This window comes from Streptococcus cristatus (genome assembly GCF_008369405.1).
Classification (GTDB): domain Bacteria; phylum Bacillota; class Bacilli; order Lactobacillales; family Streptococcaceae; genus Streptococcus; species Streptococcus cristatus_G.
Map to the genome: position 1 here is coordinate 1 of NZ_VSJJ01000008.1, position 57671 is coordinate 57671.

Sequence of the window (57671 nt, forward strand, 5' to 3'; positions counted from 1 at the left end):
AAAGAAAAAGTAGTGAGTACTCTCTCCCGTCGGAGATTTCTTCACTACTAATCTTAGTATGTTTGTCAATCTGATCAGCGTGGTCATCCAACCAGTTGATAAACTCTTCTGAAAAAAATGTCATTTACTCCCCCCTCCAAGGCTAAGCATAAGGCTGCAATTCCGGATTAATTGGCGTGTTGGCCAGATTATTGGCATAGTTGCAGAGGGTCGCAAGACTGACCCCCAGAACTACATCCAGGGCATTCTCATGTGTATAGCCCGCTTCTAGGAAGTCTGCCAAAGCTTCATCTCCGACCCGTCCCTTGGTATTGATGACAGCAATGGTAAATTTAGCAAGCGTATCTAGCTTCGGATCCGTATCAATCGGAGTACGATTGCGCAGAGCCTCCAAAAGATCGTCATTCATTTGAATCTGCTTGATCGAAAAGGCTGTATGCCCCGCCACACAGAAGGCGCAGCCGTTGGTAACTGCAGCTGTAATCTGCACTACTTCCCGCTCAGTCGGTGTCAGGCTGTTGCGGCGATTGATAGCTCCAACTGTCCGATAAGTTTCCAAGGCCGTTGGTGCATTGGCCAAAAGACCGATAAGATTGGGAATGTAACCACCGTTATCTTTTTGAACAGTTTCCAGGACCTCTTTTACCTCGGCAGGTGCGGACTCAATTGTGTGGATAGTAAATTCTGACATATGAAACCTCATTTCTTTTGATTAGCAACTATCTTAACATAGGTTTAACAGCTTGTATAATATATATTTTATATGACCTCTATAAAGAGAATATATTGCCACATGTCAAACTAAAATATATTACCACCTTAACTGTCTCCATACCTCTCTCAAGCAAGAAAAAGAAGCCCTAAGGCTTCTGACTAATATTTTCTAAAACGCTGATAACGTTCTTCCAAAAGTTGCTCAAGGGAAAGTTTAGAAAGTTCCGCTAATTCGGTACTGATTTCTTGCTTGACTGCAGCTAAGAGCTCATTTTTATTAAAGCCACGTTCGGGGATAACCTTATCAACGACCCCCATCTGAAAGAGCTCATGCGAGGTGATTTTCATCATCTCTGCCGCCTCCATTGCTCGGCTGCCATCCTTCCATAAAATGGAAGCAAAGCCTTCCGGACTGAGAATGGCATACATAGAGTTTTCCAGCATCCAGACCTTGTCAGCCACTGCCAAGGCCAGCGCCCCACCAGAGCCACCCTCGCCGATGATAATGGCAATAATGGGCACTTTCAGATCGCTCATTTCCATGAGATTACGGGCAATGGCTTCGCCCTGTCCGCGCTCCTCAGCACCGACTCCAGGATAGGCACCAGCCGTATTGATAAGGGTCACGACTGGACGGCCGAATTTCTCAGCCTGCTTCATGAGACGTAGGGCCTTGCGATAGCCTTCCGGATGGGGCTGACCAAAGTTCCGTCGCAGATTGTCCTGCAAATTACGACCTTTTTGAATACCGACCACCGTGACTGGCTGACCATTTAAGGTTCCGATACCACCAATGACAGCACCATCATCACGGAAACCACGATCTCCGTGCAATTCCACAAAATCATCAAAAATGCCTTGGGCAAAATCCAGAGCCGTCAGACGGGACTGATCACGCGCTGCTTTGATAATCTGACTGATTTTTGTCATTGGTCACCTCCATGAAAGCTCAAGAGAGTAGCAATCCGATCTCGCAATTCACCACGTTTGACAATCGCATCAACAAAGCCGTGTTCCAGCAAAAACTCTGCCTTTTGGAAGTCATCTGGCAATTTTTCCCGTACAGTAGACTCAATGACCCGACGACCAGCAAAGCCTACCAAGGCCTGCGCTTCTGCCAAGATAATATCCCCTTCCATAGCAAAAGAGGCTGTGACACCGCCTGTTGTCGGATCTGTCAAAACAGTCAGGTAAAAAAGACCAGCCTTTGAATGACGTTGTACAGCAGCAGAAGTTTTGGCCATTTGCATCAGACTCATGATCCCTTCCTGCATGCGAGCACCGCCAGAAGCCGTAAACAGAACGACTGGCAATTTATGCTCTGTCGCATACTCAAAGAGACGGGTAATCTTTTCACCGACAACCGTTCCCATGGAAGCCATGATAAAGTTGGAATCCATGATCCCAAGGGCTGTTTTTTGTCCCTTGATACTAGCTGTCCCCGTCAAAACGGCCTCATCCAGACCAGTCTTTGCCCGTGTCTCCGCCAGTTTTTCTCGATAATTTGGAAAACGCAAGGGATCTGTCGTCTCAATACCTGTGAACAATTCCTCAAAGCTTCCTTGATCCACCGTCAAACTCAGACGCTCAAAAGCTGAAATCCGAAAAGTATAGCCACAGCTTGGACAGACACGCTCTGCCCCCAAATCTTTTTGATAAATGGTATGCTTACAACCTGGGCACTTAGAAAAAAGCTCATCTGGAACTTCTGGTTTTGGCTGAGGCAAGGCGCGCGAGGAACGATTAGGATTGATCCGAATATATTTATCCTTTTTTGAAAACAAAGGCATTGCTTACTCCTTCATTAAATTTTAGAGTGATTCTGCTTCTTTCAAACAAAATCACTCCTTGTCATCTATTTTTTCTCTTGATAAGCTGGAAGGAACTTCTCCATGAGAAAGGCTGTATCATAATCACCAGCAATCACATTAGGATCTGAAATCAAATCCAACTGGAAACTGCTATTGGTCACAACACCGTCAATTTCTAGCTCATAGAGAGCCCGTTGCATCTTCATCAGGGCATCAAAGCGATTTTCCCCATGAACGATGATTTTGGCAATCATGCTGTCATAGTAAGGGGGAATAGTGTAACCAGGATAGACCGCAGAATCCACGCGCAGTCCCACTCCGCCACTTGGCAGATAAAGATTGGAAATCTTGCCTGGGCTCGGTGCAAAGTTAAAGGCTGGATTTTCAGCGTTGATCCGACATTCAATCGCATGACCGCGAATTTCAACATCTTCTTGACTGAAGGATAGCTCTTGACCATCCGCAATCTTAATCTGCTCTTTCACAATATCCACACCGGTAACAAACTCAGTCACTGGATGCTCAACCTGCACGCGAGTATTCATCTCCATAAAGTAGAATTCGCCCTTGGCTTCATCCAGCAGAAACTCAATCGTTCCGGCATTTTCATAGCCGACTGACTCAGCAGCCCGAACAGCTGCTTCCCCAATCTGCTGGCGCAGGGTTTTCCCAATTGCCACAGACGGACTTTCTTCCAGCACCTTCTGATTATTCCGCTGCAAAGAGCAATCCCGCTCGCCCAAGTGGACCACATGCCCCTGCTGATCTGCCAAAATCTGCACTTCAATATGGCGCGCCGGATAGATGACTCGCTCCATATACATGGCACCATTCCCAAAGGCTGCTTTTGCTTCGCTAGAAGCAGACTCAAAGGCTGCTACTAAATCCTCAGCCTTTTCAACCTTACGAATGCCCTTGCCGCCGCCGCCAGCAGAAGCTTTAAGCATGACTGGATAACCAATCTTTTCGGCGACTTCCAAAGCTTCTTCAGCGGTATGGACTTCCCCATCAGAACCCGGGATAACTGGCACTTTCGCCTTAATCATCTGAGCCCGAGCATTAATCTTGTCCCCCATCAAGTCCATAACAGCACCTGAAGGTCCAATAAACTTAATGCCGACTTCTTCGCACATAGTCGCAAATTTAGAGTTTTCGCTCAAAAAACCAAAACCAGGATGAATGGCTTCCGCACCTGTCAGAACAGCAGCAGATAGGACCGCGTTCATATTCAGGTAAGAATCCGTAGACTTGGCTGGCCCAATACAGACGGCTTCATCAGCCAGTAAAGTATGGAGCGCTTCCTTATCAGCCGTTGAGTAGACGGCGACCGTATCGATTCCCAGCTCGCGAGCTGCACGAATAATTCTGACCGCAATTTCCCCACGGTTAGCAATTAAAATTTTACGAAACATGGTGAAATCTCCTCTTTCTTATTGACCAATCGCAAAGGTCAAGGTTCCACTGGCTGCAAGTTTTCCGTCAACTTCGGCCTTGGCCTCCACCACTGCAATGGTGCCACGACGCTTGATAAACTTAGCTGTCATAATCAATTGATCTCCTGGTACAACTTGCTTTTTGAACTTAACCTTGTCCATTCCTGCATAGAAGACCAGTTTGCCCTTATTTTCTTCTTTAGATAATTCCAGCACACCAGCCGTTTGAGCCAGAGCTTCCATGATCAAGACACCTGGCATAACTGGATACTGGGGAAAATGACCGTTAAAGAAAGGCTCGTTGATCGTCACATTTTTCAGAGCGACAATCTCATCTTCGCTGACTTCTAATACACGGTCCACCAACAACATAGGATAGCGATGCGGAAGCGCCTCTTTTATTGCATTGATATCAATCATTTGATGCGTACCAGCCCTTTCCCAAACTCAACCATTTCTTCATTCTGAACCAGAATTTCTGTCACCAGCCCATCTTTAGGAGCAGGCACTTCGTTCATTACTTTCATAGCCTCGATAATCATCAGAGTTTGACCTTTTTTAACTTGGTCTCCTACACTGACAAAAGCTGGTTTATCTGGACCTGCTGCTAAGTAAGCCACGCCAACCAAAGGACTTTCCACAACATCACCTTCAGCAGCTGGAGCCTCTGGAGCCACCTCAGGTGCTGCAGTTGGAGCTGCTTGGGGAATAGTCTCAGTTACAGGTACACTCGCTGGCTGCACAGGAGCTGCACTGACTGCTGGAGTTGCTGCGACTGCAGCAGAACTTTCATTCTTGCTGAAAGTCAATTCATCACTTTGATTTTTATAAGAAAATTCACGCAGGCTTGACTGGTCAAACTGAGCCATCAAGTCCTTAATTTCATTGATATTCATCTAGCCCTCCCAACGCTTGAATGCCAGAACCGCATTGTGACCGCCAAAACCAAATGTATTGGAAATCGCATAAGGAATTTCCTGCTCCTTGCCTTCCCCAAATACAACATTTGCTTCAATATAATCTGATACTTCTCTTGTACCAGCTGTTTTTGGTACAAAGCTGTGGCGCATCGCTTCAATAGTCGCAATCGCTTCGACTGCACCAGCTGCCCCGAGCAGGTGACCGGTGAATGATTTAGTAGATGAAACAGGAACATCCTTACCAAGAACTGCAACAATAGCACCACTTTCACCCTTTTCATTAGCTGGAGTTGAAGTTCCGTGGGCATTGACATAAGCAACATCTGCTGGGCTAATCTCTGCTTCAGCAAGAGCCAATTTAATCGCCTTAATAGCACCCTGACCTTCTGGATGCGGAGAAGTCATGTGGTAAGCATCACAGGTATTTCCGTAGCCAACTACTTCAGCAAGAATCGTTGCTCCACGTTTTTCAGCATGCTCCAGACTTTCAAGAACCAGCATACCTGAGCCTTCCCCCATAACAAAACCATTCCGGTCTTTATCAAAAGGAATAGACGCGCGAGCAGGATCTTCTGTCGTGGAAAGAGCCGTTAAAGCTTGGAAGCCAGCAATCGCAAATGGTGTGATAGAAGCTTCTGAACCACCTACCAACATCACATCTTGGAAACCAAATTTGATAGAGCGGAAGGCATCGCCAATCGCATCATTTGAAGAAGCACAAGCTGTATTGATTGATTTACAGACTCCATTTGCTCCGAAGCGCATAGCCACATTCCCAGCTGCCATATTTGGCAGAGCCTTTGGCAAGGTCATCGGTTTGACACGTTTCGGACCTTTCTCATGCAAACGAATGACTTGATCTTCGATTTCCTTAATGCCACCGATACCAGATGCAACGATGACACCAAAGCGGTCTTTGTCGATTGCTTCTACATCAAGATTAGCATTTGTTACCGCTTCTTGAGCTGCATACAAGGAATACAAAGAATAATTGTCAAAACGATTGGTATCTTTCTTGATAAAGTATTTATCAAAAGGAAAGTCTTGGACCTCTGCCGCATTATGAACAGCAAAATCGCTGTGATCAAACTTGGTGATGGGACCAATCCCAATCTTACCTTCTTTTAAACTATTCCAAAATTCTTCTGGTGTATTTCCGATGGGAGAGGTTAATCCATAACCTGTTACAACAACTCGATTTAGTTTCATAGTGAACTCCTTTATGATGATTGGTGAACTTTCAAATCCAAATTCATTTGAAATTACTGCATGGTCAGCCCGCCGTCAATCGTGATGACTTGACCGGTAAGATATTCCTGTCTCGCCAAGAACAAGGCAACATCAGCCACTTCTCCGGTATTCCCGAACCGTTTCATTGGGATTTGAGCAAGGGAGGCTTCTTTGATTTTTTCAGGAAGCCCGTCTGTCATATCCGATTCGATAAAGCCTGGGGCAATTACATTGACACGGATATTGCGCGCTGCCACTTCACGGGCAACCGACTTAGAAAATCCAATCAAGCCAGCTTTAGAAGCTGCATAGTTGGCCTGACCGACATTACCAGTCAAACCGACAACACTTGATAAGTTAATGATTGCTCCCTGGCGAGCCTTGGTCATTGGTTTCAAGACAGCTTGTGTCATATTAAAGGCACCAGTCAAGTTGACCTTCAGCACTTGCTCGAAGTCTTCCTCTGTCATCTTAAGCATGAGCTTATCTCGAGTAATCCCAGCATTGTTAACCAAGACATCTACAGACCCTAAAGCCACAATCGCCTCCTCAACCATTCGCTTGGCATCAGTACCATCAGACACATCGCCTGAAATAGCCACGACCTTGATCGGATAACCAGCAAACTCAGCTAAAACGTCATCTGAAATTTGACCGCGCCCGTTCAAGACAATATTGGCACCTGCACTTGCAAACTTATGTGCAATGGCCAAACCGATTCCACGGCTAGAGCCAGTAATAAAAACATTTTTATTCTTTAATTCCATTGGTATTCCCCATTATTTTTCTAGTAGGGCTGTCAAAGTGTCTACACTTTCAACATGATGAACAACTGCTGATTTATCAATTTTCTTCATAAAGCCAGACAGGACTTTCCCTGGACCAATCTCGATAAATTCTGTCGCACCAGCTTCCTGCATTTTAGCGATACTGTCATAGAAACGAACTGGCTCCATGACCTGACGGGTCAACAATTCTTTAATTCTACCAGCTTCCATAATATCCGCTTCTGTATTGCCAACTAATGGAAGCTGAAATTCAGCAAATTCCGTTTCAGCCAAAGCTTGAGCTAATTGCTCACTAGCTGGTTTCAAGAGAGCCGTATGGAAAGGACCTGAAACATTCAGCGGAATCAAGCGTTTCACACCTGCTTCCTTGAGTAATTCCACCGCCTTGTCCACCGCTGCCGCATCGCCCCCAATGACGATTTGACTAGGAGTATTGTAGTTGGCTGGAGAAACCAGTCCCAGCTGACTAGCCGTCTGACAGGCTGCCTCAATGAGAGAGACCTCTGCATTTAAAACTGCTACCATTTTACCAGAGCCAGCAGGGGCAGCTTCTTCCATAAAAGCTCCGCGTTTAGCGACTAGAGCTACCGCTGTTTTGAAGTCCAGCGCACCAGCAGCTACCAAGGCAGAGTATTCACCCAGAGAAAGACCAGCCACCATATCAGGCTGGATTCCTTTTTCAGCCAGCAAGCGATAAATAGCAACAGAAGTTGTCAAAATTGCTGGCTGAGTATAGCGAGTTTGGTTAAGTTTTTCCTCATTCTGGTCAATCAATTCCCGAACATCATAGCCCAGAACCTGGCTAGCTTCCTCAAAGGTCGCCTTGACCACGCCATACTGATCATAGAGGTCACGAGCCATCCCCAGATACTGGGCCCCCTGACCGGCAAAGAGAAAGGCTGTTTTAGTCATTTCTAGTCACTCCTGCCCAACGTTTTGCTTCTTGCTGAATCTTTTCAGCAGCGCCATAATAAATATCCTTGAGAATTTCTTCTACTGTTTCTTCCTTGCTAACCAAGCCGGCAATCTGACCGGACATGACCGAACCATTTTCCACATCGCCACGGACAACCGCATTGGCCAAGGCACCAGCTCCCAGATTTTCAAAAACAGTCAAATCTGGATTTTCTTGCTTGAAGGCTTCTTTTTCTGCCTTTTCGAAATCACGAGTTAGCTTATTCTTGATAGCACGAACCGCATGGCCGAAATGCTGAGCAGAAATTGTCGTATCAATATCCCGAGCCTTCAAGATCATATTTTTATAATTTTGGTGGGCATTGGATTCCTTAGCAACGACGAAGCGTGTTCCAACCTGAACAGCTTCAGCTCCCAACATAAAGCCAGCTGCCGCCCCTGGTCCATCTGCAATACCACCAGCTGCAACAACTGGGATATTCACAGCCTCTACAACCTGACGTACTAAAGACATGGTAGTCAGTTTACCGATATGGCCACCGGCCTCCATCCCTTCTGCAATAACCGCATCCGCTCCGATTTTTTCCATCCGTTTAGCTAGAGCTACACTTGGTACAACTGGGATTACGGTAATGCCTGCTTCGTGGAAGCGAGCCATGTACTTACTTGGATTGCCCGCACCAGTCGTCACCACTTTTACACCCTCCTCGATCACCAAATCCACGATGTCATCTACAAAAGGCGACAAAAGCATGATATTGACACCGAAAGGACGATCCGTCAAAGACTTAATCTTGTCAATATTTGCTTTAACTACTTCCTTAGGCGCATTTCCGCCACCGATGATCCCAAGACCACCAGCTTTTGAAACAGCACCAGCCAAGTCACCATCTGCAACCCAAGCCATACCACCTTGGAAAATAGGATATTTAATATCTAATAATTCTGTAATTCGTGTTTGCATAATACCTTCCTCTAATCATTGCTTAAGTAATAGCTTGAGCCTAAACCGCTAGATAGCAGCCTTTTTACTTTGAAATTCAAACTATTACCTAAACAAGAGAGAATATCTTGCGATACTCTCAAATCTTTATTATTTTGTTTTTTCTTCTACGTAGGCAACCAAGTCACCAACTGTTTTCAAGCCTTCTTCAGTTTCGATTTGGATGTCAAATGCATCTTCGATTTCTGAAATTACTTGGAACAAATCCAATGAATCTGCTTCAAGATCATCGAAAGTTGACTCAAGTGTAACTTCTGATGGCTCTTTACCAAGTTCCTCAACGATAATTTCTTGTACTTTTTCAAATACTGCCATGGATAGACTCCTTTAAAAAATATATTTTTTATCTATGTGTTTCCACATGATTAACTAAATTGTAACAATAAGCGTGCCCCATGTCAAACCTCCACCGAAACCTGACAATAAAATAGTCTGATCTCCGTTCAGCTTAATCAAGTCCTGTTGGACACACTCAGATAATAAAATCGGGATGCTAGCTGCACTAGTATTGCCATATTCCATCATATTAGCAGGTAGTTTTTCCCGAGAAACTCCGAGTTTCTTAGCCATTTTATCTAAAATTCGGATATTGGCCTGATGCAAGAGCAAATAATCAAGCTCCTCCACTGAAAATGGACTCTCTTCGATGGTATTTTTGATAGACTGTGCCACATCACGAATAGCGAAATCAAAGATTGCTCGGCCTTCCATTTTCAAATAGCGGTCATCAACTTGCTTTTCCGAAAACGGAGAGGACAAACCAAGTCCACCACAAGTCAAACTCTGACCTCTCAAGCCATCAGTAAACTGACTTTCAGCCCAAAAATGCTGCTTTTCTGCCGCTTCAAGCAAGACTCCCCCAGCCCCATCACCAAATAAGACTGACGTCGCACGATCCGACCAATCAACGACTTTTGATAGCGTTTCGCTACCGATGACCAAACCTCTTTGATAGCGACCAGAGGAAATGAACTTTTCTCCAGTTGATAAGGCAAAGATAAAGCCACTGCAAGCTGCCGTCAAGTCAAAAGCAAAAGCCTTGGTAGCTCCAATATTGGCCTGCACTCTAGCTGCGGTTGACGGCATCATAGAATCCGGAGTGATCGTCGCAACAATGATAAAATCAAGCTGATCAGCAGACAGTTGAGCCTTTTCTAGCAATTGCTCAGCAACCTTTGTAGCTAAATCACTTGTTAACTCAGTCCGAGATAAATGTCGCTGTTTGATACCTGTTCGACTTGAGATCCATTCATCACTTGTATCCATAATCTTGGCCAGATCATTATTTGTGACAATCTGCTCTGGAGCATAATGAGCTACTTGAGTAATTCTTGCATAGTTCATCATTTTAGCTCCTCTAAAAAATTATACAAGTTTTGCAAACCTTTTTGCATTGCATTTTTTTCTTCTGAGGACAGTCCTTCCACTACTTGCATGACCATGCGATTGTGGAATCGTTTATGAAGGCGATACAAGAGCCTCCCCTTCTTAGTCAAACTCAGATGAACTACACGACGGTCAATGGATGAACGGCGACGCTCGATATACCCTTTACGCTCCAGGTTATTCAAGCTGGTTGTGACAGTCCCCAAAGTGACTAATAATTCCTTTGAAATATCGCTTGGAGTCGCATTAGGCATGGTACCAATAACATCAATAGTGTGCATTTCTTTAATAGAGACGTCTTTAAATTGACTGCCTCGGAGGCTGGACTCTTCAATAACCAGAACATTATTAAAAATGGATGTTAAATAATCATTGACTAATTGATAATTCAAACCAACACCTCCTTCATAAATACTTTGACATTCAAATTTTATCAGATCTCAAAATAATTTGCAAGTCCTTTTGAAAATTTATTTGATTTTCAAACAATTTTCTTATCCTGAAAATCGTTACTTACCTGTAAATTGTGGTCGACGCTTCTCAGTATAAGCTTGGACACCTTCTTTGAAGTCCTCAGTGAAAGCAAGAGACTTCTGTAAAGATAATTCCAACTCCGCATATTCTTTCCAACCGCTGAAGAGGCTCTTCCAGACCATTTCTTTCATGGCTCTGTAAGAATTCAGCGAGCCACGTTTTAGTTTCTTCAGTAGCTGTTCTGTTGTTTTTTCCAATTTTTCTGCTTCACAGACTTTATAGAGCAAGCCATAATCCAGGGCCTTCTCTGCGGTCAGAGCCTCTCCAGTCATAACCAAATGGGTTGCCCGAGTCACACCAATTGCCCGAGTCAGTAAATACAATCCACCAGCATCTGGCGCTAGCCCCACTCCCACAAAAGCTTGGATGAAACGAGATTTCTCTGTCGCAATACAGAAATCGGCAGCCACAACCATATTGGCAGCAGCGCCTGCAACAGGTCCGTCCACACTCATGATCACTGGCTTAGGTAGACGTTTCATAGCAAAGGAAATGTCATTGACCAGCTCTGCAATTTTTACCAAGGATTGAATATCGTCAGCACTGACAGCTCTTTGCATCTCAGCTAGGTCGCCACCGACAGAAAAAACCTTCCCATTGGCATTGATCACTAAAAACTTCACGGCCTCATCATTTGCGGCCAGCTCAATCGCTTCTAATATCTCCTCACACATCGGAATATTGAAACCATTGGAAACTTCAGGACGATTGAAAGTAATGGTCGCCACTTCATCAACTACTTTATAAAGAATACCATTAAAAGTCATTCTAACTCCATTCCCGACTGGATAGATGCAGCCGTTTTGTTTTATTCTTAAATAATTTGATATTCAAATTATAGTTATTCTAGCACAAAAGTTTTAAGAAAGAAAACAAAAACTGGAAAATTTGATTTCATATTCGTTTTTTGGAAAGAGGGTTGGATGAAAAAGCGCTTCTGATAGATTTGCAAAATTTTCAGAATTTTGTTATAATTTTCCTAAATTATGTTTAGGAGTCTCCATGAAAGTTGTTAAATTCGGTGGAAGTTCGCTCGCTTCTGCTTCACAGTTAGAAAAAGTCTTACATATCGTAAAATCTGACGCTGAGCGTCGCTTCGTTGTCGTTTCTGCACCAGGAAAAAGAGATGACCAGGATACAAAAGTAACCGATGCCCTGATTAAGTATTATCGCCAGTACATTGCAGGAAATGATGTCTCCAAGGAGCAAAATTGGATTATTAAGCGCTACTCCGATATGGTCTCTGAGCTAGGTCTAAAATCTACGATTATTGAAAAAATCTCTAAGAGCATCATCTCCCTAGCTACTCTGCCAATTGAAAACAATGAATTTCTTTACGATACTTTCCTAGCAGCTGGTGAAAACAACAATGCTAAGCTCATTGCAGCCTACTTTAACCACAATGGCATCCCAGCTCGCTACGTCCATCCTAGAGAAGCTGGACTAGTGGTTTCAAGCGAACCAGGAAATGCTCGGATCCTTCCTTTAAGCTATGATAAATTAGAAGAACTAATCCATTCCGATGAAGTCCTTGTCATCCCTGGCTTCTTCGGTGTCACTCAAGATGGACAAATCTGTACTTTTTCTCGTGGCGGCTCAGATATTACAGGATCAATTATTGCAGCTGGTGTCAAAGCTGATGTCTATGAAAACTTCACTGATGTAGACGGCATCTTTGCTGCTCACCCTGGGATTATTCATAAGCCACGTTCCATCGCCGAGCTTACTTACCGTGAAATGCGAGAATTAGCCTATGCAGGTTTTACGGTTCTTCATGATGAAGCCCTGCTGCCAGCCTATCGTGGAAAAATTCCACTCGTTATCAAAAACACTAACAATCCAGAACACCCTGGTACGCGTATCGTCCATAAACATAGCGAAGATCATCCCCCTGTTGTTGGAATCGCTGGAGATTCTGGCTTTGTAAGTATTAACATGTCCAAATACCTCATGAACCGAGAAGTTGGATTCGGTCGCAAGGCGCTACAGATTTTAGAAGATTTGAACATTGGTTGGGAACATATGCCGACAGGAATTGATGATCTTTCTATCATCCTTCGTGAACGCGAATTGACTCCAATCAAGGAAGAAGAAATTCTGCGCCAGCTTGTACAAAAGGCAGAAGTAGACTACGCTGAAATTGAGCATGATCTTTCTATCATCATGATTGTCGGCGAAAAAATGAAGAGTCACATCGGGGTGACTGCTACTGCGACTAGAGCTCTTTCTGACAATAAAATCAATATCCAAATGATGTCACAAGGTTCAAGTGAAGTTTCCATCATGTTTGTTGTCAATAAGAACCAAGAAAAAGAGGCCATCCGTGCTCTGTACAAAGCATTCTTTGGCAGCTCAGAAAGCAATGAATAAACCGAATAAGTAAACAACAAAGACCTAGCTCTATTCGGAGCTAGGCCTTTCCTTATTCTTTCTTGTTTATAATAATCCTTTTTTCTTTTCCAAGATTAGGTCTTTGACAGATATCAACAGGACAGCCAGCAAAATCATGCCCATACCTACGAAATCGAGCAGATAAAAGCGTTCATTCATAATGATAAAGGCAAAGAAGACCGCTGAAATTGGCTCAATCGAGGCTAGGAGGCTAGATTTGACAGGACCGACCAGACTTGTTCCCTTCAAAAAGACAGTGTAAGCAAAGATTGTTCCGATGACAATGATGCCGACCAAGGCTAGAAGGATATCCAAACGGAATTGCCACTGATGCTGGAAAATACCGCTGAAAGGAAGTAGCAAGATACCTGCAATGGTCATCCCAATCCCGATAACCAGCATGCTTCCCCACCTTTTAATGAGCCCAATCGGCAAAAGAATATAAAATGCATAAGTAAAGGCTGAGAAAATACCTAAACATAAGCCTTTTGGCGTCATCGAGAGCTGATTGATCTGACCGTGAGTCGCAATCAGAAAGGTTCCTCCGATAGCCAAAATCATAGAGCAGAGCTGAGCCACAGTCGGTGTTACTCTGTCTTTGATACAAGCGTATGCCAAGACTCCCACTGGACAGAGATATTGTAAGACCGTTGCTGTTCCTGCATTCGTCTCATGAATGGCCGCTAAATATGCATATTGATTGATGAATAAGCCTAGAATTGCAAAAATTAAAATGTGTAGTAGAGAATTCTTATCTTTCCAAATCTTTTTAAAAGAATCTTTATTTGTCGCATAAGCCAACATCATCAAGACCAAACCTGCTAGCAACAAGCGCACATTGGTTAAACTCATCGCCGAAAAACCGTTCTCCATCAGATATTGACCACTTGTTCCCGATAAGCCCCAGGCAATCCCCGCAACCAAGGTATAAATGGTTCCCCTTAAAACTTTTGACATCCCCAACCTCTTTCTGTTAGCTTTGATCATTATAACATAAACCATAAAGAAAAATCAGTCAGTTTTGACTGATTTTTTATGATTCAACATAGCTCAAAGACGGCTAAGCCTCTATCTCAAGAAGTAAATAAGGCAAGCCTAAGATCAAGCCAATAACTCCTAGCATAGCTCGCATTCCAGAAGCTGTGACAAGTACCTTCTGACCATCTTTTACCTGAATCTTATGCGATTTCATAAAACTTTGTCCAACCTGTAGTTCAACACTCTCTCCCTCAAAAGGCAGCGTTTTACTTTCATCATTCGCAAGTTTATCCACAAGTTCGCCATTTAGATAGACTGCAACATTTTGAGCTACTCCAACCATACCCGTAGAACGCGTAATTGTAAATTTTGACATCAAAAAATCCTTTATTTCAATCCAGCCCATCAACCAAAACTTTTATGTTTATTCTGCAATTCTAGCAGAGTAGAAAGGAAGAAGGAACATTAAAACAATATAAAGAATCAAGAGAATCGCACGAAGCAATCCACCAAATAGAAAAGCAACTACTAAAGTTCCCAAACAAATAGAAAAATTAGTAAAATTTGTTTCAATCAGCAAGGTTTGCCCTGCTTTAACTGTCACTGGCTTAGTTTTCATAGGAGCTGCTCCAGCACGGACTTCTGCTTCATTAGCTGCGATTGGAAAAACAGCCTCTTCTCCGTTTTTGAGTGCACCAACTTTCTGACCATTGATAAAGATTGGAAACTTCCCAATAATCCCTACAAAACCTGTTCCGCGTTTAATCTTAATTTCTGACATAAAGACTCCTTTGTTTTTTAATTATTTTAACATAACTGATGGCTAAAGAAAAGATAAAAAACCAGCCTCACGGCTGGTTTTCTGCTTATTTCTAAAGCTTTTCCAACTCTTCGTTCAGCAGTTTTTGTGCTACTTGTGGGTTGGCTTGGCCCTTAGTGGCCTTCATGAGCTGACCAATTAAGGATTTGGCCGCATTCTTATTGCCACCCTTATAGTCATTGATAGCTTTTTCATTGTTGGCAAATACTTCTTGGATAATAGGAAGAAGCTGGGCAGGGTCTGAGATTTGAATCAGGCCTGCTTTTTGTACATATTCCTTAGCAGAGCCACCATTTTTAGCCAGATGAACAAAGACCTTCTTGGCAATCTTAGAGGAAATCGTACCGTCTGCAATCAAAGCAATCATCTCAGTCAGATTCTCAGGCGTCAGCTCAATCTCAGAGATGGTCTTGCCTTCGGCATTGAGGTATTGAGCCACTTCCCCTTGAAGCCAGTTAGAGACAGATTTAGCATCGCCTCCTGCCGCAACAGCTGCTTCAAAGAAGTCTGACACAGCCTTCGTCGCTGTCAGCTGCTTAACATCGTAGTCAGACAAGCCGTAGTCGCTCACATACTTGGCCCGGCGCTCTTTTGGAAAGGCTGGTAGGCTGCTGCGTACTTGCTCAATCCAAGCATCTTCAATCTCAAAGATAGGCAGATCAGGCTCTGGGAAGTAACGGTAGTCCGCCGATCCTTCCTTAACCCGCATGAGCAGGGTTTCGCCAGTCGCTTCATCATAACGACGGGTTTCCTGGCGGATTTGACCACCGCTACGTAGGATTTCTGCTTGGCGTTTTTCCTCAAAAGCCAGACCCTTGCGAACAAAGTTGAAGGAGTTAAGGTTTTTCAGCTCAGTCTTGGTACCAAATTCTTTCTGACCGTAAGGACGGATGGAAATATTAGCGTCGACCCGCATAGAGCCCTCTTCCATCTTGACATCAGAAATGCCCGTGTACTGGATGATTTCCTTGAGGGCTGTCAGGTAGGCATAAGCTTCTTCTGGACTTCGCATATCTGCTTCCGATACAATCTCAATCAGCGGCACCCCTTGGCGGTTGAGGTCCACATAAGAGTAGCCATCGTTACCATGGGTATTCTTTCCGGCATCTTCTTCCAAGTGGGCCCGCTCAATACGGATTTTCTTGGTCGTTCCATCTTCTAGTTCAATCTCAATCCAGCCATTGTAGCCAATCGGCTCATCAAACTGAGAAATTTGATAGGCTTTGGGATTATCCGGATAGAAATAATTCTTGCGGTCAAAGTGCATCTTCTGGCGAATGTCCATGTTCAAAGCCAGAGCAGCCTTGATACCATAGTCGATGACCCCCTTATTCATAACAGGCAGGACACCTGGGAAGGACCAGTCAATGATATTGGTGTTGGCATTTGGATCTTCACCAAAGTGAGCTGGAGCCGGTGAGAAAATTTTTGAATTGGTCTTCAATTCAACATGGACTTCCAGTCCGATAACTGTTTCAAAGTTCATTATTTTTCACCTCCAAAGATAACTGGCTGCTGTTTGTGGTAGTCAGTCGTCGCTTCAAATGCTGCGGCTGCCTGATAGATGGTCGCTTCGTCGAAGTGGTTCCCAATCAACTGCAAGCCGATAGGAAGGCCATCTGCAAAGCCAGCTGGGATTGAAATGCCCGGCAGACCAGCCAGATTGACTGGAATGGTCAAAAGGTCAGCCAGATACATAGCCACTGGATCTTGGTTTTGACTGCCCAAGTCATAAGCAACAGTTGGTGCAGTTGGACCTAAGATCAAATCATATGTTTCAAATACCTTGGCAAAATCTTGCATAATCAAGGTCCGAACCTGACCAGCTTTCTTGAAGTAGGCATCGTAGTAACCAGATGACAGGCTGAAAGTACCCAGCATGATGCGGCGTTTCACCTCTTCACCAAAGCCTTCGCTACGAGATTTGACATAGACATCTTCTAGATTTTCAATGCCTTCTGCTCGGTAGCCATAGCGAATACCGTCAAAACGCTGCAGGTTAGAGCTAGCTTCAGAGGAAGCGATAATATAGTAAACAGCCACACCGTACTTACTGTGGGGCAGGCTAACTTCTTCAACAATCGCACCTAGGCTTTCCAAGTGCTTCGCTGCTGCCAGTATCGTTTCCTTGACCTTGCTGTCAATTCCCTCACCCATGTATTCCTTAGGCAAGGCAATCTTCATGCCCTTGATGTCTTGGCCAATCTTGCTAGTAAAGTCTGGCACTGCTTCTTGTGATGATGTAGAGTCCTTAGGATCATTACCAGAAATAACATTCAAGAGCTGAGCATTTTCCTTAACCGTCTGAGAGAAAGGCCCAATCTGGTCCAAAGACGAACCAAAAGCAATGAGGCCAAAACGAGAAACTCGTCCGTAGGTTGGCTTGAGGCCGACTACACCGTTAAAGGAAGCCGGCTGACGAATAGAACCGCCCGTATCTGAACCAAGTGACAGACGAACCTGACCAGAGGCAACCGCTGTCGCTGAACCACCAGATGATCCACCGGGAACCTTGCTGCTGTCCCAAGCATTCTTAGTCGTTTTAAAGTAAGAGTTTTCGCTGGATCCACCCATGGCAAACTCGTCCATGTTGGTCTTCCCGACGATAATCATATCCTTACCGTAAAGCTTCTCCACGCTGGTCGCATCGAAAATCGGCTTGTAGTTGTAGAGCATTTTAGATGCAGCTGTTGTCAAAATTCCCTTGGTTGAGATATTGTCCTTAACCGCCAGTGGAATTCCGCTCATAAGATTATCGGCATCAATGCCCTTGGCATCCAGAGCCGCTGCCTGAGCCAAAGCTTCTTCTTCACTGATAGTAATGAAACTGTCCACGGCAGCTTCACGTTCTTTGATGTCTGCCAAAGTCGCCTGAGTTAACTCTACTGCAGAAATTTCTTTCTTGACCAGCAAATCATGCAACTCTTCAAGGGTCTTGTGATTAAAAGTCATTAGGCATCTCCTCCGTCATCTAGGATGGCAGGCACTTTGATGTAGCCCCGCTCTTTTTCAGGTACATTTTGGAAAAGCTCTTCCCGATTCCAGCCAGACTGAGCCACATCTTCTCGCATATAATTGATATTGGCTGCCACATTAGAAGTGAAAGGCACACCCTCCGTATCCACTTCATTGAGCAATTCGACCATGTCGACAATTTTAGACAAGGTTGTCGCAAACTCAGCTGTCTCTTCTGGTGAAAAAGCCAGTTTTGACAGTTTTGCAACGTGACTTACTTCTTCTTGAGTAATCTTCATCTCTGATTCCTTTCATAAGATAGACGAGCCTGAATACCGACCGAAAACGATAAATCTAAGAAAGATCTTTGTTTTCGAGGTATTTAACTCGCATTGTTTTGCTAAGATAGGGGCACCAAGCTCTCATAGCTGCGACCTCTTTCTTTGGCTGCTTCCTGCTATTCTTCAGGAATTCGCATCATTTCATTTTACCATATTTCAGGCTAATTCTTCAATTCCAAATGCAGTTCTTTGAGCTGTCTTTGGTCCACCAAACTTGGGCTTTCCAGCATAGGATCAAAGCCAGTACCATTTTTTGGAAAAGCGATGACTTGGCGGATATTTTCTTCCCCAGCCAAAATCATAACCAAGCGATCTAAGCCCAGAGCCAAACCGCCGTGCGGTGGGAAGCCGTACTCTAAGGCTTCTAGGAAGAAACCAAAGTCCCGCTCATAGTCTTCACGGCTCATGCCCAATAGTTCAAACATCGCTTCCTGAGCCTTCCGGTCATGGATCCGCAAGCTCCCTCCACCAATCTCATAGCCGTTCAAGACGATGTCGTAAGCGTGACTGCGGAATTGGTCTGGCTCCTGTCCATCTTCAAAAATCCCCTGTGTGAAAGGATGGTGCATAGCTTGATAGCGGTTTTGGTCTTCATTCCACTCCAGCAGCGGCCAGTCCACAACCCAGAGGAAATGAAGCAGACTCGGATCGATCAAATCCAAAACTTTTGCCACTTCTATCCGCAGATGTCCCAAAGCTTCCTGACCACGACGCTTCTTGGCCATGACCAGCAGGATGAGGTCTTCATCTTTGGCCTCAAAACGTGCCAGTAAATCCTGACTTTCAGCTTCAAAGGTGCTAGCCAAATCCCCAACCAATTGACCATTTTCAACCTTTAGACTGGCAAAACGACTGCAACCAAATTCCTTCATTTCTTGATAAAAATGACTGAGCTGTTTCTTGCTAAAAGCACTAGCCGCATCTGGCACACAGATTCCCATCACTTCCTCTTGGTTATCCAAGGCTTTCTTGATGAGAAGAGAGTCATTTTCTTGGCACAAATCCGTCAAATTCTTTAGCTCCAAACCAAAGCGCGTATCTGGCTTATCAGAGCCGAAGCGGCTCATAGCCTCTTCATAGCTGATAGTCGGAAAATCTTCCGTCAACTCTAAACCATGAGTTTTCTTGACAACAGCCTTGAGCATGGCTTCAACCAGAGTTCGGATTTCTTCCTCGCTGGCAAAACTTAACTCCAAGTCCACCTGGGTAAACTCTGGCTGACGATCGCCCCGCAGGTCTTCGTCACGGAAACAACGAACAATCTGATAATAGCGCTCAAGGCCAGCTCCCATCAGCAGTTGTTTGAGCATCTGTGGACTCTGCGGCAGCGCGTAGAATTGATTTTTAAAGATCCGACTAGGCACCAAGAAGTCTCTAGCGCCTTCAGGAGTTGACTTAGTCAGATAAGGCGTCTCCACTTCCAAAAAGTCCAAACCGTTTAAATATTCCCGAATAGTTGATGTGACCTGGTGACGCAGTTTGAGGTTATGTGTCATCTTCTCACGCCGCAAGTCCAGATAGCGATATTTCTGGCGCAGGTCTTCCCCTGTATGGGCATGCTGGTCCAGCTCAAAAGGCAGAACCTTGCTGCTAGCAATGACTTCAATCTTTTCAGCTCGAAGCTCCACCTGACCAGACTTGATGGCCTTGTTGACAAAGCGCTCTTCCCGCTGAACGACTTGCCCCGTCACTGCAATGACATCCTCTTTGCCAATTTCTTCTAGCCTAGCAAAATCTTCAATCTCACCGCCAACGAAGACCTGAAGCAAGCCCTCGCGGTCCCGCAATTCAATAAAGGCTAGCTTACCGTGATTGCGGATATTAGCCACCCAGCCAGTTGCGGTCATGGTCTGTCCGACCTGCTCTAAACCGTAGTTTCCGATAAAAATTTCTTTCATATTCTTTCCCTCTCAAATCCATTTGCAAGCCGCCCTCTCCTTAGGCATATTAGCAACTCTCTTCCAGTATCTCCACTTTTCCCTTTGCAAAATAAAAAGCTTCCGTCTCTGAAACAGACGAAAGCCGTGGTACCACTGTTATTCGCCGCCCTAAAAGGCAGCCTCTACGCTCGTAACGTGAGCGACGTTTATGCTTGATCACACAAAAGATTACGAAGCATGTTCTTCGGTTTTTGCTTTCTTGGTGCTGCTCTCAGCTATCAGCACTCTCTGTGCAAGTTAGCAAGCCTACTCTGCTTCTCTTTTACTCTTAAATTGTATCTATTATAGTCGAACCCAGAACATTTTGCAAGTGGTTTAGGGCAAATTTGTGATTTTCCTCTGAAATAGAAGCCACAGCCGGCTCTACCACTTGGATCTGATACCCCAGATTATAGGCATCAATCGCTGTATGCAAGACGCAAATATCCGTCAAGACTCCAGTCAAAATGACCGTATCTACCTTTCTTTCCCGCAATCGAATATCTAAATCTGTGCCAGAAAAGGCAGAATAATGGCGTTTATCCATCCAAAAGACCCGAGAGTCCGCTTTGTGCTTGTCATAAAAATCCGCCAAGGGGCCATAAAGATTACGACCGCTCGTTCCCTTGATATTGTGGGGTGGAAACAGCTTGCTTTCTGGGTGAAAGTCATCATTTTCATCATGGGCATCAATAGTAAAGAAGATATAGTCGCCTCGGTCAAAAGCTGCCTCGGTCACTTGAGCAATAACTTCAGAAATCGCCTGAGCAGGCGCTCCTGCTGTTAACTTACCCTCATCTGCAACAAAATCAACTGTATAATCAATGGAAATCAGTGCTTTAGCCATTAGTAGTCCCTCTTTTTAATTTCCTCAAAAACATCTGGGATCAGCACTTTCAGATAAGTCCCTTTCATTCCCAGCGAGCGGCTTTCAATAATCCCAGCGCTTTCCAGTTTGCGCAAAGCATTGACAATCACTGAACGGGTAATCCCGATACGATCAGCAATGACAGAAGCCGTCAGTTGGCCTTCATTGCCATTGAGCTCACCCAGAATAGCTGAAACAGCTCTCAGCTCTGAGTAAGACAAAGTATTGACTGCCATGGTCACTGCCGTTCGGCGGCGGATATTTTTCTCATCTTCTTCCCGCTGGAAGTTCAGCAGCTGGATACCGACCACTGTGCTGGCAATCTCAACCAGAATCAGGTCGTCATCCAAAAATTCTTTATCATTGCGCCAGATAATCAATGAGCCCAAGCGAATCCCTGAAACATGAATCGGCGCGATAGTGGTCAGGCCATCTGGAAAGTCATCCTTAGTTTCCACAGGAAAAATGGTCAAATCATGCGTGACAGGCAGATTGGCCTCTGTCTCATAGACCATGTTCGCTTCTTGGACGTATCCTTTAGGGAAAGTCTTGTCTTGGAAAAAGGCTTCTACACGATCATTATTTGTCTTGTAGCGCATAAAGTAGCCCAAGAGACGGCCCTTGCTGTTGATGATGCAGGCATTGCAATGAATAATATCAGCAAGCTGGCGAGTGATCGCATTGTAAGGAAGTTCCTCCTGAAGTTGCTCTTCTGAACGTTTCAAGATAGAAGTAATCTTCCTTGTTTTTTCTAATAGTTTTGCCATACATTTACCTCGTATTTAGTCTCCTTGATTGTATCATAATCGACCGAAATTTTCAATAATTATCTGAAAATTGTGTATTGAAAAAAAATTCGCTACAATTCAAAGAAAGTCAGAGTTTAGTAATAGAAAATGACAGGAAAATCACCTCGCTCAAAAGAAAAACCATTTAAAACAATTCGGAAAAAATCGTTTTAAACGGTTTATGATTCAACATTTAGACTTATCTGCGGTATTGGCGCAGGAAGCGTGTCATTTTTTCTTGGATCTGAGCTAGCTCATCTACCCGAGGCAGATAAACGATTCGGAAATGATCTGGATCCTTCCAGTTAAAGCCTCGTCCATGGACAAGGAGGACTTTTTCCTGCTTGAGGAAATCCAAGACAAACTGCTCATCATCATCGATACGGTACATTTCTCGATCAATCTTCGGGAAGATGTAAAGACCCGCCTTAGGTTTGACTGCAGACAAACCTGGAATATCTTGAATGGCATTGTAAATGAAGTTTCTTTGTTCATAAATACGGCCACCTGGCAAAAGCAATTCATCTACAGACTGGTGACCTCCAAGCGATGTTTGCACAACCTGCTGGGCCAAGACGTTGGAGCACAAGCGCATATTGGAGAGCATATTTAGTCCTTCGATATAACCCTTAACATGATTCTTAGGACCAGATAGCACCATCCAGCCAACTCGGAAGCCAGCGATACGGTGGGATTTTGACAGGCCATTCATACTGACACAGAAAACATCAGGAGCCAGACTAGCTACAGGCGTATGGACATGCCCATCCATGACCATGCGGTCGTAGATTTCGTCCGCGAAGATAATGAGATTATTTTGACGCGCAATTTCCACAATCTCTAACAAAAGGTCGTCAGGATACAGTGCTCCTGTTGGATTGTTAGGATTGATGATAATGATAGCCTTAGTACTAGAAGTGATTTTTGACTTGATGTCGTCAATATCTGGATACCATTCTGCCTGCTCATCACAGACATAATGCACAGCATTCCCACCAGCCAGACTAACTGCAGCCGTCCAGAGCGGATAGTCCGGCATCGGTACTAAGACCTCATCTCCATCATCCAAGAGTCCCTGCATAGACATAACAATCAGCTCGCTGACTCCATTTCCAAGGTAAATATCATCGATATCAACATTAGGGAAATTTCTGAGCTGGCAATACTGCATAATCGCCTTACGGGCTGAGAAAATCCCCTTAGAATCAGAGTAGCCCTCACTATCACGCGCATTCATAATCAAATCATGAATGACCTCGTCTGGAGCGGTGAAACCAAATTCAGCTGGATTTCCTGTGTTCAGGCGGAGAATTTTTTCTCCATTAGCCCGCATCCGCATTGCTTCTTCCAAAACTGGTCCACGAATATCATAGGCTACGTGCTCCAGTTTACTGGACTTATTAAATTCTTTCATCCTATTTTCCTCAATTCATCTGAATGATTTTATTATACCACCAGAAAAAAAGATTGACAATTAGGAAGAATCTGGGAAAGCTCCTTTCAACTAAAATAAGGCTTCTAATTTGGGAAAATACACTTATCCATCAAAATAATTTCACTTAATTTCTGAATTTCATTTGTAGCTTTACTTTTTTTCTGAAAAGGTTTACAATATAGATAAAGATATAAGAACTCGAATCTAAGATTCGACAAAAGATGGAGGTAGCTTTATGACTCAACAAAAATATGAAAACATCATGGTCGCTGTTGACGGCTCTCGCGAAGCAGAACTCGCTTTTGAAAAAGGTGTCAATGTGGCGCTTAGAAATGCTTCTCGCTTGACGATTGCTCATGTAATTGATACACGGGCTCTTCAAAGCGTATCAACCTTTGATGCTGAGGTCTATGAAGACCTCCAAGAAGAAGCGCAAAAGTTGATGACAGAGTACAAGGAAAAGGCGCTAAAAGCAGGAATTAAATACGTTGATATCGTCATTGAATTGGGCAATCCTAAAACTCTCCTTGCGACTGACATTCCCGACGAACACAAGGTTGACTTGATTATGGTCGGAGCTACTGGTCTCAATGCCTTTGAACGCCTCCTAGTCGGCTCATCATCTGAGTATATCCTCCGCCACGCTAAAGTGGACTTACTGGTCGTTCGTGACAAAGAAAAAACATTCTAAAAATATCTAGTAGGCAGCTGCGATAGCTGTGCCCTACTTCCCTCATAACTGTAAATTAAAATCCCTCATTAGGTTAGCCTAGTGAGGGATTTGTGCTTTAAAACGATAACAATATTATTTCAGCTTGCCTTTTAAATACTGGCCAGTATAGCTGGCTGGATTAGCTGCGACTTCTTCCGGTGTACCCGTGGCAATGATGGTTCCACCACCGACACCGCCTTCCGGTCCTAAGTCAATGATATGGTCAGCTGTCTTGATAACATCCAGATTGTGCTCGATAACGAGTACTGTATTGCCATCATCCACGAAGCGAGCTAAAACCTTGAGCAAACGAGCAATATCCTCTGTATGAAGCCCTGTCGTCGGCTCATCCAAGATATAGAAGGACTTACCAGTCGAGCGCTTGTGAAGCTCGCTGGCCAGCTTCATCCGCTGGGCTTCACCACCCGACAAGGTTGTGGCTGGCTGCCCTAGAGTCACATAGCCTAGTCCCACATCCTTGATGGTCTGGAGTTTGCGGGCAATCTTGGGAATATGCTGGAAGAATTCCACTGCATCATTGACCGTCATGTCCAGAACCTGAGCGATATTCTTTTCCTTGTAGTGGACTTCCAAAGTCTCGCTATTATAGCGGGTGCCGTGACAGACCTCGCAGGCCACATAGACGTCAGGCAGGAAGTGCATCTCAATCTTGATAATCCCATCACCCGAGCAAGCCTCACAACGGCCACCCTTGACGTTAAAGCTGAAACGGCCCTTCTTGTAGCCGCGAATCTTGGCTTCATTGGTCTTGGCAAACAGGTCGCGAATATCGTCAAAGACTCCAGTATAGGTAGCCGGATTAGAGCGCGGTGTCCGGCCAATCGGACTTTGGTCAATATCAATCAGCCGATCCACATGTTCAATACCACTGATTTTCTTGAACTTACCTGGTTTGGCAGAATTGCGGTTGAGTTTCTGGGCGATGGCCTTTTTAAGGATAGAATTGACCAGCGTTGACTTACCGGATCCAGAAACTCCGGTCACAGCGATAAATTTGCCCAAGGGGAATTTAGCCGTGATATTCTGCAAGTTATTTTCCTGAGCACCTGTTACTTCAATAAAGCGCCCATTTCCTACACGGCGTTCCAATGGTACTGGAATCTCGCGCTTGCCTGACAGGTATTGCCCTGTAATGGATTTCTTGTTCTTAGCTACTTGCGCAGGAGTACCAGCTGCGACGATTTCACCGCCGAAAACACCGGCTCCTGGTCCCACGTCAATCAGCCAGTCAGCCTCCCGCATGGTGTCCTCATCGTGCTCAACCACAATGAGGGTATTACCCAGGTCGCGCATCTTCTTGAGGCTGGCAATCAAGCGGTCATTGTCACGCTGGTGCAAGCCAATAGAGGGCTCGTCCAGGATATAGAGGACGCCACTTAGGTTAGAACCAATCTGGGTCGCTAAGCGAATCCGCTGACTCTCACCTCCTGATAGAGTCCCAGCCGAGCGAGACAAAGTCAGATAATTAAGGCCAACGTTATTAAGAAAGGTCAGGCGATCATGAATTTCTTTGAGAATAGGCCGCGCAATCGTAGCTTCATTGTCAGTCAAGCTAAGCTTGTCCAACTGAAGCAAATGATCTGCAATGGACAAGTCTGAAATTTCACCGATATGCAAGCCTTCTTCACCGCCAACCTTGACAGACAAGGCCTGAGGACTGAGTCGGTAGCCGTGGCAAGCCGCACAAGTCAGCTCATTCATATAAGCCCGCATCTGCGTCCGAGTAAAATCACTATTGGTTTCATGGTAGCGACGGTTGATATTGGTGACAACCCCCTCAAAAGGAATGTCAATATCGCGCACGCCGCCAAATTCATTTTCATAATGGAAATGGAATTCCCGCCCATCTGAGCCAAAGAAAATCAGCTGCTTTTCTTCCTCAGTCAGTTCCTCAAAAGGCTTGTCCATATCAATGCCAAAGGCTGCCATAGCCTGCTCCAGCATCTGTGGATAATAGTTGGAGGAGATGGGATTCCAAGGCGCTAGCGCTCCTTCGCGCAAGGTCTTGCTGGGCTCTGGCACGACCACGTCTAGATCCACTTCCAGCTTGACTCCCAGACCATCGCAGTCCGGACAGGAGCCAAAAGGCGCATTGAAAGAAAAGAGGCGTGGCTCTAGCTCTGGCACCGTAAAGCCACAAACTGGACAGGCATAGTGCTCAGAAAAGAGCAGCTCTTGACCATCCATGGTATCAATCACCACATAGCCCTCAGCAATCCGCAGAGCTGCTTCAACCGAGTCAAAGAGGCGGCTACGCACTCCTTCCTTGATGACAATTCTGTCTACCACGACTTCAATATCATGCTGCTTGCTCTTAGAAAGCTCTGGCACTTCTGTTACATCGTAGACATCGCCATCCACGCGCACCCGGACATAACCGTCTTTCTGAATCTTATCAAAAACGGTCTTATGCTGACCCTTTTTCTTGCGGATGACCGGCGCTAAAATCTGCAGTCGCTGACGCTCTGGCAATTCCAATACCTTATCAACAATCTGCTCGACAGACGAAGCCTTGATAGCCCCGTGGCCGTTGATACAGTAGGGCGTTCCGACACGAGCATAGAGCAGGCGCAGGTAGTCATTGATTTCGGTAGCTGTTCCCACTGTTGAGCGGGGATTTTTGCTGGTCGTCTTCTGGTCTATGGAAATAGCTGGGCTGAGACCATCAATCGAGTCCACATCCGGCTTTTCCATATTGCCCAAAAACTGCCGAGCATAGGCCGATAAACTTTCAACATAGCGGCGCTGCCCCTCAGCATAGAGGGTGTCAAAAGCTAGACTGGACTTGCCCGAACCAGACAGACCGGTCACCACGACCAGCTTGTCTCGGGGAATTTCCACATCAATATTTTTTAAATTATGAGCTCGCGCTCCATGAATCACAATTTTATCTTGCATCTAGTCCACACTTTACCTTTAAACTTCCTCTATTATAGCAAATTTTTCTGCAAACTTTTGCCCAAAAAACTGGAATTTGTAGTATAATAAGACGGTGCTTAAAAATGATTCTAGGAGGAGATATGAAACAAGTATTTTTATCAACAACAACCGAGTTCAAGGAGATTGATACACTTGAATCGGGAACTTGGATCAATATGGTCAATCCTTCCCAGAATGAATCTTTAGAAATCGCAAACGCCTTTGGCATTGACATAGCTGACCTACGAGCACCACTCGATGCTGAGGAAATGTCTCGGGTCACCATCGAGGATGAGTACACACTGATCATCGTAGACGTACCCATCACTGAGGAGCGGAATAACCAGACTTACTATGTTACTATCCCGCTTGGTATTATCATCACAGAAGAAGCTATCATCACGACTTGCTTGGAAAAGCTACCCCTGCTGGATATCTTTATCCACCGTCGCTTGCGTAACTTTTATACCTTCATGCGGTCACGTTTTATCTTTCAGATTCTCTACCGCAATGCCGAGCTGTATCTGACAGCCCTGCGTTCCATTGATCGCAAGAGTGAGCAGATTGAAAGCCAGCTGCACCAGTCAACTCGAAATGAAGAACTGATTGAGCTCATGGAGTTGGAAAAAACCATCGTCTATTTCAAGGCCTCCCTCAAAACCAACGAGCGCGTGATCAAAAAATTGACCAGTGCCACCAGCAATATCAAAAAATATCTGGAAGATGAGGACTTGCTGGAAGACACCCTGATTGAGACTCAACAGGCCATTGAGATGGCTGATATTTATGGAAATATCCTCCACAGTATGACAGATACTTTTGCGTCCATTATTTCCAACAACCAGAACAATGTCATGAAGACACTGGCTCTGGTAACTGTTGTTATGTCCATCCCGACCATGCTCTTCTCAGCCTATGGGATGAACTTCAAAGATAATGAACTACCTCTAAATGGCGAGCCCCATGCCTTCTGGATTATCATGTTTATCGCCTTTGCTCTGAGCGGCTCTCTGACCCTCTACCTCTTCCATAAAAAATTATTCTAACCACCAGAAAGGACGCTTATGTCACAAGTAGTATCAGACAAACTAACTAAGAAAAATAAGGAATTCCTCCACATAGCCACTCACCAACTCCTCAAAGATGGCAAATCCGACGAAGAAGTGAAGGCAATCTTAGAGGAAATCATTCCAAACATTTTAGAAAATCAAGCCAAGGGTATCCCTGCCCGTGCTCTCTATGGGGCACCAACTTACTGGGCTTCTTCTCTCACTGCTAAAGAGCGCTATGATGCCGAGCATCCCAAGCAAAATGATGATCCAAAATGGATGATGCTGGATTCCGTCCTCTTCATTTTCGGTTTCTTTACCGTTCTAACTTCTATTGTTAATTTGGCATCTTCTCGACCGTCTGTTTACGGCATGACGACACTTGTCTTTGGTAGTATTGTCGGCGGTCTCGCTTTCTACGCCCTCTATCATTTCGTTTACCGTTTTTACGGACCAGACACTGACCGTAGCCAGCGTCCACACCTACTCAAATCTATCCTTATCATGCTAGTAGCCATTGCTCTTTGGACTCTTTCAATCGTTGGTTCTAGCCTACTGCCCGACTCTCTCAACCCACATTTATCAAACATCGTTGTTGCCATCATCGGAGGGATTACCCTAGCACTTCGTTTCTACCTCAAGAAACGCTTCAATATCAAGAGCGCAACCATGGGGCCAGCCAAATATTAAGCAGCATAGAGAGGCTGGGACAAAAGTCCTAGCCTCTCAATTATCTTTGGATTGTCGAGCAAGACGCAGTGGTTGAGTGGGCTCTACTACGCTGATTTCATCAGCTTTTACAGCCCTACTCAACTGTGCGGAGGTGGGACGACGAAATCGAATTCTAATGAATTACCGATTTCTGTTCCACTCTCATTTTGCACTTTTTGAAAAGTATAACACCAACTCATCGTTATTCTCGCACGAAGCATAGGGCGTAAGTGGCTGATTTTGAAACCAAACTCCTGACCCATCTGGCATATAACCACGACCCACATACAGTCGTTGTGCTGGACCATAGCCTTTATGCAGGCCAACTCCCAAGCTGACCACATCTGAATAATGCTGCGCTACTTGCTCTGCTTTGTCCAATAAAGCTGTGCCAATTCCTCGCTTTTGGAAACTTTCAAAAACATTAAAATCCGTTAACTCAGGATAAAGGCCAGCAAAGGGGCCATGCTTTGCCAATGGAATAACTGTAATGTAACCAGCCAAAGATTCCCCAACAACCGCCACCAAAACTTGGCGCTCACCCGCCTCTTGCTCCAGAAAGTAGTTTTTTAAAATCTCTCTCCGGCCAGGCCAGCTTTGCTGGATAAAAGCGTTCGATAAGCCTTCAATATCCTCAAAAAACATCTTTCTGATGGCTAGTGCTTCTGTCATGGAAAGCCTCCCATATCTTTATAGTTTCTTCTATTATAGCACTGTCCCTTTCTGTCATCAAGACAGCAAAAATCCCTGCTAGAAGCAGGGACTCATATTAGTCTTCGTTTACGAAAGGCATCAAAGCCATTACGCGAGCGCGTTTGATAGCTGTTGTTACTTTACGTTGGTTTTTAGCTGAAGTTCCTGTTACACGACGAGGAAGGATTTTCCCACGTTCTGAAACGAAACGGCTAAGAAGCTCAGTATCTTTGTAATCAACATATTCAATCTTATTTGCTGCGATGTAATCAACTTTTTTACGGCGTTTGAATCCGCCACGACGTTGTTGAGCCATGTTATTCTCCTTTATATTATAGTTCTAGTTTTGTCCATTATTAGAATGGTAAATCATCGTCTGAGATGTCCATCGGGTTTGAATTGCCGAATGGGCTTTCATCACGAGAAAAATTCGGTACTTGGTTGAATGAGTCAGCATTACCATAGCTTGGTGCAGAATTTCCACCGAAGCCACCGCCACCAAAGCCAGCTGAAGCCTGCCCTTCACGGCTTGCACGACTTTCCAGAAGCTGGAAGTTGTCTGCAACAACTTCTGTGACATAGACACGCTGGCCTTGCTGATTGTCGTAGTTACGAGTCTGAATGCGACCAGTAATTCCGATTAGAGCGCCTTTTTTGGCCCAATTAGCAAGGTTTTCTGCCTGCTGACGCCAGATAACAACATTGATAAAGTCCGCTTCACGCTCACCACTTTGATTTTTAAAGTTGCGATTAACAGCCAAAGTAAAGGTCGCGACCGCTTGGTTTTGCGGTGTATAGCGAAGTTCAGCATCACGGGTCATACGTCCCACAAGTACAACGTTATTAATCATAATTTACCTTCTTAAGCGTCAAGTTTGACGATCATGTGACGAAGAATGTCAGCGTTGATTTTTGAAAGACGGTCAAACTCTTTAAGAGCTGCATCGTCTTTTGCTTCAACGTTAACGATGTGGTAAAGTCCTTCACGGAAATCTTGGATTTCGTATGCAAGACGACGTTTTTCCCAGTCTTTTGATTCAACAACAGTTGCACCGTTGTCAGTCAAGATAGAGTCAAAGCGTGCTACCAAAGCGTTTTTAGCTTCTTCTTCAATGTTTGGACGAATAATATAAAGAATTTCGTATTTAGCCATTGATATGTTCCTCCTTTTGGTCTAATGACCCCAAGTCGCTGCAAGGGGTAAGTGAGGTTCACTCACAAATAATAATTATACTAGATTTCCTAGCAAATAGCAAGAATAAATTTCGCTTTTCTTTGAATGATCTGCCTAAGCATTTTATCAGCTATACAAAGCACACCATCCAGTGATTATTGCACCTGTTCAGCTCCTTCTTTTAAGCGACCGTAAAGCAGATAGGGAACGGATCTTAATTCTTGAAGGTTGCGGCAGGACAGGGCGCACATCAATAGACCTAACTCTTCTTTCCAGCTGTTCACAATAGCAATGACCTCTTCGACTGAGTGTTTTTCTACCAAGGCTAACATGGTTCGAGAAAGGCCAACTGCTTTGGCTCCAAGAACCAGAGCTTTAACCATGTCTAGAGGATGGCGAATACCGCCACTAGCCAGCAACTCCACCTTGTCCACCCAGTCCTGCGCTGCCAGCAAGGCTTGGGCTGTGGTCTGCCCCCAACCGTTGAGATAGTCTCGCTGACCGCTCCGCCGATTTTCAATATAGGCAAAGCTAGTACCACCACGACCAGAAATATCAAAGGTAGAGATACCTAGTGCCTGAGCCTCTTCAATTGTCTTCCGATCCATGCCAAAGCCTACTTCCTTGAGAACAAGGGGAACTGGAAAATCTTTTCCATAGGCTTCCAAATGCTGCTTCCAAGTTCTGAAAGTCCGCTCTCCCTCAGGCATCAGCAATTCTTGCATGACATTGACATGTAGCTGGAGAAACAAAGGTTTCAAATCCGACACCGCCTGCAAGCCTGCTGCTACTGGTTTGTCAAGTCCGATATTGCTGGCCAAGAGTAGACTAGGCTTATCCTTTGCCACGGTATAAGAATCATCATCTGGATTTTTCAGAGCAGCACTGTAAGAACCTGTCACAAAAAGGATGCCGCAGGCCTCCGCCACTTTAGCCAGTTTTTCATTGATTTCTCGCCCTTTTGGACTTCCACCTGTCATAGCATTGATATAAAATGGAAAATCCCAGTCACGCCCAGCGAAATGAGTGGATAAGTCAATCTCGTCCAAATCATAGGATGGCAAAGAACGATGAATCAATTCTATATCATCAAAGCTATTGTAGCCAAGGGGCTGTTCTAGGGCGTAGTTAATATGATCATCTTTACGACTTTGGCTCATGAGCACCCATCCTTTCTCGGTAGAGTAATTCCAGGCCAGCTTCTTGCCAGCGTTGGATCAAGGTTTGGCTATCTTCGGTAGCAAAAGACAAGGCGAAACCACAGTCTCCACCGCCAGCTCCACTGCTTTTAGCGACACAATCCAAGCCCTGACTCGCCTCTCTTAAGGCCTGTAATTTCTCCGTATAAATCAGCGGACTGAGCCTGTCTAAGAGTTGGCTAGCAGTCGATAGACTACTCTTTATAGCTGTCTTATCCGCAGACTCAAAAGCTTCTTTCAGACAATCCACCTGAAGCTGGGTTTGAGTCAAGAAATTTTTGTTCAAACTCGACTTAACCTGCTTGACAAGGTCACTCGAAATAGCTGGTTCTCCCGTCCAACCAACCAGAAAATCACAGACTAAACCAGGCTGGATGGGCTTGATTTCATAGCTCCAATCTTGCTCCAAAATCTCTAATAGACTTGTGTCAGCCAATCGCTGGCGGATTGCCATCCGGTCAAAAGAACGATAATAAACCAGTTGCTCATAAGCAATGCAGGCCAGATCTCCCATGGAGCCATTATCCCCCCGCTTGAGAAGTACTACTGCAGCTAGTCTAAAGAGGAGGTCAGAGCTTAGTTTCAGCTGATAAAAGGCAGCCATAGCCTTGATCGTCAAGACAACCACGCTGCCACTAGAGCCCAGCCCAAACTTACGACCGTCTTTCTCCATTTTTCCCCTGATCGTCAAAGCAAAAGGATACGATGGTACTTGCAGCAAGCTAAGATAGTCATGCATCAGCTGAATGGTCTCCTGAATCAAAGCATAGTCCGCATCTGGTGCTAGACTGGCTTTGTGGCTAAAGAGATCCGAATCCAGCTCATAGCTATCCGCCACCTCAATCTCTGCCCGCATATAGATGGGAATATTCTTAATCAAAGCCGCATGACCAGGACTCAGAACAGCGTATTCTCCCGCTAGATAAAGCTTTCCGCAGGTCTGGACTTGCATCTTAGTTTTCATCAGGCAATTCCTTGGTTTTGGAGACAATCAAACGGTACTGATTCTCAAAGAGGGGCACCAAGCCTTCCAAGTCCTCTTCAAGACAGAGAACCTTGACATTAGGACCAGCGTCCATGGTGAAATAGCAACGATGTCCTTGGTTTCGAAGCTGGCGAACAAGATCCATCGCAGCATAGCTTTCCTCTGTCAGATAAGTAAATGGAGGAGTAGCTGTCTCTGTCGTTGCATGCATCCGCAGGGCATTCTCCTCGGTCAACTGCCCAATTTTCTCAAAATCATTATCCTTTAAGTAGGCCAGCATATCCTGATAGTCCTGAGCTGACTGGTCAATCCAAGCCTGAAAATCTTTGGAAGTTTCAGCACAGAGCTGCATGCCAAGTCGACTAGAAATGGGCTTTTTCTCATCATGAAGCACCAACATAATCATAGCTAGCTTAAGGTCGGTTTGCACAGGATAAATTGCTCCGCTATCCTTGTCCCATGCTGCCAAAGGACCAAAAAAGGAGCGGGCTGACGAACCTGAAGCAAACTTGGCCAACTGAGCCAGTTCCTCAGTATTGTAATGAGTTTCAAAATAAGCATCACAAGCCTTGACCAAGGCAGATAAGCCGCTGGAACTAGAGGATAAACCTGCAGCTGTCGGCATATTGTTACTGGTATCAATCCGAACCCAATCACTTGGCTCCGTCCGGAAACGGTCAATAATTCGACTGACTTTGGCATGCTCTTCTGGGCTTTGCAGTTGCCCATCGATATAAAATTCATCGCCAGCAGCCTCAGCCGCAAGCGGACTTAACTGGGTTTGGGTGTACATGTTCTCTAAAGTCAAGGAAATACTGCTGGTAGCAGGAATCATCCGCTCGGCATCTGCCTTGCCCCAATACTTGACAATAGCAATATTGGCGTAAGACTTGACACTTACAGACTTTCTATCCATATATTACTGGCTCCTTTCTCTCTCAAAAGACGGGCTAGGTCTTCCGCCTCTTTCTTTTCTTTTATTAGCACAATCACACAGCCACCTAGGCCACCGCCGCTCATTTTAGCTCCGAGAGCTCCATTTTCAAGCGCCAGCTCAACCAAGTCATCAGATAGCTGGCAGGAAACTCCCAACTGGGCTAGTTTGCCATGCGCCTTGGTCATGGCCTGGCCCATGGTCAGCAAATCCTTGAGCTGGATCGCCTTTTCAACGATTTTTGTCAGATTTCCCAACTCCTGTAAAAGGGGCAGAGCCTCCTGACCCAAGCTTTCTACCTTTTTGATAGCTTCCCGCGTATGTCCGTGAATACCCGTATCCGCAATCAGCAGATAAGCGCCCAAATCTAGCTCAATCTCTGAAAATCCGACATTGCGGATAAACTTGATAGCTACATCACTAAGGCAGGTCTTGGCATCCAGACCGCTAGGATTCATATGGGCAATCATCTCTGCCCGATTGGCCAGAATTTCAAGCGTCTCATAATCCAAGGCTTCTTCGAAGTAGTCAAAAACTGCACGAATGGCTGCAATGCTGACAGCGGCAGACGAACCCATGCCCCGTTTTTCTGGCACCATGGAATCCACCTGACAACGAATCTGAGCGCCTTGCTTCCCTAAGTGCTCCAGACAGGCAAATACAGCCATGGACAAGGTATCTTGCTCGTAGAGAGTCCAAGGCTTCTCAGAAGGGAATACCTGACAAGTCACTTCAATATTGTTGAGAGGCAAAGCCAAGGCTGGATAGCCATAGACCACCGAATGCTCTCCCATAAGAATAATCTTGCTATGTGCCCTGCCGACACCCTTCTCTTTCGTCATACTTTCTCTCTATTTCTTCCTTCTATCTTCTATATTTTAATATACTTTTGGAAAAAAAGCGATTTTTTCCTGTTTTGATCGGCCAAGGCAAGTCGAACAGTCAAAAACTCCAAGCAAGTGCTGGAGTTCTATCCTATTTCATCATCAGTGACTGGACTTTAGCTTCGGTAGGGCGGCCACTACCACTCTTTCCTGATTAAATCCATCAGTTCATTGCGGTCTAAAATCCACTGGGCACGTTCATCCTTTTCATAGGTGCGATTGGACAGAAAGATTGCAGCTTTCTGCTCCGCCCGATTGTACATGATAAAAGTACCCGTATAGCCAGTATGATCCAGCCATTTCCCCTCCAAATTCCAAGCCAGACTGCGCGTCTTGCCCGGCTCTGAAGCAAAGTTTTGGCTCAATTTCTCTGCAAATTCATCCTGCAAATAATGCTCTAAAAAGATCTGCAAATCCTCAAGTGTTGAAAAAAGCCCGGCACTTCCAGCATGCTGGCCTAAGACACGTGCTTTGGGATCATGAACCACACCCGCTTTAACACCACGAACAGTCGGAACCGCAGAAGCTACTGGTCCAAAACTGGTTTTCCGCATCGCCCATGGCTGAAAAATCTTTTCTTCAAATAACCTGTCCAAATCCTCCCCATAGATCTCCTCCAGCATAAAGCCCAGCAGGAGAAAGTTGACATCTGTATAATGGAAGGTTTTGTCATCCAGCACTGTCAAGCTATTGAGAGCCGCCTTTAATTCTTGAGCATCGAGCCTATCCCGATTGGGAATAAAGGGATCGAGCCCAGAAGTGTGGGTCAAAAGCTGGCGCAGGGTCACCCGATCATCATGAAAGGCAGGATAATATCGCCGCAAAGGCGCATCTATATCCAAGTCACCACTCTGAAACAGAAATGCTACCAAGGTCCCTACGCCAACCACCTTGCTGACACTGGCTAGGTCATAAACTAGACCTGCTCGCGTTGCTGACTGATTGGCTGGGTCTGCCAAACCCAGATAAAAACTCTGCCAGTGTCCATCACGATAAAGAGACAAACTAGCCCCAGGATAAAGCCCCGCAACAAGCTGCTGATCTATCTTTTCTAAAATCCGCTGGGTCATAGTTGCTCAAACCATAGTTCAATATTACTTTGATCTTGGCTAACCAAGAATTTTTTAGATTTAGGGACAAAAAACTCCTGCGTCGCAAAAATCGATGACAGTTGTTCCACATCAAAATCGGCCACCAAACATTTGAGCATAGCCAAATCCCAAGTTTTCGTATTATCAGCTATCAAATCTTCTCCTTGGGCTTCCTGTACATCTAGGAAATCCAAGACATTGCTTACTGGCTGATAGAATTCCTTGACAGCCTGCAAATCTGGAGCACGAAGCTCAATCTTTTCCACTTCAAATTGACTCAATCCGATAAAATCGTCCTGCACTTCAAATGCAGGAGTTTCTTGGACTGGTTGCAGACAAGTCAACTTCTCTTCCGCATGGAGCAAGATACGATCACCTTCTGGGGAAGTCGCTTCAAAAGCATATCCTTTCTCCCCACGATACAAATTGTCGACTTGGATTCCTCGAGCCAGCAAAGCCTCAATTTCTGCCGCTTTTGCCACCTTGATTACTAAGCGAGCCAATTTCTTTACTCCTTTAACTCGACGAGAGCGCATGCTTGGAGATTCTTCTAAAACCAATCTTTCTGTTCTGGTTTGATCACCCAAAGACAACTGGGCTCCTTCTTCTAATAGGGATTTCATCCCCAGCGTTTTAACATAGAAATCTTGATTTAGGTTCCGATTATTTACTTTTATTACTGGAACGATTCTTGCCACATGATTTACACTCATAACTTCCTCCGAACCATTTTATTGTAATAGATTTTCATATTTTTTACAAGAAATTATGCGCAAACCAACAATTTTCAGAACATTTCCACTATCCTAATCAAACAAGTCAAAAAGTATAAAATATATGGCAATTCCCCACTACTCAAAGGTTGACAAAAAAGACTGAGATTGCTCTCAGTCTTTCGATAGATATTATCCGTAAATTGCTTTAAACAAAGCTACTGCTGTGATACCTGCAAGAATTGGTGCCACAACTGGTACCCAAGCATACCACCATTTTGAATCACCCTTGTGTTCACCAAGGATTGATTTTGGCAAGATAAAGTGCAAGATACGAGGTCCAAGGTCACGGGCTGGGTTAAGACCTGGTCCAGTAGGGCCACCAAGTGAAGTTACCAAGGCCATAACAAGGAAACCAAGTGCCAAGTGAGCAACAGCAGATGAACCATTTGTTGCTTGTGCAAATGTATTATGAATCAAACTTTGAACATCAGATTCCGCTACTTTTTGACCAGCTTGAGCTGCTTGAAGAGCTTGTTGCTGCACATTCTTCTCGATAAGGACCTTCAATTCCGCACCGAAGTGAAGTTTAGTCATGCCCATCGCTGCAAAGAAAAGAACAAAGGAACCAACAAACTCATTGATAAAGCCATTGATTGTCGCTGCTTTACGAGATTCAGCTGTTCCGTGATCTAGACTTGAAATGGTTGAGAAAGTACCTAAAATATTATTAGCTTTTTCTGTTTGCAAGTAGTAAGGACGGTGTGTCGCCACAACCAAAGCCTGTCCAAAGATCGCACCCAAAACTTGAGCAATAATATAAGGAGCTACCTGAGCCCATGGGAAGTAACCGCTAATCGCAAGTGCTAAAGTGAAGGCAGGGTTGATGTGGTTACCTGAGGTATTTCCAAACATCAAAGCTGGAATCATAACCCCCATACCGTAACCAACGGCAATGACTAACCAGCCACTTTGATGACCTTTAGTTCCTTTTAATTCAACATTGGCAACAGCACCATTCCCCAAAATAATAAGGATGGCTGTTCCTAAAAATTCCGTGGCATATTTAATAGCCCAACTGAAATCCATCTAATTTCTCCTTTAAAATTTTTTAGACAATCTATATTTTATCAAGTATAATGGATAATGTAAAGGTCATTTTAAACAAAAATAAGAAAAAGAGGGAAAAATATGCGCTTCAATCAGTATAGTTATAGCAAGACAAATCCAGACACCATGCGCCAAGAATTAGCCGACTTGGGCTTTATTTATGAGCCACACCTTTCTGACAAAAACAATCTCCAAAACTTTCTAAGACGCTGTTTCTTTCTCTATCAGGATACCGACTACTTGCTTCGAGCTTGGGCCGCTGATAGAGAAACCGACTTGTTGACCTTCTTCGAGTCAGACCGCGAACTAACAGCTGAGGTCTTCTATATGACTGCCTTTCAGCTCTTGGACTTTGTACCTTTTGTTGATTTCACCGATCTTGAGAAATTCCGAACAGAAAGCAACTTCCCTATCGTCTACAGCAATCTGCTAGAAAACCTCTACCAGTTACTCAACACTCGGACAAAAAATGGCAATCTGCTGATTGATAAGCTAGTCAGCGAGGGTTTGATCCCCGAGGACAACACCCACCACTACTTCAACGGCAAGAGCCTAGCAACCTTTTCCAGCCACGATGCCATCCGCGAGGTAGTTTACGTGGAATCACGCGTGGATACTGATGGAAACGGTCTGCCAGATTTGGTCAAGGTTAGCATTATCCGTCCTCGTTACCAAGGGCAAATCCCTGCCGTCATGACCGCTTCTCCTTATCATCAAGGAACCAATGATCCTGCCAGCGACAAGGCTCTCCATAATATGAATGTGGACTTATTAAAAAAAGAACCTCGTCAAATCACAGTCCAAGATCCTGAGCTCAAATTGCTCCAACTAGATTCGCCAGATTCTGCTCAAGAAGTCTCTGAAGCCGAGGAAAAACTGGGCCATATCGGCACCTACACGCTGAATGATTACTTGCTGCCCCGCGGCTTTGCCAATCTATACGTATCTGGTGTAGGGACCAAAGATTCTCAAGGACTGATGACCAGCGGCGACTATCAGCAGATTGAGGCCTACAAGAATGTCATTGACTGGCTCAACGGCCGCTGCCGAGCCTTCACCGACCACACTCGCCAACGGGAAATCAAGGCTACTTGGTCCAACGGAAAAGTGGCTACGACCGGTATCTCCTATCTGGGCACCATGTCCAACGGGCTGGCAACGACTGGCGTAGATGGTTTGGAAGTCATCATCGCCGAAGCTGGGATTTCTTCTTGGTATAATTACTACCGCGAAAACGGTCTCGTCACAAGTCCTGGCGGCTATCCAGGAGAGGATTTTGAATCCTTGACCGAACTGACCTACTCCCGCAACCTGAGGGCTGGTGACTACCTGCGCCATAATGATGCTTATCAGCAAAGTCTAGAGCAACAGCGCAAGGACCTAGACCGGCAAACCGGAGATTACAATCAATTTTGGCATGACCGCAACTACCTGCTCCACGCAGATAAGGTCAAGGCCGAAGTCGTCTTCACCCACGGCTCTCAAGACTGGAATGTCAAGCCCCTCCATGTCTATAATATGTTTCGGGCCTTACCGCCCCACATCAAAAAGCATCTCTTCTTCCACAATGGTGCCCATGTTTACATGAACAACTGGCAGTCCATTGACTTCCGCGAAGCCATGAATGCCCTTCTCAGCAAGAAACTACTGGGTCATGCTTCAGACTTCGAACTGCCGCCAGTCATCTGGCAGGACAACAGCCAAGCTCAAAACTGGCTGACTCTGGAGGACTTTGGTGGTCAGAAGAACTACGCTCATTTCCAACTAGGTAAAGGCACTCAAGAGATTCAAAATCAGTATTCAGAAGAAGACTACAATCGTTTTGCCAAAAACTACCAAAGCTTTAAAAACGAACTCTTTGACGGCAAGGTCAACCAGATTACTCTGGATTGGACTTTAGAAGATGACCTCTTCCTCAACGGAGTCACCCAGCTCAAACTGCGCCTCAAATCCAGCACGGACAAGGGGCTGATTTCCGCCCAGCTACTGGACTTTGGACCAGCCAAACGCCTCACTCCAATTCCGACACCGCTTGAGCCTAGAGTCATGGACAATGGCCGCTACTATATGCTGGACAATCTGCTTGAGCTGCCTTTTACTGAAACACCACACCGTGTCATCACCAAAGGCTTCCTCAACCTGCAAAATCGGACAGATTTACTGACGGTCGAAGAAGTTGCCCCTGACCAATGGATGGAATGTAGCTTTGAACTGCAACCAACTATCTACAAGATGAAAAAAGGCGACCAGCTGCGCCTCGTCCTCTACACCACTGACTTCGAACACACCGTCCGTGATAAAACCAATTATCAGCTGACGGTAGATTTAGAGCAATCTAGTCTAGACTTTCCGACCATGACATCACTTTCATAAAACCTAAAAGACGCTGAAATTCAGCGCCTTTTTCTTTTATCGTAGATTAAAATATTTCTCTGCATATTTTTTATAATCCGGCTTTTCCTTGCGGTTCATAGCAAAGAGCATACTGCCTGTGAGATAATCATCGTCTGAATCAGGGATTAGCATAATAGCAACATTTTTATCTTTCTCAGGAAAGACGATAGAAAATATTTTGCCATTATCTTTCCGAGTCAGGCCATAATAACTCACCCCATTTTTAAAACCAACAGCATTTTGAGTATACTTATACTCTTCTTCGTTGACAATGATGGTCTTGTCTTTTATTTCAATGGTCGTTTGTTCACCGCTAACGTCCTGCACATTCCATTTTCCCTGAATTTTAGGGCTACCACTACAACCGATTAGGATGAAGAGGGATGAGAACACTACCAACAGCAAACCTTTTATCTTCTTGTTTTTCAAGTTGTCTTCTCCTTGGGATATAGATTCATGACCATTCTACTATAAAGACTAAATCTTTGTCAAACCTTCTAGAAATGTTCTTCTTGCCACTTTCCCCAAAAATGATATAATTGAAGAGTGAGGATTACCAAGGGGCTCAGCCCTTGCAAGAGAAAGGAAAGAAAATCTTATGATGAACATGCAAAACATGATGAAGCAAGCCCAAAAACTTAAAAAAGACATGGACATTGCTCAAGCAGAATTAGCCGCAACTGAATTTGTTGGAAAATCTAGCCAAGATTTAGTTGTAGCAACTCTTACTGGTGATAAAAAGGTTGTCAAAATTGACTTTCAGCCTGCTATCGTAGACCCAGAAGATATGGAAACTCTATCTGATTTGACTAGCCAAGCTATCAATGCTGCTATCGATCAAATCAACGAGGCAGCTAAGCAAAAACTCAGCGCTTTCCAAAGTGGACTTTCTTTCTAATTCTGCTAAGCCCTTATAAAAATCAACTCCCAAAAGATGAACCACTCATCCTTTTGGGAGTTTTTTTGCGTAAAAAATTGGAGAAAAGGTCTCAGCATTTTCTCCAATATAAATCTTCTTAATGTCTAAAATGTCTCACGCCTGTAAAGACCATAGCCAAGCCATATTTATCCGCAGCTTCGATGGATTCTTGATCACGGACAGAGCCACCCGGCTGTATGATGGCCTTGATTCCTGCTTTAGCGATTTCTTCTACGTTATCCGCAAATGGGAAGAAGGCATCGGAAGCAAGAACAGCGCCGTCAAGGCGGTCTTTGGCTTGTTCAATGGCAATACGCACAGAGGCCACACGGTTGGTTTGACCTGGTCCAACACCCAGAGTCATGTGGTCGTTGGTCACAATGATACCGTTTGATTTGACATACTTGATAGCTTTCCAAGCGAACTCTAGGGCAGTTGCTTCTGTCTCAGTCGGTTGGCGTTTGGTCACCACTTGCCAGTCAGCTGGGCTTTCTTTGACCACGTCTTGATTTTGCACCAGAAGTCCACCAACCACGCCTGTGTATTCTGCTTCCACTTCGCTGGCTTCTTGTGCATCAAATGGCAAGGCAAGGATGCGCAAGTTTTTCTTTTTGTTGGTCAAAATGGCTAGCGCTTCATCCGTATAACTTGGCGCGATGATGATTTCAAGGAAAACACCGTGCATCTTCTCAGCTGTCGCAGCATCCACCTCACGGTTGAGGACGACAATGCCACCAAAGATTGATACTGGGTCAGATTCATAAGCGTAGTCCCAAGCGGTTTCGATGTCATCAGCTTGACCAATTCCACATGGATTCATATGTTTCAATGCTACCACGGTTGGACGGTCTTTAAAATCACGGATAATACGGATAGCTGCATCTGCATCGCGGATATTGTTGAAGGACAATTCCTTACCGTTGAGCTGTTTCGCTGATGCAATCGAGTAGTCAGTCGGCAAAGCTTTTTGGTAAAAGTCTGCATCTTGTTGAGGGTTTTCACCGTAACGCATAGCTTGCTTGAGGTCATAAGTCAAGGTCAGTTTTTCAGGTTTTGCTTCTCCCACTTGAGCAGTGAAGTATTCCGCAATCAAGGCATCATAAGCCGCTGTGTGACGGAAGACCTTAGCCGCCAGACGTTGGCGAGTTTCGTAAGTCGTTTGGTCATTGGCTGACAACTCTTCCAAAACCACAGCATAGTCAGCAGGGTCTACCACAACCGTCACGCTAGCGTGGTTTTTAGCCGCTGAACGAAGCATAGATGGCCCACCAATATCGATGTTTTCAACTGCGTCAGCGTACGTCACATCTGGTTTGAGAATCGTTTCCTTGAAAGGATAGAGATTTACTACAACAAGGTCGATGAGCTCAATCTGATTATCCTTAGCAGCCTCTAAGTGGCTAGCCAAGTCACGACGAGCGAGGAGCCCACCGTGGATATTTGGATGAAGGGTCTTGACACGACCGTCCATCATTTCTGGAAAACCAGTCACATCATCGATTGCAATGGTCTTCACTCCAGCATTGTCAAGGGCAACCTTAGTACCACCTGTTGAGATGATGTCCCAACCGAGTTTTTTAAGTTCTTGGGCAAATTCGACAATGCCCGCTTTGTCTGAGACGCTGATTAAGGCGCGTTTAGTCATGTTTTTTCCTTTCATTGTATCAAGAGGTGCTCTCACACCATTTAAATTAAAGACTGGCGATTATAATCTGTAATCTGATCTCCAAGTTCTTTCAACAATTTCCTAACCTCCAGCTTACTTGTTTCACTTTCATAAATACTTCGCCGTTCGGCGTCTGTTGCACCAATTAAGGTTACAAATTCCACTTTTCCATGCGGAGTATCTAGAGGCTTAGCTAAATCATCAGCAGCAGTCAAGAAGCCTGTCAAATTAGATTTCTGTTGGGCATCAATTCCTACCGTTTGCTTGGTATAGATGTATTCTTCTGGCAAAACCACTTTACCCGTTTTAAAAATATATCTTGCCACATACTGTAGCAAACCACAGCCATTTTTAATTTCTTCTTCGTCATTATCTGATTTCTTTAACTTAAACGTTAATTCAATCCCATAACCACTGTATTCTGGATCTGAGCTTTCCTTTGTATATAATTCTAACAAGCCATAGCCAACAAAATGCCAAAAATCTCCTGCATCGTAAACACTGATGCCATCAAGTGGATCTGGACCGCCTAGCATATACTTGATAACTGTTCCATAATGAAGAGGACTGGGCTGATCAGGGTATAAACGATTAAATTCTGCATCAATCGCTTCCCATCCTGGAGCGCTATCATCTGTATTTTCAACTTTAATAACAATCTTGTCTTCATCTTTAGTTGACTTCTCTTCATCAGAAGATTTCTTCTTAAAAAAATCAAACAACCCCATAAATTCTCCTTAGCAGATGACTTTTAATCCTTGCCACAAAATCAGCTATGATTTCCTTCTTATTTTCGTGCAACTCCCAAGCTATCCAACACTTCTGGATACAGCTTGTACTCCGCTTCATGAATGCGAGCTTCAAAGCTGTCAATGGTATCATCAGCTAGCCTTGGTACACGGACCTGCTTGATAATCTTTCCAGTATCTACACCTGAGTCCACCCAGTGAATGGTCACTCCACTCTCAGTAACACCAGCATTCCAAGCATCTTCAATCCCATGAGCTCCTGGAAATTCTGGCAGGTAGGCTGGATGAATATTGATGATTCGGCCTTCATAAGCCTCCAATAAGGTTTGCCCAACGATTTTCATGTAGCCGGCGAGGCAAACCAAGTCAATCTGGTGTTCCTCCAAGAGTTCGACAAGGGCTGCTTCGTAGTCTACCTTGTTCTCAAACTCCTTGAGTTCAAAAGCATAGGACAGGACGCCGAGCTTTTCTGCACGCTCTAGCACATAGGCGTCACGATGGTCTGAAAAGACAAACTCCACTGGAAATTCTTCGGCAATCATCTGAAAATTTGAGCCATTACCAGAGGCAAAAACCGCTATTTTTTTCATTTGATGATGACACTTTCGTTTTCTTTCTTGACGATGCGACCAATTTCATAGGCTGGTTCATCCAATAATTCTTTGACACGCTCTACATTTTCAGGCCTAACTGCCAGCATGAGTCCCACACCCATATTGAAGATTTCAAACATTTCTTCGTGTTTGATTTCACCGTATTTTTCAAGGGCTTTGAAAATCGGAAGAACTGGAACCTTGTCTTCTTCGATTTCTGCCGCTAGGTCATCCGCAAACATACGAGGGACATTTTCGATAAATCCACCACCTGTGATGTGGGCAATGCCGTTGACCAAGCCTTCCTTGATGAGTGGCAAGACAGCCTTGACATAGATACGAGTCGGCTCAAGAAGAACGTCCTTGAGTTTCTTGCCTTCCAATTCTGGCAAAACTTCCTCACCTGTGTAGTCCGCAAAGACACGACGGACGAGTGAGTAACCATTTGAGTGAATCCCACTTGAAGCAAGTCCGAGAAGAACATCACCTTCTGCCACTTTTGAGCCGTCAATGATTTGAGATTTTTCAGCCACGCCGACCGCAAAACCAGCCAAGTCATAGTCATCTTCACCATACATACCAGGCATTTCAGCCGTTTCCCCACCGATAAGGGCTGCTCCAGCCTGCACACAGCCTTCTGCTACTCCAGCAACGACTTGTTCTAGCTTGGCTGGTTCATTCTTCCCTGTCGCCACATAGTCTAGGAAATAGAGGGGCTCAGCACCTGCAGCGATGATATCATTGACACACATAGCCACACAGTCCTGCCCAATCGTGTCATGCTTGTCGTACTTGATAGCCAGCATGAGTTTGGTCCCGACACCATCAGTCCCTGAAATCAAGACAGGCTCTTTGACACCTGTTTTTGAAAGATCGAACATACCACCGAAACCACCAAGAGCTCCCATGACACCTGCGCGTTCCGTACGAGACACGTGCTTTTTGATCCGCTCAACAACTTCATAACCCGCTTCAACATCCACACCAGATTGGGCATAAGCATTTTTATTTGTCATTTCTTTATTCCTTTTCTTTAATGGAGAATCGTCTTCCGCCTATTTATAGAAACTGGTCTTGTCACCCAAACTTCTACGGTATTCTTCTTCATAGTCGTAAAGAGGTGTTGGATAGTCGCCGTCAAAGTAAGCGACACAGAGACCACCATTCGGCGCATCTGTTTCAATCCCGATAGAGTTAATCAAGCCATCAATCGAAAGATAGGTCAGGCTATCTGCACCAATGATTTGGCAGGTTTCTTCAACCGTATGATTGGCCGCAATTAGCTCCTGACGCGTCTGGATATCAATCCCGTAGAAACATGGATACGCTAGGGCAGGGCTACCAATCGCAACATGAACCTCCGTCGCCCCTGCTTCTTTCAATAGCTGAACGATGCGACGAGAGGTTGTCCCACGAACAATGGAATCATCAATCATGACGACACGTTTGCCTTTGACAACGCCTGAAACGGCAGACAGCTTCATCCGCACCCCTTGCTCCCGCAATTCTTGAGTCGGTTGGATAAAGGTACGTTGGGTGTATTGGTTCTTGATGAGTCCCATTTCATTTGGCAGACCGGATTCTTCCGCAAAGCCCATGGCTGCGCTAAGTGATGAGTTTGGCACACCGACCACGATATCCGCCTCATGCTTGAATTCACGCGCCAACTGGGCACCCATACGTTTTCGAGCAGTATGGACATTGACCCCATGGATATTGGAGTCAGGACGGGCAAAATAGATATACTCCATAGAGCAAATCGCGAGCTGAGTATCACTCGTGTAGCTATCATACTGGATACCATTGTCGTCAATAATGACAATCTCGCCTGGTTTCACATCGCGAATCCACTCAGCACCGATTACTTCAAAGGCACAGGTTTCAGATGAAACCACGACTGCTCCATTGGCCATTTTTCCGATCGAAAGAGGACGAAAACCATTAGGGTCAAGGGCTGCAATCAACTTATCTTCAAACAGCAAGAGATAAGCGAAACCACCTTTGACAAGACTAAGCGCTTCCTTGATTTTGCCCATCAAGTTTGGATTGTGGCTACGGCGAATGAGATGAGCCAAGATTTCCGAGTCCGAAGTCGCGCTGAAAATCGCTCCTCTTTGTTCCAATTCTTGCTTGAGAGATTCTGCATTGGTCAGATTCCCATTATGAGCCAAGCCAAACTGCATATCATGAAAGCGGAAAAGGAAAGGTTGGATATTGTCTACAGAAGCTTCTCCCGCAGTCGCATAACGCACGTGTCCAATCGCTCCAGTCCCTGTCAATTTATCCAAATTAGCAGGATCTCTGAAGACTTCTGATAAAAGCCCCATATCACGATGGCGCTTCAATTGTCCATGGTCATTGGAGAGGATCCCTGCCCCCTCCTGACCACGGTGCTGAAGACTGTGGAGCCCAAAATAGGTCATTTTAGCAGCATCTGGATGCCCCCAGATACCAAAAACGCCACATTCTTCATTAAGAGATTTTACTTCGTATGTCATTTTTTATACCTAATTTTTATTTCCCTGTGAAATAACGCACAGCTGACGCGAACAGATGCTGGTCTTTATTCCCTGGGATGTTTTGGAAGAGACCGTCTTCATAACGTTCTGAGTGGCCCATCTTACCGATAATTTGACCGTTCTTGCTGGCAATTCCTTCGATAGCGTTGACTGAACCATTTGGATTGTACTTGGAATCCATAGTTGGTTTTCCGTCAAAGTCCACGTATTGGCTAAAGATCTGACCATTGTCACGGAGCTCCGCAAATTCCTCCGCCGTCACGACAAACTTCCCTTCACCATGCGAAACAGGAATAGCGTGGATATCACCGACTTGCACCCCAGCCAACCATGGCGAATTAGTATTGGCAATGCGAGTTTCCACCATCTTGGCCACGTGTTGGTTGGCATCATTGTAGAAAAGGGTTGGGCTGGTACTGTTAGCATCCTCAAAGTTCCCGTATGGAAGAAGACCTGATTTGACCAAGGCCTGGAATCCATTACAGATACCAATAATCAAGCCACCGCGAGCGATAAAGTTATCAATGGCTGCACGTACTTTTTCATTGAGCAGGATGTTGACGATAAACTTAGCTGAACCATCTGGCTCGTCCGCAGCTGAGAATCCACCTGCAAAGAAGAGGATGTTAGCCTTGCCGATGTTGTCAACCATGGTTTCAACTGACTTGACAATGGCTTCTTCATTGAGTGTCACGAATGGCACCAAGTTAACCTCTGCACCTTCTTTTTCGAAGGCTTTTGCTGAGTCATATTCTGAGTTGGTTCCTGGGAAGACTGGGATGTAAACGACCGGTTTTTCAATAGTTTCTTTGGCTTTGATGACTGCGTTAGAAGCGGCAGCTGGAACTTCTTCCAATTCTTTAGCTTGAGCAAATTCTGTAGGATAGACTGCTTCCAATGTCCCTTGGAAAGCATTATCGAGTTTGTCTCCATCTAGCTTCACACCATTGACAAGGAGAGCAAAGTCTGCGCTTGTTTGACCGATTTTCTCCACTCCAGCGATTTCTTCAGGAGATGTGAAGACAAATCCACCTAATTGAGCTGTCAAAGCCGTTTCAAGATCAGGCAAGATTACCTCTGCACCGATATGATTTCCAAAAGTAGCAAGAGCTAAGCTTTCAAGGACACCACCGTATTTAACAGCTGATGCAGATGTCACTTTGTGATCTTTTCGAAGAGCTTCAAACTGAGCGAAGTTTTTCTTAATCAAATCGAAGTCGATATCAGCAGAAAGAGCTTGACCTGGGATGTAGTAGATGTTTTCACCAGCAGTCTTGAACTCAGGAGAGAGCACCTTGCGGCTATCTGCTGTTGTCACCCCAAAAGCAACCAGGGTTGGTGGCACCGTCAATTCTTCAAAGGTCCCAGACATAGAATCCTTACCACCAATAGATGGCAAACCAAGTTGGATTTGTGCTTCGATAGAGCCTAGAAGAGCTGCTACTGGCTGACCAAAGCGTTCAGCTTGCTTGTCCATCCGCTCGAAGTACTCTTGGTAAGAGAAGCGAGCCTTATACCAGTTAGCACCAGAAGCCACTAGACGAGCTGTCGCTTCGATAACCGCATAAGCAGCACCATGATATGGAGACCATTCTGCTAGATAAGGGTTAAAGCCTTGGGCCATGACAGACGCGGTATGAGTCACACCGTGCTGAACTGGCAATTTTTGCACAGATGCCTCAGTTGGTGTGAGTTGGTAGCGACCGCCAAGTGGGTGATTGACCGTAGAACGACCAACTGAACTATCAAAAATGGTCTGCAAGCCTTTTTGACTCGTATGGTTCAAGTCAGATAGAACCGCAAGGGTATCAGCTTCAAGTGTGTCAGCGCTTGTTGTGCGCTCTTCTGGAAGCTCGACATCCTTGTCTACCACCTTAGCATCAACGACCACGCGCACACCATTGGTATCAAGGAAACGGCGTTCCAAGTCGACAATGGTTTCACCATTCCAGTGCATAACAAGATTTGGTTTTTCTGTCACTGTTGCCACAACAACAGCATCAATATTTTCCTTGTTACATTCAGCAACGAAGACATCTACGTCCTCAGGACGAACCACGACTGCCATCCGTTCTTGCGATTCAGAGATGGCAATTTCTGTCCCGTTCAATCCTTGATATTTAAGGGGCACCTTGTTGAGGTCAATTTCAAGACCATCTGCCAATTCACCGATAGCCACACAGACACCGCCTGCTCCAAAATCGTTGGATTTCTTGATAAGACGAGTGACATCCCCATTACGGAAAAGACGTTGGATCTTGCGTTCCTCGATGGCATTCCCTTTTTGAACCTCAGCACCTGCAGTCTCCACAGACTCAACCGTTTGAACCTTAGAAGACCCTGTCGCACCACCGACACCATCACGGCCTGTCTTACCACCAAGAAGAATAATCACATCGCCCGCTTCCGGTTTTTCACGAACAACATTTCCCTTGGGAGCCGCTCCGACAACAGCACCAAGCTCCATGCGTTTAGCTACAAAGCCTGGGTGGAAGTATTCACGAACGTAAGTCGTCGCCAGACCAATTTGGTTCCCGTATGAAGAATAACCATGAGCCGCTGTTTTAGAAATAACTTGCTGTGGCAACTTCCCAGCGCGAGTTTCAGCGATTGGCGTTGTAATATCACCAGCACCTGAGATACGCATAGCTTGGTAAACGTAGGAACGGCCTGACAACGGGTCACGAATAGCACCACCGATACAAGTAGCCGCTCCACCAAATGGTTCAATTTCTGTTGGGTGGTTGTGGGTTTCATTCTTGAACATGAGGAGCCATGGTTCTTTGACACCATTGACATCTACTTCAATTTCAACCGAACAAGCATTGATCTCATCAGACACTTCCATGTCATCCAAACGACCATTGGCACGCTCATAACGACCGAAAATAGTGGCCATATCCATCAAGGTTTGTGGTTTTTCAGAGCGCCCCAACTCCTCACGCATGGCAATATACTTATCATAGGTCGCCTGCAATTGCTTTTGGAATTTAGAAGCTGAGAAATCAATCTGTTTCAACTCAGTTTCAAAAGTCGTGTGACGGCAGTGGTCAGACCAGTAAGTGTCCAAAACCTTGAGTTCTGTTTCCGTCGGCACGCGCCCGATTGACTTGAAGTAGTCTTGGATAAAGAGCAAATCATCCACTTCCATGGCCATCCCTTGCTCAGCCTTGTAGCAGGCAAAGTCTTCTGCTGTATAGCTTTCAAAGAAAGTCAATTTAGGAATTGTCTTGTCTGACTCTGAAAATTCCTGCTTGGCAATCCCTGTCGTGATATCCTTGAAACGAGAATCAACTGGATTGAGCAGGTAGTTCTTTACCGCTTTCAACTCAGTCGCTTCAATATCTTTATTGACCAAATAAAGTTGAGCTGTGTTGACCGTTACATCGCTTGAGCTACCTAGCAAGAGCAAAGCTTCTTGTGAAGAAGCTGCACGCTGGTCAAACTGCCCTGGCAAGCTTTCAATAGCAAAGAAAGCATAATTGGCAAGATCAGCCTGCACAGCCGCTTCATCCAAGACATGGTCTGTCACCTGCTCAGAGAAGATGTGTTTCTCTGCAGGCATAAACAAATCCTCTGCCAAGTCAAAGACATCATAAACTTGTACGATGCGAATACTTTTCAAAGTTGACAGTCCCAAGTTATGCTGGAGCTCTCTTACCAAACTCTCTGACTTGACCTGAAAATCAGCCTTTTTTTCAACAAAAATACGTTTATCCATCAATTCTTATTCCTTTATTTCAGCTCTTGCAATATTCTCAAACAGCCTTTAGGTTGTTATTCCAATTCCTGCAACTTTTCCCAAACAATCTCGTAAACATCTGTCAATTCACCCAAGCCACGACGGAGTGAAAAGGTCTGGGAGACCTTTTCAGCCTGAGTCCTTACATCTGAAAGACGAAGGTTTTCCGTTTCTAACAGCTTATTTCAATTCCTGCAATTTTTCCCAGACAATCTCATAAACGTCGGTTAATTCACCTAGTCCCCTACGGAAAACATCCTTATCCATGTGGTTGCCATCCGCATCCCACAAACGGCAGTTATCTGGTGAAAATTCGTCTGCCAAGATAATCTTGCCATCCTTGTCAAAACCAAATTCCAGCTTAAAGTCAATCAATTTAAGACCAATTTCAGCAAACCAGGCTTTCAAAAGCTCATTGATACGACGCGTTTCTTCCTTCAAGTAAGCAATCTGCTGGTCATCCGCAATTTCAAGGAATTTCACATGTTCATCATTGATAAAGGGATCATCCAAATCATCGTTTTTATAGTAAAATTCGACGATCGGCGTTTCCAAGGCGATCCCTTCTTCCACACCAAAGCGTTTTGAAAATGAACCAGCTGTGTAGTTACGAAGTACGACTTCCAAGGGAATAATGTCAACTTTTTTATTAAGCTGATCTGTATCTGAGATTTTCTCAATAAAATGCGTTGCTACACCAGCAGCGTTCAACTTTTCAAAGATAAAGGCTGAAATCTGATTATTCAAGACTCCCTTACCCGCAATCTGCTCCTTTTTGACACCATTAAAAGCAGTTGCCTGATCCTTGTAGCGGGACAAAATCACCTGCTCATCTTCTGTCGCAAAAATATCCTTTGCTTTCCCCGAATATAACAACTTATTTGACATTTTATTATTCGCCTTTCGTGCTTTTATGCTTTAAGTTTATCACTTTTAAATATATTTTACAAGTATTTCCGTACATTGCGGACGTGAAAACATGAAAAAGATTGGAAAAACAACATTTAAAAGCTGAAAATATCTTGTTTCCATACAAAAACAGGACTTTTTCAAGCCCTGTTCTAGATTTCTTTAATATAAGTCCAAATAATTATCAACTTCCCATTGGGAAACAAAGGTCGCATAGCTAGCCCATTCAATCCGCTTGGCTTCAACAAAGCTAGTGTAGATATGATTGCCTAAGGCTGCTTTAACCACCTCGTCTTCGGTCAAGGCCTTAACGGCATTGTGAAGAGTAGAAGGCAGGTCAGTGATACCCGCTTCCTTGCGCTCCTCAGCTGTCATGACATAGATATTTTCTTCGATTGGAGCTGGCGCTTCAATTTTATTTTCCACTCCATGCAGGCCAACTTCTAAAAGCACTGCCATGGCGATATAAGGATTGGCCATGGGATCTACTGAACGCAATTCCAAGCGCGTTCCCATACCACGCGATGCTGGCACCCGAACCAAAGGCGAGCGGTTTTGCCCAGCCCAAGCGATATAAACTGGTGCTTCAAAGCCTGGCACCAAGCGTTTGTAGGAGTTGACCGTCGGATTCATGATAGCCGTATAATTATAAGCATGCTTAATCAAGCCACCCAAGAAATAGTAGGCCGTTTCAGATAACTGCATTCCTTTTGGATCCTCTGGATCATAAAATGCATTATTTCCATCTTGGTCAAAGAGGGACATATTGCAGTGCATACCAGAACCAGCAATACCAAACTTGGGCTTAGCCATGAAGGTCGCATAGAGGCCGTGCTTACGAGCAATGGTTTTCACCACCAATTTGAAAATCTGAATCTTATCACAAGCGCGAAGCACTTCATCATATTTAAAGTCAATCTCGTGCTGACCGACTGCCACCTCATGGTGACTCGCTTCCACTTCAAACCCCATCTTAGTCAAAACATTGACAATTTCTCGACGGGTATTATCCGCCAAGTCTGTCGGCGCCAAGTCAAAGTAGCCACCCTTGTCATTCACTTCCAGTGTCGGATCGCCATTCTCATCCAGTTTGAAAAGGAAAAATTCTGGTTCAGGACCAAGATTAAAAGACTTGAAGCCCAGTGCTTCCATATGTTTGAGAGCTCGCTTAAGGTTACTACGAGGATCTCCTGCAAAGGGAACATGTTCTGTCGTATAAACATCACAGATCAAGCCTGCTACACTGCCATTTTCATCTCCCCAAGGAAAAACTGTCCAAGTATCCAAATCAGGATAAAGATACATGTCAGATTCATTGATCCGAACAAATCCCTCGATAGACGAACCGTCAAACATAGCCTTATTTGATAAGACCTTTTCAAGCTGCTCATCCGTTGCTGGAATTTCAACGTTTTTCATGGTTCCCAAAATATCAGAGAACATAAGACGGATAAAAGTGACGTTCTTTTCTTTTACTTCGCGACGAATATCAGCTGCTGTAATGGGCATGGGTAACTCCTTATAGTTTTAAAAAATAGTTTATGGCCGACGCATGTGACCAAAGGTTGGCAGAGAAGAGCCAAAACGACCTTGCTGTAAAATATCATTGTGGAGAGCTCGACGGACTTCCTTTTCACTAATCGTTTTGTGGGATTTAGCTTCACGCTCAGCATATTTCTTTTTGATAGCAGCGATATTATAACCTTCAGAAATATAATCCTTAATTTCCAAAAGTCGGTCCATATCATTCAGGGAATACATTCGGCGATTACCCTCATTCCGAAGGGGAGTGATGAGGTTTTGCTCCTCATAATATCGAATCTGACGGGCAGATAAGTCCGTCAACTTCATAACGCTACCTATGGGAAAGACTGCCATATTTCGGCGAAACTCTTTTTCCTTCATTTTTTTCCTCTCTATGCACTATTATAACTAATTTTTTTTGTATGTCAACAATCAATGTGAGATTTTCTTACACATTTTAATTTATAGATTTAAAGAAATTCTTAATTCTATCTACATCCGAATTTACAACTATTGCGACAAAGACCCCCATAAAGGTTTCAAAAACTCTAGCAAAAACGTATAAAATAGTATCTTCCGGACTAATGGAGAGAGTGATAATCAGCATAGCTGAAACACCACCAATCACCCCAGCCTTATTGTTCATAGCAACATTGGTCATGATCGTCAGCATCGTACAGATTGGCACAAATACCAAGGTCACCCAAAATTGCCCATTCAATAAATTTCCCAACAGATAGAATAGCAAGGCATAAAAGCCCCCGACACTATTTCCTAAAATACGAGAAGTTCCGAAATGAACACTTTTATCAAAATCTTCCCGCAAACTAAATACCGCTGTCAAAGCCCCAATCTGGAGCCCCTTCCAGCCAAACATACCAAAGATGAGCAGGATAATAAAGACTGCTATTCCTGTTTTCAGCGTCCTCATGCCCAAGCGGAACTTGGATTTGTCAAATTTGTACTTACTAAAATAGCCCATGCCTTTTCCTTTTTAAAAGTAAACTATCTTTATTCTAACATATTTTTCAACAAAAAGGCTCTGTTCATCCAGTTTATTGTTAACCATCTAGCAAAAAGACATAGCCAGCTCCCTCACTTTTCTAGATACATTTCCCATTCTTGATCAGCTATTAAGAAAATATAACTAGAAACTTACGAGGACAAGAGAAAAGAGGCTGGGACAAAAGTCCTAGCCTCTCAATTGTCTTTGGATTGTCGAGCAAGACGCAGTGGTTGAGTGGGCTCTACTAGGCTTATTTCATCAACTTTTACAGTCCTACTCAACTGTGCGGAGGTGGGACGACGAAATCTAATTCTAACGAATTACCATTTCTGTCCCACTCTCTCCGTTACAAATATTATTTTTCAGTCAGTGCTGCAAGTCCTGGAAGAACTTTACCTTCAAGGAGTTCCATTGATGCACCACCACCAGTAGAAATCCATGAGAACTTGTCTGCACGACCAAGGTTGATCGCTGCGGCAGCTGAGTCACCACCACCGATGATTGATTTCACGCCTGGTTGTTTCACGATAGCGTCCATGACACCGATTGTACCAGCTTGGAAGTCAGGGTTTTCAAATACACCCATAGGTCCGTTCCAGACAACAGTTTTCGCACCAGTCAAAGCTTCGTCAAATTTAGCGATAGATTTAGGACCGATATCCAAACCAAGGAAGCCTGGATCTACTGCTTCACCTTCAGTGTCTTTCACTTCAGTGTAATCAGCAAATGCGTTTGCTTCTTTTGAGTCAACTGGCAAGATCAATTTGCCGTTTGCTTTTTCAAGAAGAGCTTTAGCGACATCCAATTTGTCTTCTTCTACAAGTGAGTTACCGATTTCGATACCTTGCGCTTTGTAGAATGTGTAAGTCATACCACCACCGATAAGGACTTTATCAGCTTTTTCAAGCAAGTTTTCGATAACACCGATCTTGTCTGAAACTTTTGAACCACCAAGGATAGCTACGAATGGACGCTCTGGAGTTTCAACTGCTTCTTGGATGTAGGCAATTTCGTTTTCAAGAAGGAAACCAGCAACTGCTTTTTCAACGTTTGCTGAGATACCAACGTTTGATGCGTGTGCACGGTGAGCTGTACCGAATGCATCGTTTACAAAGATACCATCTCCAAGTGATGCCCAGTATTTACCAAGTTCAGGATCGTTTTTAGATTCTTTCTTGCCGTCAACATCTTCATAACGAGTGTTTTCTACCAAGAGAACTTGTCCATCTTCAAGAGCGTTAACAGCGGCTTCCAATTCAGCACCACGTGTAACGCCTGGGATAAATTTAACTTCTTGTCCCAATTTAGCAGCCAAGTCAGCAGCTACAGGAGCAAGTGATTTACCTTCTTTATCTGCTTCTTCTTTTACACGTCCAAGGTGAGAGAAGAGGATAGCACGTCCACCTTGTTCAAGGATGTACTTGATAGTTGGAAGTGCTGCAGTGATACGGTTGTCGTTAGTAATCACGCCATCTTTTACAGGTACGTTGAAGTCAACACGAACGAGAACTTTTTTCCCTTTCAATTCAACGTCTTTAACAGTCAATTTTGCCATTTGGAAAGACTCCTTCTTTTTTTATACGTGTTAATTATATCACAAAATCTACAAAAGTGATAGCAAAAATTAATGGCTTTTCTTTTTCTCCAATCAAAGATAGATGAAAGACTACACGATTCTCATTTTTCTGATAAATGCTAATGATGTTGCATGAGCAAGGTGGTTTCCAATAGCCACTCCTTCAAGCTGTTCTGTAAAACAAAAAAAGAGATCCATTCGGATCTCTTCTTCATACAATTGAATTATTTAGCGATTTTTGCGAAGTATTCAAGAGTACGTACAAGTTGTGCAGTGTATGACATTTCGTTGTCGTACCATGATACAACTTTAACCAATTGTTTGCCGTCAACATCAAGAACTTTAGTTTGAGTTGCGTCAAACAATGAACCGTAAGACATACCTACGATATCTGAAGATACGATTGGATCTTCTGTGTAACCGTATGATTCGTTAGCCGCTGCTTTCATAGCTGCGTTTACTTCATCAACAGTAACGTTCTTTTCAAGAACTGCTACCAACTCAGTAACTGATCCAGTCGGAGTTGGAACGCGTTGTGCAGAACCATCAAGTTTACCGTTCAATTCTGGGATTACAAGGCCGATAGCCTTAGCAGCACCAGTTGAGTTAGGAACGATGTTAGCAGCACCAGCGCGAGCACGACGAAGGTCACCACCACGGTGTGGTCCGTCAAGGATCATTTGGTCACCAGTGTAAGCGTGGATAGTAGTCATCAATCCTTCTACAACACCAAAGTTGTCTTGAAGTGCTTTAGCCATTGGAGCCAAACAGTTTGTAGTACATGAAGCACCTGAGATAACTGTTTCAGTACCATCAAGAACGTCGTGGTTAGTGTTAAATACGATTGTTTTAACATCGTTTCCACCAGGAGCAGTGATAACAACTTTCTTAGCTCCACCTTTAAGGTGTTTTTCAGCAGCGTCTTTCTTAGCAAAGAAACCAGTTGCTTCAAGAACGATTTCTACACCGTCAGTAGCCCAATCAATTTGTTCTGGGTCACGTTCAGCAGAAACTTTAACGAATTTACCGTTAACTTCGAATCCACCTTCTTTAACTTCAACAGTACCATCGAAACGACCTTGAGTTGTGTCGTATTTCAACAAGTGTGCAAGCATAACTGGATCTGTAAGGTCGTTGATGCGAGTAACTTCAACACCTTCTACGTTTTGGATACGACGGAAAGCAAGACGACCGATACGACCGAAACCGTTAATACCAACTTTAACTACCATTAGTGATTTCCTCCTTATGAGAATCAAAAAAAATTTTATGTGAAAAGAGTAACTTGAATCACTACAAATCACCTTTCAACATATCTATTATATACCTTATTGAGCAAAATTGCAACTGATTTCATTATTATTAACAAGTAACAAATTCTCTTTCATGTATTTTCGATATTTTTCATAAATTTCATATTTTGATCCATAAAGAAAAAACGCCCGCTAGAAGCGAGCGTCATGTAGTGAATTATTCACCACGGTGTTTCTTAATGATTTCTTCTTGTACTGACTTAGGTACATCTTCGTAGTGGTCAAATACCATCATGAAGGTACCACGTCCTTGTGTTGCAGAACGAAGAACAGTCGCATAACCAAACATTTCAGCAAGTGGAACATAAGCACGAACAATTTGGCTGTTACCATGCGCTTCCATACCGTCAACACGTCCACGACGAGCTGTTACGTGTCCCATAACGTCACCAAGGTTTTCTTCAGGAACAGTGACGGTTACAAGCATCATCGGCTCAAGGATAGCTGGTTGTGCAGTCTTAGCAGCTTCTTTCAATGCAAGTGAAGCCGCAACCTTGAAGGCTGTTTCAGATGAGTCGACATCGTGGTATGAACCATCGTATAGTTTAGCCTTCACGTCAACGATTGGGTAACCAGCAAGGACACCGTTAGCCATTGACTCAACCAAACCTTTTTCTACCGCTGGAATGAATTCACGTGGAACCACACCACCGACGATAGCATTTTCAAACTCGAAGCCTTTTCCTTCTTCGTTTGGTGTAAACTCGATCCAAACATCACCGAATTGACCTTTACCACCAGATTGGCGTTTGAAGAATCCACGAGCTTGAGTAGAAGCACGGAATGTTTCACGGTAAGATACTTGAGGTGCACCTACGTTTGCCTCAACCTTGAACTCACGACGCATACGGTCAACAAGGACATCCAAGTGAAGCTCACCCATACCAGAGATAACTGTTTCACCAGTTTCAACGTTTGTTTCAACACGGAAAGTTGGATCTTCTTCAGCCAATTTTTGAAGGGCGATACCCATCTTGTCTTGGTCTGCTTTAGATTTTGGTTCAACCATCAATTGGATAACTGGTTCTGGAACATTGATTGACTCAAGGATGATTTTAGCTTTTTCATCTGTCAATGAGTCACCAGTTGTAGTATCTTTCAAACCAACAGCAGCAGCGATATCACCTGAGTAAACAGTGTCGATTTCTTGACGGCTGTTAGCGTGCATTTGAAGGATACGTCCAATACGTTCACGTTTACCTTTAGAAGTGTTCAATACGTAAGAACCTGATTGAAGCACACCTGAGTAAACACGGAAGAATGTCAAACGACCTACGAATGGGTCAGTCATGATCTTGAAGGCAAGAGCTGCGAATGGCTCTTCGTCAGATGCTGGA

General features: G+C 44.5%; 56 protein-coding genes and 1 pseudogene (1 of these 57 running past the window's edge). 6 read left to right on the top strand and 51 right to left on the bottom strand.

Going from position 1 to position 57671, the window contains the following annotated elements; genetic code table 11:
- Positions 1 to 142: 142 nt before the first annotated feature.
- The 14 genes from FXF62_RS07595 to fabM all read right to left on the bottom strand — a co-directional run bounded on the left by FXF62_RS07595 (position 143) and on the right by fabM (position 11501).
- Entirely contained in the window at positions 143 to 691 is a 549-nt protein-coding gene (locus tag FXF62_RS07595) for a carboxymuconolactone decarboxylase family protein (protein ID WP_009659051.1), read from the bottom strand.
- 182 nt (positions 692 to 873) lie between these two features.
- Positions 874 to 1644, bottom strand: coding sequence for an acetyl-CoA carboxylase carboxyl transferase subunit alpha (locus tag FXF62_RS07600; RefSeq protein ID WP_149518276.1), 771 nt, complete (start codon positions 1642 to 1644; stop codon positions 874 to 876).
- Positions 1641 to 2504, bottom strand: coding sequence for an acetyl-CoA carboxylase, carboxyltransferase subunit beta (gene accD, locus FXF62_RS07605; protein WP_149518277.1), 864 nt, complete (start codon positions 2502 to 2504; stop codon positions 1641 to 1643). Before accD ends, FXF62_RS07600 begins: the two co-directional genes overlap by 4 nt.
- A 65-nt stretch (positions 2505 to 2569) precedes the next feature.
- Entirely contained in the window at positions 2570 to 3937 is a 1368-nt protein-coding gene (locus tag FXF62_RS07610) for an acetyl-CoA carboxylase biotin carboxylase subunit (protein WP_149518278.1), read from the bottom strand.
- 18 nt (positions 3938 to 3955) lie between these two features.
- Positions 3956 to 4378 (bottom strand): 3-hydroxyacyl-ACP dehydratase FabZ, encoded by a 423-nt coding sequence (fabZ, locus tag FXF62_RS07615; protein WP_149518279.1) that lies wholly within the window; start codon positions 4376 to 4378, stop codon positions 3956 to 3958.
- On the bottom strand, positions 4375 to 4854 hold the full coding sequence (gene accB / locus FXF62_RS07620) for an acetyl-CoA carboxylase biotin carboxyl carrier protein (protein WP_149518280.1): 480 nt from the start codon (positions 4852 to 4854) through the stop codon (positions 4375 to 4377). The genes fabZ and accB overlap by 4 nt, the downstream gene beginning before the upstream one ends.
- Positions 4855 to 6087 carry a beta-ketoacyl-ACP synthase II gene (fabF, locus tag FXF62_RS07625; protein ID WP_149518281.1) on the bottom strand — a complete coding sequence of 411 codons (1233 nt, stop codon included), beginning with the start codon at positions 6085 to 6087 and terminating at the stop codon, positions 4855 to 4857.
- 53 nt (positions 6088 to 6140) lie between these two features.
- Positions 6141 to 6875, bottom strand: coding sequence for a 3-oxoacyl-[acyl-carrier-protein] reductase (gene fabG, locus FXF62_RS07630; protein ID WP_037617536.1), 735 nt, complete (start codon positions 6873 to 6875; stop codon positions 6141 to 6143).
- A 12-nt stretch (positions 6876 to 6887) separates the two neighbouring features.
- Entirely contained in the window at positions 6888 to 7808 is a 921-nt protein-coding gene (fabD, locus tag FXF62_RS07635; RefSeq protein ID WP_149518282.1) for an ACP S-malonyltransferase, read from the bottom strand.
- Positions 7801 to 8775 carry an enoyl-[acyl-carrier-protein] reductase FabK gene (gene fabK, locus FXF62_RS07640; RefSeq protein WP_149518283.1) on the bottom strand — a complete coding sequence of 325 codons (975 nt, stop codon included), beginning with the start codon at positions 8773 to 8775 and terminating at the stop codon, positions 7801 to 7803. Before fabK ends, fabD begins: the two co-directional genes overlap by 8 nt.
- Positions 8776 to 8904: 129 nt before the next feature.
- Positions 8905 to 9129 carry an acyl carrier protein gene (locus tag FXF62_RS07645; RefSeq protein WP_005591706.1) on the bottom strand — a complete coding sequence of 75 codons (225 nt, stop codon included), beginning with the start codon at positions 9127 to 9129 and terminating at the stop codon, positions 8905 to 8907.
- 54 nt (positions 9130 to 9183) lie between these two features.
- A complete protein-coding gene (locus FXF62_RS07650; protein WP_149518370.1) occupies positions 9184 to 10158 on the bottom strand; it encodes a beta-ketoacyl-ACP synthase III in 975 nt (324 codons plus the stop codon).
- Positions 10158 to 10592, bottom strand: coding sequence for a fatty acid biosynthesis transcriptional regulator FabT (fabT, locus tag FXF62_RS07655; RefSeq protein ID WP_149518284.1), 435 nt, complete (start codon positions 10590 to 10592; stop codon positions 10158 to 10160). The genes FXF62_RS07650 and fabT overlap by 1 nt, the downstream gene beginning before the upstream one ends.
- A gap of 117 nt (positions 10593 to 10709) precedes the next feature.
- Entirely contained in the window at positions 10710 to 11501 is a 792-nt protein-coding gene (fabM, locus tag FXF62_RS07660) for a trans-2-decenoyl-ACP isomerase (protein ID WP_048763491.1), read from the bottom strand.
- A gap of 235 nt (positions 11502 to 11736) precedes the next feature.
- On the opposite strand from fabM, the gene FXF62_RS07665 reads away from it, so the two are divergent.
- Positions 11737 to 13104 (top strand): aspartate kinase, encoded by a 1368-nt coding sequence (locus tag FXF62_RS07665; RefSeq protein WP_149518285.1) that lies wholly within the window; start codon positions 11737 to 11739, stop codon positions 13102 to 13104.
- Between the two features lie 66 nt (positions 13105 to 13170).
- On the opposite strand, the gene FXF62_RS07670 is transcribed toward FXF62_RS07665, so the two are convergent.
- The 10 genes from FXF62_RS07670 to FXF62_RS07715 all read right to left on the bottom strand — a co-directional run bounded on the left by FXF62_RS07670 (position 13171) and on the right by FXF62_RS07715 (position 23208).
- Entirely contained in the window at positions 13171 to 14082 is a 912-nt protein-coding gene (locus tag FXF62_RS07670; protein ID WP_149518286.1) for a DMT family transporter, read from the bottom strand.
- Between the two features lie 103 nt (positions 14083 to 14185).
- Positions 14186 to 14479, bottom strand: a complete 294-nt coding sequence (locus FXF62_RS07675) for a hypothetical protein (RefSeq protein WP_149518287.1) — start codon at positions 14477 to 14479, stop codon at positions 14186 to 14188.
- A gap of 48 nt (positions 14480 to 14527) precedes the next feature.
- The gene (locus tag FXF62_RS07680; protein ID WP_149518288.1) at positions 14528 to 14884 is read right to left on the bottom strand and encodes a hypothetical protein; all 357 of its coding nucleotides are present in this window, start codon (positions 14882 to 14884) and stop codon (positions 14528 to 14530) included.
- Positions 14885 to 14975: 91 nt separating this feature from the next.
- Positions 14976 to 16409: an Asp-tRNA(Asn)/Glu-tRNA(Gln) amidotransferase subunit GatB gene (gene gatB / locus FXF62_RS07685; RefSeq protein ID WP_149518289.1), complete on the bottom strand. Its 1434-nt coding sequence runs from the start codon at positions 16407 to 16409 to the stop codon at positions 14976 to 14978.
- The gene (gene gatA / locus FXF62_RS07690) at positions 16409 to 17875 is read right to left on the bottom strand and encodes an Asp-tRNA(Asn)/Glu-tRNA(Gln) amidotransferase subunit GatA (protein ID WP_149518290.1); all 1467 of its coding nucleotides are present in this window, start codon (positions 17873 to 17875) and stop codon (positions 16409 to 16411) included. Before gatA ends, gatB begins: the two co-directional genes overlap by 1 nt.
- A complete protein-coding gene (gene gatC / locus FXF62_RS07695) occupies positions 17875 to 18177 on the bottom strand; it encodes an Asp-tRNA(Asn)/Glu-tRNA(Gln) amidotransferase subunit GatC (RefSeq protein ID WP_149518291.1) in 303 nt (100 codons plus the stop codon). Before gatC ends, gatA begins: the two co-directional genes overlap by 1 nt.
- A gap of 203 nt (positions 18178 to 18380) precedes the next feature.
- The gene (gene aspS, locus FXF62_RS07700) at positions 18381 to 20117 is read right to left on the bottom strand and encodes an aspartate--tRNA ligase (protein WP_149518292.1); all 1737 of its coding nucleotides are present in this window, start codon (positions 20115 to 20117) and stop codon (positions 18381 to 18383) included.
- 310 nt (positions 20118 to 20427) lie between these two features.
- Positions 20428 to 20985, bottom strand: a complete 558-nt coding sequence (locus FXF62_RS07705; RefSeq protein WP_149518293.1) for a cysteine hydrolase family protein — start codon at positions 20983 to 20985, stop codon at positions 20428 to 20430.
- Positions 20985 to 21773, bottom strand: coding sequence for a GTP-sensing pleiotropic transcriptional regulator CodY (gene codY, locus FXF62_RS07710; protein ID WP_149518294.1), 789 nt, complete (start codon positions 21771 to 21773; stop codon positions 20985 to 20987). Before codY ends, FXF62_RS07705 begins: the two co-directional genes overlap by 1 nt.
- Positions 21774 to 21993: 220 nt before the next feature.
- The gene (locus FXF62_RS07715; RefSeq protein ID WP_149518295.1) at positions 21994 to 23208 is read right to left on the bottom strand and encodes a pyridoxal phosphate-dependent aminotransferase; all 1215 of its coding nucleotides are present in this window, start codon (positions 23206 to 23208) and stop codon (positions 21994 to 21996) included.
- A 256-nt stretch (positions 23209 to 23464) separates the two neighbouring features.
- Between FXF62_RS07715 and FXF62_RS07720 the strand changes: the two genes are divergently transcribed.
- Positions 23465 to 23920, top strand: coding sequence for a universal stress protein (locus FXF62_RS07720; protein WP_149518296.1), 456 nt, complete (start codon positions 23465 to 23467; stop codon positions 23918 to 23920).
- Between the two features lie 114 nt (positions 23921 to 24034).
- Here FXF62_RS07720 and uvrA read toward each other — a convergent pair whose 3' ends face one another.
- Entirely contained in the window at positions 24035 to 26860 is a 2826-nt protein-coding gene (uvrA, locus tag FXF62_RS07725) for an excinuclease ABC subunit UvrA (RefSeq protein ID WP_149518297.1), read from the bottom strand.
- A gap of 122 nt (positions 26861 to 26982) precedes the next feature.
- Here uvrA and FXF62_RS07730 point away from each other — a divergent pair, with 122 nt between their 5' ends.
- Positions 26983 to 27927 (top strand): magnesium transporter CorA family protein, encoded by a 945-nt coding sequence (locus FXF62_RS07730; protein ID WP_125378964.1) that lies wholly within the window; start codon positions 26983 to 26985, stop codon positions 27925 to 27927.
- An 18-nt stretch (positions 27928 to 27945) separates the two neighbouring features.
- A complete protein-coding gene (locus tag FXF62_RS07735) occupies positions 27946 to 28620 on the top strand; it encodes a DUF1129 domain-containing protein (protein WP_149518298.1) in 675 nt (224 codons plus the stop codon).
- A gap of 183 nt (positions 28621 to 28803) precedes the next feature.
- On the opposite strand, the gene FXF62_RS07745 is transcribed toward FXF62_RS07735, so the two are convergent.
- The 11 genes from FXF62_RS07745 to gla all read right to left on the bottom strand — a co-directional run bounded on the left by FXF62_RS07745 (position 28804) and on the right by gla (position 37403).
- Positions 28804 to 29313, bottom strand: a complete 510-nt coding sequence (locus tag FXF62_RS07745) for a GNAT family N-acetyltransferase (RefSeq protein ID WP_149518299.1) — start codon at positions 29311 to 29313, stop codon at positions 28804 to 28806.
- A gap of 97 nt (positions 29314 to 29410) precedes the next feature.
- Complete coding sequence (gene rpsR, locus FXF62_RS07750; RefSeq protein WP_000068664.1) at positions 29411 to 29650, bottom strand: 30S ribosomal protein S18; 240 nt, start codon at positions 29648 to 29650, stop codon at positions 29411 to 29413.
- A gap of 40 nt (positions 29651 to 29690) precedes the next feature.
- Complete coding sequence (locus FXF62_RS07755) at positions 29691 to 30185, bottom strand: single-stranded DNA-binding protein (RefSeq protein WP_149518300.1); 495 nt, start codon at positions 30183 to 30185, stop codon at positions 29691 to 29693.
- Positions 30186 to 30196: 11 nt separating this feature from the next.
- Complete coding sequence (gene rpsF / locus FXF62_RS07760; RefSeq protein WP_149518301.1) at positions 30197 to 30487, bottom strand: 30S ribosomal protein S6; 291 nt, start codon at positions 30485 to 30487, stop codon at positions 30197 to 30199.
- A 176-nt stretch (positions 30488 to 30663) separates the two neighbouring features.
- Positions 30664 to 31668 (bottom strand): type 2 isopentenyl-diphosphate Delta-isomerase, encoded by a 1005-nt coding sequence (gene fni / locus FXF62_RS07765; RefSeq protein WP_149518302.1) that lies wholly within the window; start codon positions 31666 to 31668, stop codon positions 30664 to 30666.
- Positions 31652 to 32671 carry a phosphomevalonate kinase gene (locus tag FXF62_RS07770; RefSeq protein WP_149518303.1) on the bottom strand — a complete coding sequence of 340 codons (1020 nt, stop codon included), beginning with the start codon at positions 32669 to 32671 and terminating at the stop codon, positions 31652 to 31654. Before FXF62_RS07770 ends, fni begins: the two co-directional genes overlap by 17 nt.
- Positions 32661 to 33608 carry a diphosphomevalonate decarboxylase gene (mvaD, locus tag FXF62_RS07775; protein WP_149518304.1) on the bottom strand — a complete coding sequence of 316 codons (948 nt, stop codon included), beginning with the start codon at positions 33606 to 33608 and terminating at the stop codon, positions 32661 to 32663. Before mvaD ends, FXF62_RS07770 begins: the two co-directional genes overlap by 11 nt.
- On the bottom strand, positions 33590 to 34468 hold the full coding sequence (gene mvk, locus FXF62_RS07780) for a mevalonate kinase (RefSeq protein WP_149518305.1): 879 nt from the start codon (positions 34466 to 34468) through the stop codon (positions 33590 to 33592). The genes mvaD and mvk overlap by 19 nt, the downstream gene beginning before the upstream one ends.
- A 179-nt stretch (positions 34469 to 34647) precedes the next feature.
- Complete coding sequence (locus FXF62_RS07785) at positions 34648 to 35580, bottom strand: serine hydrolase domain-containing protein (RefSeq protein ID WP_149518306.1); 933 nt, start codon at positions 35578 to 35580, stop codon at positions 34648 to 34650.
- Positions 35577 to 36314 (bottom strand): CppA N-terminal domain-containing protein, encoded by a 738-nt coding sequence (locus FXF62_RS07790; RefSeq protein ID WP_149518307.1) that lies wholly within the window; start codon positions 36312 to 36314, stop codon positions 35577 to 35579. Before FXF62_RS07790 ends, FXF62_RS07785 begins: the two co-directional genes overlap by 4 nt.
- Positions 36315 to 36506: 192 nt before the next feature.
- Complete coding sequence (gene gla, locus FXF62_RS07795; protein WP_149518308.1) at positions 36507 to 37403, bottom strand: aquaglyceroporin Gla; 897 nt, start codon at positions 37401 to 37403, stop codon at positions 36507 to 36509.
- 102 nt (positions 37404 to 37505) lie between these two features.
- On the opposite strand from gla, the gene FXF62_RS07800 reads away from it, so the two are divergent.
- A complete protein-coding gene (locus tag FXF62_RS07800) occupies positions 37506 to 39797 on the top strand; it encodes a Xaa-Pro dipeptidyl-peptidase (protein WP_149518309.1) in 2292 nt (763 codons plus the stop codon).
- Positions 39798 to 39833: 36 nt separating this feature from the next.
- Here the strand turns inward: FXF62_RS07800 and FXF62_RS07805 are convergent, their stop codons facing one another.
- On the bottom strand, positions 39834 to 40247 hold the full coding sequence (locus FXF62_RS07805; protein ID WP_187984255.1) for a glycosyltransferase: 414 nt from the start codon (positions 40245 to 40247) through the stop codon (positions 39834 to 39836).
- Between the two features lie 169 nt (positions 40248 to 40416).
- Between FXF62_RS07805 and FXF62_RS07810 the strand changes: the two genes are divergently transcribed.
- A complete protein-coding gene (locus tag FXF62_RS07810; RefSeq protein WP_125371170.1) occupies positions 40417 to 40716 on the top strand; it encodes a YbaB/EbfC family nucleoid-associated protein in 300 nt (99 codons plus the stop codon).
- Positions 40717 to 40834: 118 nt separating this feature from the next.
- On the opposite strand, the gene purH is transcribed toward FXF62_RS07810, so the two are convergent.
- From purH to fusA, 14 genes and pseudogenes are all read right to left on the bottom strand, one after another.
- The gene (gene purH / locus FXF62_RS07815; protein ID WP_149518310.1) at positions 40835 to 42382 is read right to left on the bottom strand and encodes a bifunctional phosphoribosylaminoimidazolecarboxamide formyltransferase/IMP cyclohydrolase; all 1548 of its coding nucleotides are present in this window, start codon (positions 42380 to 42382) and stop codon (positions 40835 to 40837) included.
- A 41-nt stretch (positions 42383 to 42423) separates the two neighbouring features.
- Positions 42424 to 43131, bottom strand: a complete 708-nt coding sequence (locus FXF62_RS07820; protein ID WP_149518311.1) for a suppressor of fused domain protein — start codon at positions 43129 to 43131, stop codon at positions 42424 to 42426.
- A 59-nt stretch (positions 43132 to 43190) separates the two neighbouring features.
- On the bottom strand, positions 43191 to 43742 hold the full coding sequence (purN, locus tag FXF62_RS07825; protein ID WP_149518312.1) for a phosphoribosylglycinamide formyltransferase: 552 nt from the start codon (positions 43740 to 43742) through the stop codon (positions 43191 to 43193).
- Complete coding sequence (gene purM / locus FXF62_RS07830; protein WP_149518313.1) at positions 43739 to 44761, bottom strand: phosphoribosylformylglycinamidine cyclo-ligase; 1023 nt, start codon at positions 44759 to 44761, stop codon at positions 43739 to 43741. Before purM ends, purN begins: the two co-directional genes overlap by 4 nt.
- Before the next feature lie 39 nt (positions 44762 to 44800).
- Entirely contained in the window at positions 44801 to 46243 is a 1443-nt protein-coding gene (gene purF, locus FXF62_RS07835; RefSeq protein ID WP_149518314.1) for an amidophosphoribosyltransferase, read from the bottom strand.
- Positions 46244 to 46259: 16 nt separating this feature from the next.
- The gene (locus FXF62_RS07840; protein WP_149518315.1) at positions 46260 to 49985 is read right to left on the bottom strand and encodes a phosphoribosylformylglycinamidine synthase; all 3726 of its coding nucleotides are present in this window, start codon (positions 49983 to 49985) and stop codon (positions 46260 to 46262) included.
- Positions 49986 to 50041: 56 nt separating this feature from the next.
- Positions 50042 to 50110, bottom strand: a pseudogene (locus tag FXF62_RS11030) (phosphoribosylaminoimidazolesuccinocarboxamide synthase); the annotation flags it as partial.
- A gap of 76 nt (positions 50111 to 50186) precedes the next feature.
- Positions 50187 to 50894, bottom strand: a complete 708-nt coding sequence (gene purC / locus FXF62_RS07850; protein WP_149518316.1) for a phosphoribosylaminoimidazolesuccinocarboxamide synthase — start codon at positions 50892 to 50894, stop codon at positions 50187 to 50189.
- Positions 50895 to 51077: 183 nt separating this feature from the next.
- Positions 51078 to 52424: a type I glutamate--ammonia ligase gene (gene glnA, locus FXF62_RS07855; RefSeq protein ID WP_149518317.1), complete on the bottom strand. Its 1347-nt coding sequence runs from the start codon at positions 52422 to 52424 to the stop codon at positions 51078 to 51080.
- Between the two features lie 30 nt (positions 52425 to 52454).
- A complete protein-coding gene (locus FXF62_RS07860) occupies positions 52455 to 52820 on the bottom strand; it encodes a MerR family transcriptional regulator (protein ID WP_005591665.1) in 366 nt (121 codons plus the stop codon).
- A gap of 76 nt (positions 52821 to 52896) precedes the next feature.
- Entirely contained in the window at positions 52897 to 53421 is a 525-nt protein-coding gene (locus FXF62_RS07865; protein WP_149518318.1) for an FUSC family protein, read from the bottom strand.
- Between the two features lie 379 nt (positions 53422 to 53800).
- Positions 53801 to 55000: a phosphoglycerate kinase gene (locus tag FXF62_RS07870; protein ID WP_149518319.1), complete on the bottom strand. Its 1200-nt coding sequence runs from the start codon at positions 54998 to 55000 to the stop codon at positions 53801 to 53803.
- Positions 55001 to 55245: 245 nt separating this feature from the next.
- Positions 55246 to 56253 carry a type I glyceraldehyde-3-phosphate dehydrogenase gene (gene gap / locus FXF62_RS07875; RefSeq protein ID WP_005591661.1) on the bottom strand — a complete coding sequence of 336 codons (1008 nt, stop codon included), beginning with the start codon at positions 56251 to 56253 and terminating at the stop codon, positions 55246 to 55248.
- Between the two features lie 238 nt (positions 56254 to 56491).
- A protein-coding gene (fusA, locus tag FXF62_RS07880) for an elongation factor G (protein ID WP_149518320.1) crosses the window boundary here: on the bottom strand, positions 56492 to 57671 show its 3' portion. Its footprint extends 899 nt past the window's final position; 1180 of the gene's 2079 nt are visible here — the last part of the coding sequence; the start codon falls outside the window, past its right edge; the stop codon is at positions 56492 to 56494.

Excerpts from the sequence above, each read along its gene's own strand:
- fabZ (WP_149518279.1), bottom strand. The coding sequence starts at position 4,378 with ATGATTGATATCAATGCAATAAAAGAGGCGCTTCCGCATCGCTATCCT.
- aspS (WP_149518292.1), bottom strand. The coding sequence starts at position 20,117 with ATGAAAGAAATTTTTATCGGAAACTACGGTTTAGAGCAGGTCGGACAG.
- FXF62_RS07720 (WP_149518296.1), top strand. The coding sequence starts at position 23,465 with ATGACTCAACAAAAATATGAAAACATCATGGTCGCTGTTGACGGCTCT.
- FXF62_RS07865 (WP_149518318.1), bottom strand. The coding sequence starts at position 53,421 with ATGGGCTATTTTAGTAAGTACAAATTTGACAAATCCAAGTTCCGCTTG.
- FXF62_RS07595 (WP_009659051.1), bottom strand. The coding sequence starts at position 691 with ATGTCAGAATTTACTATCCACACAATTGAGTCCGCACCTGCCGAGGTA.
- FXF62_RS07600 (WP_149518276.1), bottom strand. The coding sequence starts at position 1,644 with ATGACAAAAATCAGTCAGATTATCAAAGCAGCGCGTGATCAGTCCCGT.
- codY (WP_149518294.1), bottom strand. The coding sequence starts at position 21,773 with ATGGCAAAACTATTAGAAAAAACAAGGAAGATTACTTCTATCTTGAAA.
- FXF62_RS07745 (WP_149518299.1), bottom strand. The coding sequence starts at position 29,313 with ATGACAGAAGCACTAGCCATCAGAAAGATGTTTTTTGAGGATATTGAA.
- FXF62_RS07645 (WP_005591706.1), bottom strand. The coding sequence starts at position 9,129 with ATGGCAGTATTTGAAAAAGTACAAGAAATTATCGTTGAGGAACTTGGT.
- rpsR (WP_000068664.1), bottom strand. The coding sequence starts at position 29,650 with ATGGCTCAACAACGTCGTGGCGGATTCAAACGCCGTAAAAAAGTTGAT.
- FXF62_RS07870 (WP_149518319.1), bottom strand. The coding sequence starts at position 55,000 with ATGGCAAAATTGACTGTTAAAGACGTTGAATTGAAAGGGAAAAAAGTT.
- FXF62_RS07675 (WP_149518287.1), bottom strand. The coding sequence starts at position 14,479 with ATGTCAAAATTTACAATTACGCGTTCTACGGGTATGGTTGGAGTAGCT.
- rpsF (WP_149518301.1), bottom strand. The coding sequence starts at position 30,487 with ATGGCTAAATACGAAATTCTTTATATTATTCGTCCAAACATTGAAGAA.
- accD (WP_149518277.1), bottom strand. The coding sequence starts at position 2,504 with ATGCCTTTGTTTTCAAAAAAGGATAAATATATTCGGATCAATCCTAAT.
- FXF62_RS07735 (WP_149518298.1), top strand. The coding sequence starts at position 27,946 with ATGTCACAAGTAGTATCAGACAAACTAACTAAGAAAAATAAGGAATTC.
- FXF62_RS07730 (WP_125378964.1), top strand. The coding sequence starts at position 26,983 with ATGAAACAAGTATTTTTATCAACAACAACCGAGTTCAAGGAGATTGAT.
- FXF62_RS07715 (WP_149518295.1), bottom strand. The coding sequence starts at position 23,208 with ATGAAAGAATTTAATAAGTCCAGTAAACTGGAGCACGTAGCCTATGAT.
- purN (WP_149518312.1), bottom strand. The coding sequence starts at position 43,742 with ATGAAAAAAATAGCGGTTTTTGCCTCTGGTAATGGCTCAAATTTTCAG.
- gatC (WP_149518291.1), bottom strand. The coding sequence starts at position 18,177 with ATGAAGATTACTCAAGAAGAAGTAAGTCACGTTGCAAAACTGTCAAAA.
- FXF62_RS07665 (WP_149518285.1), top strand. The coding sequence starts at position 11,737 with ATGAAAGTTGTTAAATTCGGTGGAAGTTCGCTCGCTTCTGCTTCACAG.
- FXF62_RS07810 (WP_125371170.1), top strand. The coding sequence starts at position 40,417 with ATGATGAACATGCAAAACATGATGAAGCAAGCCCAAAAACTTAAAAAA.
- FXF62_RS07840 (WP_149518315.1), bottom strand. The coding sequence starts at position 49,985 with ATGGATAAACGTATTTTTGTTGAAAAAAAGGCTGATTTTCAGGTCAAG.
- mvaD (WP_149518304.1), bottom strand. The coding sequence starts at position 33,608 with ATGGATAGAAAGTCTGTAAGTGTCAAGTCTTACGCCAATATTGCTATT.
- glnA (WP_149518317.1), bottom strand. The coding sequence starts at position 52,424 with ATGCCCATTACAGCAGCTGATATTCGTCGCGAAGTAAAAGAAAAGAAC.
- FXF62_RS07800 (WP_149518309.1), top strand. The coding sequence starts at position 37,506 with ATGCGCTTCAATCAGTATAGTTATAGCAAGACAAATCCAGACACCATG.
- fabF (WP_149518281.1), bottom strand. The coding sequence starts at position 6,087 with ATGAAACTAAATCGAGTTGTTGTAACAGGTTATGGATTAACCTCTCCC.
- FXF62_RS07770 (WP_149518303.1), bottom strand. The coding sequence starts at position 32,671 with ATGAAAACTAAGATGCAAGTCCAGACCTGCGGAAAGCTTTATCTAGCG.
- FXF62_RS07790 (WP_149518307.1), bottom strand. The coding sequence starts at position 36,314 with ATGAGTGTAAATCATGTGGCAAGAATCGTTCCAGTAATAAAAGTAAAT.
- fni (WP_149518302.1), bottom strand. The coding sequence starts at position 31,668 with ATGAGCCAAAGTCGTAAAGATGATCATATTAACTACGCCCTAGAACAG.
- FXF62_RS07785 (WP_149518306.1), bottom strand. The coding sequence starts at position 35,580 with ATGACCCAGCGGATTTTAGAAAAGATAGATCAGCAGCTTGTTGCGGGG.
- gatB (WP_149518289.1), bottom strand. The coding sequence starts at position 16,409 with ATGAACTTTGAAACAGTTATCGGACTGGAAGTCCATGTTGAATTGAAG.
- purH (WP_149518310.1), bottom strand. The coding sequence starts at position 42,382 with ATGACTAAACGCGCCTTAATCAGCGTCTCAGACAAAGCGGGCATTGTC.
- accB (WP_149518280.1), bottom strand. The coding sequence starts at position 4,854 with ATGAATATCAATGAAATTAAGGACTTGATGGCTCAGTTTGACCAGTCA.
- FXF62_RS07680 (WP_149518288.1), bottom strand. The coding sequence starts at position 14,884 with ATGTCAGAAATTAAGATTAAACGCGGAACAGGTTTTGTAGGGATTATT.
- FXF62_RS07705 (WP_149518293.1), bottom strand. The coding sequence starts at position 20,985 with ATGGCTAAAGCACTGATTTCCATTGATTATACAGTTGATTTTGTTGCA.
- gatA (WP_149518290.1), bottom strand. The coding sequence starts at position 17,875 with ATGACTTTTAATCACAAGACCCTTGAAGAGTTGCATGATTTGCTGGTC.
- gap (WP_005591661.1), bottom strand. The coding sequence starts at position 56,253 with ATGGTAGTTAAAGTTGGTATTAACGGTTTCGGTCGTATCGGTCGTCTT.
- FXF62_RS07670 (WP_149518286.1), bottom strand. The coding sequence starts at position 14,082 with ATGTCAAAAGTTTTAAGGGGAACCATTTATACCTTGGTTGCGGGGATT.
- FXF62_RS07610 (WP_149518278.1), bottom strand. The coding sequence starts at position 3,937 with ATGTTTCGTAAAATTTTAATTGCTAACCGTGGGGAAATTGCGGTCAGA.
- FXF62_RS07755 (WP_149518300.1), bottom strand. The coding sequence starts at position 30,185 with ATGATTAATAACGTTGTACTTGTGGGACGTATGACCCGTGATGCTGAA.
- FXF62_RS07820 (WP_149518311.1), bottom strand. The coding sequence starts at position 43,131 with ATGGGGTTGTTTGATTTTTTTAAGAAGAAATCTTCTGATGAAGAGAAG.
- mvk (WP_149518305.1), bottom strand. The coding sequence starts at position 34,468 with ATGACGAAAGAGAAGGGTGTCGGCAGGGCACATAGCAAGATTATTCTT.
- fabD (WP_149518282.1), bottom strand. The coding sequence starts at position 7,808 with ATGACTAAAACAGCCTTTCTCTTTGCCGGTCAGGGGGCCCAGTATCTG.
- FXF62_RS07860 (WP_005591665.1), bottom strand. The coding sequence starts at position 52,820 with ATGAAGGAAAAAGAGTTTCGCCGAAATATGGCAGTCTTTCCCATAGGT.
- fabM (WP_048763491.1), bottom strand. The coding sequence starts at position 11,501 with ATGACTTTTAATGGTATTCTTTATAAAGTAGTTGATGAAGTGGCGACC.
- fabG (WP_037617536.1), bottom strand. The coding sequence starts at position 6,875 with ATGGAATTAAAGAATAAAAATGTTTTTATTACTGGCTCTAGCCGTGGA.
- uvrA (WP_149518297.1), bottom strand. The coding sequence starts at position 26,860 with ATGCAAGATAAAATTGTGATTCATGGAGCGCGAGCTCATAATTTAAAA.
- FXF62_RS07650 (WP_149518370.1), bottom strand. The coding sequence starts at position 10,158 with ATGAACTATGCAAGAATTACTCAAGTAGCTCATTATGCTCCAGAGCAG.
- fabK (WP_149518283.1), bottom strand. The coding sequence starts at position 8,775 with ATGCAAACACGAATTACAGAATTATTAGATATTAAATATCCTATTTTC.
- gla (WP_149518308.1), bottom strand. The coding sequence starts at position 37,403 with ATGGATTTCAGTTGGGCTATTAAATATGCCACGGAATTTTTAGGAACA.
- purC (WP_149518316.1), bottom strand. The coding sequence starts at position 50,894 with ATGTCAAATAAGTTGTTATATTCGGGGAAAGCAAAGGATATTTTTGCG.
- purF (WP_149518314.1), bottom strand. The coding sequence starts at position 46,243 with ATGACATACGAAGTAAAATCTCTTAATGAAGAATGTGGCGTTTTTGGT.
- purM (WP_149518313.1), bottom strand. The coding sequence starts at position 44,761 with ATGACAAATAAAAATGCTTATGCCCAATCTGGTGTGGATGTTGAAGCG.